The 47,978-nt window shown below is 64.9% G+C and carries 40 protein-coding genes, 1 tRNA gene and 1 other annotated feature; of the genes, 20 read left to right on the top strand and 21 right to left on the bottom strand.

Annotated features, from left to right (window positions below; all coding sequences use genetic code 11):
• On the top strand, positions 1-1,073 hold a 1,073-nt coding region (locus tag D6850_RS11255), incomplete at its 5' end, for a recombinase family protein (RefSeq protein WP_206019241.1).
• A gap of 535 nt (positions 1,074-1,608) precedes the next feature.
• On the opposite strand, the gene D6850_RS11250 is transcribed toward D6850_RS11255, so the two are convergent.
• Positions 1,609-2,136 (bottom strand): COG4315 family predicted lipoprotein, encoded by a 528-nt coding sequence (locus D6850_RS11250; protein WP_166434049.1) that lies wholly within the window; start codon positions 2,134-2,136, stop codon positions 1,609-1,611.
• Positions 2,137-2,439: 303 nt separating this feature from the next.
• Between D6850_RS11250 and D6850_RS11245 the strand changes: the two genes are divergently transcribed.
• Entirely contained in the window at positions 2,440-3,378 is a 939-nt protein-coding gene (locus D6850_RS11245) for a metallophosphoesterase (RefSeq protein WP_121166793.1), read from the top strand.
• Positions 3,379-3,537: 159 nt separating this feature from the next.
• Here the strand turns inward: D6850_RS11245 and D6850_RS11240 are convergent, their stop codons facing one another.
• Positions 3,538-4,452: a LysR substrate-binding domain-containing protein gene (locus D6850_RS11240; RefSeq protein ID WP_121166791.1), complete on the bottom strand. Its 915-nt coding sequence runs from the start codon at positions 4,450-4,452 to the stop codon at positions 3,538-3,540.
• Positions 4,453-4,648: 196 nt separating this feature from the next.
• Here D6850_RS11240 and D6850_RS11235 point away from each other — a divergent pair, with 196 nt between their 5' ends.
• The 8 genes from D6850_RS11235 to D6850_RS11205 are packed head-to-tail and all read left to right on the top strand — an operon-like array spanning position 4,649 to position 13,689.
• Entirely contained in the window at positions 4,649-6,175 is a 1,527-nt protein-coding gene (locus D6850_RS11235; RefSeq protein WP_245964161.1) for an ABC transporter substrate-binding protein, read from the top strand.
• A 20-nt stretch (positions 6,176-6,195) separates the two neighbouring features.
• Positions 6,196-7,140, top strand: coding sequence for an ABC transporter permease (locus D6850_RS11230; protein WP_121166787.1), 945 nt, complete (start codon positions 6,196-6,198; stop codon positions 7,138-7,140).
• Between the two features lie 14 nt (positions 7,141-7,154).
• Positions 7,155-7,991, top strand: coding sequence for an ABC transporter permease (locus tag D6850_RS11225; protein WP_245964160.1), 837 nt, complete (start codon positions 7,155-7,157; stop codon positions 7,989-7,991).
• A complete protein-coding gene (locus D6850_RS11220; RefSeq protein WP_121166783.1) occupies positions 7,988-8,977 on the top strand; it encodes an ABC transporter ATP-binding protein in 990 nt (329 codons plus the stop codon). The genes D6850_RS11225 and D6850_RS11220 overlap by 4 nt, the downstream gene beginning before the upstream one ends.
• The gene (locus tag D6850_RS11215) at positions 8,961-9,950 is read left to right on the top strand and encodes an ABC transporter ATP-binding protein (RefSeq protein WP_121166781.1); all 990 of its coding nucleotides are present in this window, start codon (positions 8,961-8,963) and stop codon (positions 9,948-9,950) included. The genes D6850_RS11220 and D6850_RS11215 overlap by 17 nt, the downstream gene beginning before the upstream one ends.
• A complete protein-coding gene (locus tag D6850_RS11210; RefSeq protein ID WP_166434048.1) occupies positions 9,907-12,270 on the top strand; it encodes a molybdopterin-dependent oxidoreductase in 2,364 nt (787 codons plus the stop codon). The genes D6850_RS11215 and D6850_RS11210 overlap by 44 nt, the downstream gene beginning before the upstream one ends.
• Positions 12,263-12,385, top strand: a complete 123-nt coding sequence (locus tag D6850_RS19855) for a hypothetical protein (protein ID WP_281272580.1) — start codon at positions 12,263-12,265, stop codon at positions 12,383-12,385. Before D6850_RS11210 ends, D6850_RS19855 begins: the two co-directional genes overlap by 8 nt.
• Entirely contained in the window at positions 12,385-13,689 is a 1,305-nt protein-coding gene (locus D6850_RS11205; protein WP_121166777.1) for an NAD(P)/FAD-dependent oxidoreductase, read from the top strand. Before D6850_RS19855 ends, D6850_RS11205 begins: the two co-directional genes overlap by 1 nt.
• 193 nt (positions 13,690-13,882) lie before the next feature.
• On the opposite strand, the gene D6850_RS11200 is transcribed toward D6850_RS11205, so the two are convergent.
• The 7 genes from D6850_RS11200 to D6850_RS11170 all read right to left on the bottom strand — a co-directional run bounded on the left by D6850_RS11200 (position 13,883) and on the right by D6850_RS11170 (position 19,491).
• Positions 13,883-14,713, bottom strand: a complete 831-nt coding sequence (locus D6850_RS11200; RefSeq protein WP_121166775.1) for an SDR family NAD(P)-dependent oxidoreductase — start codon at positions 14,711-14,713, stop codon at positions 13,883-13,885.
• A 61-nt stretch (positions 14,714-14,774) separates the two neighbouring features.
• Positions 14,775-15,617, bottom strand: coding sequence for an ATP-binding protein (locus D6850_RS11195; RefSeq protein ID WP_121166773.1), 843 nt, complete (start codon positions 15,615-15,617; stop codon positions 14,775-14,777).
• Positions 15,610-16,503 (bottom strand): twin-arginine translocase subunit TatC, encoded by an 894-nt coding sequence (gene tatC, locus D6850_RS11190; RefSeq protein WP_121166770.1) that lies wholly within the window; start codon positions 16,501-16,503, stop codon positions 15,610-15,612. The genes D6850_RS11195 and tatC overlap by 8 nt, the downstream gene beginning before the upstream one ends.
• On the bottom strand, positions 16,500-17,132 hold the full coding sequence (gene tatB, locus D6850_RS11185; protein WP_121166768.1) for a Sec-independent protein translocase protein TatB: 633 nt from the start codon (positions 17,130-17,132) through the stop codon (positions 16,500-16,502). The genes tatC and tatB overlap by 4 nt, the downstream gene beginning before the upstream one ends.
• 7 nt (positions 17,133-17,139) lie before the next feature.
• Positions 17,140-17,364, bottom strand: a complete 225-nt coding sequence (locus D6850_RS11180) for a twin-arginine translocase TatA/TatE family subunit (RefSeq protein ID WP_121166766.1) — start codon at positions 17,362-17,364, stop codon at positions 17,140-17,142.
• 129 nt (positions 17,365-17,493) lie between these two features.
• The gene (locus D6850_RS11175; RefSeq protein WP_245964159.1) at positions 17,494-18,594 is read right to left on the bottom strand and encodes an ABC transporter ATP-binding protein; all 1,101 of its coding nucleotides are present in this window, start codon (positions 18,592-18,594) and stop codon (positions 17,494-17,496) included.
• Between the two features lie 117 nt (positions 18,595-18,711).
• Positions 18,712-19,491: an SDR family oxidoreductase gene (locus tag D6850_RS11170; RefSeq protein ID WP_121166762.1), complete on the bottom strand. Its 780-nt coding sequence runs from the start codon at positions 19,489-19,491 to the stop codon at positions 18,712-18,714.
• 226 nt (positions 19,492-19,717) lie between these two features.
• Here D6850_RS11170 and D6850_RS11165 point away from each other — a divergent pair, with 226 nt between their 5' ends.
• On the top strand, positions 19,718-20,722 hold the full coding sequence (locus tag D6850_RS11165) for a Hint domain-containing protein (RefSeq protein WP_121166760.1): 1,005 nt from the start codon (positions 19,718-19,720) through the stop codon (positions 20,720-20,722).
• Positions 20,723-20,737: 15 nt separating this feature from the next.
• Here D6850_RS11165 and D6850_RS11160 read toward each other — a convergent pair whose 3' ends face one another.
• Positions 20,738-20,992, bottom strand: a complete 255-nt coding sequence (locus D6850_RS11160; protein ID WP_147438898.1) for a hypothetical protein — start codon at positions 20,990-20,992, stop codon at positions 20,738-20,740.
• A gap of 104 nt (positions 20,993-21,096) precedes the next feature.
• Between D6850_RS11160 and D6850_RS11155 the strand changes: the two genes are divergently transcribed.
• The 4 genes from D6850_RS11155 (at position 21,097) to D6850_RS11140 (ending at position 26,490) form a co-directional block, all read left to right on the top strand.
• Entirely contained in the window at positions 21,097-22,707 is a 1,611-nt protein-coding gene (locus tag D6850_RS11155; RefSeq protein ID WP_121166757.1) for a peptide chain release factor 3, read from the top strand.
• Between the two features lie 644 nt (positions 22,708-23,351).
• The gene (locus D6850_RS11150) at positions 23,352-24,077 is read left to right on the top strand and encodes a sugar transferase (RefSeq protein ID WP_121166755.1); all 726 of its coding nucleotides are present in this window, start codon (positions 23,352-23,354) and stop codon (positions 24,075-24,077) included.
• 37 nt (positions 24,078-24,114) lie between these two features.
• On the top strand, positions 24,115-25,107 hold the full coding sequence (locus tag D6850_RS11145; protein WP_121166753.1) for a CpsD/CapB family tyrosine-protein kinase: 993 nt from the start codon (positions 24,115-24,117) through the stop codon (positions 25,105-25,107).
• A gap of 177 nt (positions 25,108-25,284) precedes the next feature.
• Entirely contained in the window at positions 25,285-26,490 is a 1,206-nt protein-coding gene (locus D6850_RS11140) for a GumC domain-containing protein (RefSeq protein ID WP_245964158.1), read from the top strand.
• Here D6850_RS11140 and D6850_RS11135 read toward each other — a convergent pair.
• Positions 26,470-27,837 carry an oligosaccharide flippase family protein gene (locus tag D6850_RS11135; RefSeq protein WP_121166749.1) on the bottom strand — a complete coding sequence of 456 codons (1,368 nt, stop codon included), beginning with the start codon at positions 27,835-27,837 and terminating at the stop codon, positions 26,470-26,472. The two genes, D6850_RS11140 and D6850_RS11135, sit on opposite strands and share 21 nt — an antisense overlap.
• 205 nt (positions 27,838-28,042) lie before the next feature.
• Here D6850_RS11135 and D6850_RS11130 point away from each other — a divergent pair, with 205 nt between their 5' ends.
• On the top strand, positions 28,043-29,257 hold the full coding sequence (locus tag D6850_RS11130; protein WP_121166747.1) for a glycosyltransferase: 1,215 nt from the start codon (positions 28,043-28,045) through the stop codon (positions 29,255-29,257).
• A gap of 9 nt (positions 29,258-29,266) precedes the next feature.
• On the opposite strand, the gene D6850_RS11125 is transcribed toward D6850_RS11130, so the two are convergent.
• The 5 genes from D6850_RS11125 to D6850_RS11105 all read right to left on the bottom strand — a co-directional run bounded on the left by D6850_RS11125 (position 29,267) and on the right by D6850_RS11105 (position 36,627).
• Positions 29,267-31,777 carry a GcvT family protein gene (locus D6850_RS11125; protein WP_121166745.1) on the bottom strand — a complete coding sequence of 837 codons (2,511 nt, stop codon included), beginning with the start codon at positions 31,775-31,777 and terminating at the stop codon, positions 29,267-29,269.
• A 102-nt stretch (positions 31,778-31,879) separates the two neighbouring features.
• A complete protein-coding gene (locus D6850_RS11120) occupies positions 31,880-32,548 on the bottom strand; it encodes a hypothetical protein (protein WP_121166743.1) in 669 nt (222 codons plus the stop codon).
• Between the two features lie 187 nt (positions 32,549-32,735).
• Positions 32,736-33,740 (bottom strand): hypothetical protein, encoded by a 1,005-nt coding sequence (locus D6850_RS11115; protein WP_121166742.1) that lies wholly within the window; start codon positions 33,738-33,740, stop codon positions 32,736-32,738.
• An 88-nt stretch (positions 33,741-33,828) separates the two neighbouring features.
• Positions 33,829-35,610 carry a gamma-glutamyltransferase gene (ggt, locus tag D6850_RS11110; protein WP_121166740.1) on the bottom strand — a complete coding sequence of 594 codons (1,782 nt, stop codon included), beginning with the start codon at positions 35,608-35,610 and terminating at the stop codon, positions 33,829-33,831.
• Between the two features lie 30 nt (positions 35,611-35,640).
• Positions 35,641-36,627 (bottom strand): 2-hydroxyacid dehydrogenase, encoded by a 987-nt coding sequence (locus D6850_RS11105; RefSeq protein ID WP_121166738.1) that lies wholly within the window; start codon positions 36,625-36,627, stop codon positions 35,641-35,643.
• 103 nt (positions 36,628-36,730) lie between these two features.
• Here D6850_RS11105 and D6850_RS11100 point away from each other — a divergent pair, with 103 nt between their 5' ends.
• The 3 genes from D6850_RS11100 (at position 36,731) to D6850_RS11090 (ending at position 40,240) form a co-directional block, all read left to right on the top strand.
• Positions 36,731-37,231 (top strand): SH3 domain-containing protein, encoded by a 501-nt coding sequence (locus D6850_RS11100; RefSeq protein ID WP_121166736.1) that lies wholly within the window; start codon positions 36,731-36,733, stop codon positions 37,229-37,231.
• A gap of 90 nt (positions 37,232-37,321) precedes the next feature.
• Positions 37,322-37,396 (top strand) — tRNA-Gln (locus D6850_RS11095).
• Positions 37,397-40,240 (top strand): DUF6538 domain-containing protein, encoded by a 2,844-nt coding sequence (locus D6850_RS11090; RefSeq protein ID WP_121166734.1) that lies wholly within the window; start codon positions 37,397-37,399, stop codon positions 40,238-40,240.
• 271 nt (positions 40,241-40,511) lie between these two features.
• Here D6850_RS11090 and D6850_RS11085 read toward each other — a convergent pair whose 3' ends face one another.
• The 5 genes from D6850_RS11085 to D6850_RS11070 form a co-directional block, all read right to left on the bottom strand.
• Positions 40,512-40,952 carry a hypothetical protein gene (locus D6850_RS11085; protein WP_147438897.1) on the bottom strand — a complete coding sequence of 147 codons (441 nt, stop codon included), beginning with the start codon at positions 40,950-40,952 and terminating at the stop codon, positions 40,512-40,514.
• Between the two features lie 75 nt (positions 40,953-41,027).
• On the bottom strand, positions 41,028-41,453 hold the full coding sequence (locus tag D6850_RS19295) for a hypothetical protein (RefSeq protein ID WP_147438896.1): 426 nt from the start codon (positions 41,451-41,453) through the stop codon (positions 41,028-41,030).
• A 384-nt stretch (positions 41,454-41,837) separates the two neighbouring features.
• Entirely contained in the window at positions 41,838-43,301 is a 1,464-nt protein-coding gene (locus tag D6850_RS11075) for a site-specific integrase (RefSeq protein WP_166434046.1), read from the bottom strand.
• Entirely contained in the window at positions 43,283-45,550 is a 2,268-nt protein-coding gene (locus tag D6850_RS19490) for a hypothetical protein (protein WP_166434045.1), read from the bottom strand. The genes D6850_RS11075 and D6850_RS19490 overlap by 19 nt, the downstream gene beginning before the upstream one ends.
• A 193-nt stretch (positions 45,551-45,743) precedes the next feature.
• Entirely contained in the window at positions 45,744-46,019 is a 276-nt protein-coding gene (locus D6850_RS11070) for a hypothetical protein (RefSeq protein WP_121166729.1), read from the bottom strand.
• A gap of 256 nt (positions 46,020-46,275) precedes the next feature.
• Between D6850_RS11070 and D6850_RS11065 the strand changes: the two genes are divergently transcribed.
• Entirely contained in the window at positions 46,276-46,713 is a 438-nt protein-coding gene (locus D6850_RS11065; RefSeq protein ID WP_147438895.1) for a hypothetical protein, read from the top strand.
• Positions 46,503-46,618, top strand: a sequence feature (AL1L pseudoknot). (Overlaps the previous gene by 116 nt.)
• Positions 46,714-47,978: the final 1,265 nt, after the last annotated feature.

Raw genomic sequence — 47,978 nt, 5'->3', positions numbered from 1 at the left:
CACAACCAACATCCCCAACTCGCTCCCTCAAATCCGTCGAGGAAGCTTCTGAACAGAAATATCAGGGGGGTCACTTTTGGACGCCGATTACCCCAATACAGGGGTCAATCTTGCATGCCGGTTCACAGTCCGGCCCCATGGGGGTCAAGTCGATCACCGCCTGGCTCAACGAGAACGGTTATCGAACCCGGCGTGGAAAATACTGGACTATCGGTATGGTTCACAAGCGGCTGACGGACAGCGCGGTCAAAGGGGACTACTTCTACGGAAAAAAGGCAGGCATCGAGACCGCAGTCCACGTCCCGGTTCCGGAGATCATTCCGGCGCATCGCTTCGACATGGCGCAGAGGATCCTGCGCGGAAGAAGCCCCAAGAAGAAACCGCCGCGGGACACCACCAGTGACATCCTCCTCTCGACAGTAGCTGTCTGCGGTCACTGTGGTTCGGGCATGAAGCTCGCAACGGGCAAGGGCGGAAAATACCGTTACTACAGCTGCACTGGTGAGATGGGCCGTGGTAAGTCGACATGCCCTGGCATGCGCGTGCCGATGGATGCCTTCGACCAGCTCATCATCGAGACGGTCAGCAAACACCTGTTCTCAAGTCAGCGGGTCCGCGAAATGCTCTCGGAGCTTATGGAGCGCCAGGCGCTCAAGCGCCACGAGAACAGCGGCCATCTGGACCGGATCCGCGCCGAGCTCAACGAGGCGGAAAAACGGCTCAGGCGCTTCTACGATGCGATGGAGACCGGCGCGATCGACCCCTCCGAACCAACGTTCAAGGAGCGGCTGGCCGAGCTCACGGAAAAACGAAACCTCGCTAAAGCCGCCGAGGACCGCGCGCTGGCCGAGCTCCAGCCGACTGCCAAACTGACCGAGAAGGCCGTGAAGAAGTTTGCCGACTTCGTCAGAACCCAGCTCAGCGAAGGAAGCCTCCAGTTCAAACGCCACTACCTGCGCGCCGTCATCGACAAGATCATCGTCAACGAAAACAGCGTGAAAATCTTCGGTGCTACTGATATCCGGAACTCCGGAAAAATTAAGGGAGCGCGTCCCTTCAAGAGCGCAGCATAGAAGCGCCGGTAGAGCCGTGATTACTCAGGCGGTGCCGGTTATCTCTATCGGATCGAAACCCAACGGTTCATCCAGCTACTCCCAAGAAAATCATGGCTTTGTTGACGGCTGCATAGGCCCGTCTCCGGGTGAGACGATGTTGGGCCTGAATTTTGTCGACCATTTCCTTCTGATGATAACGAAGGCTCTTTTTGCCGTGGTCCCTGAGGTGCGCCGCGACCAACTCTTCTGCGTGCATTCTGCAACTCGAGAGCCGAGGGGATCTCCTCATCTGCCAGGGAAACGGTCCGACGACTTCATGCTCCACGTGGTGCCCATTTTCATCCCGTATGGCCCGCCATGCAAAGCGGCATTATCACTTCTTCGAAATGGCCTAACCGTATTAGCAGTATACGCTCTCCGTGGAACTCCTCACGCTTTCAGACGGAGATCGCTTCTCACTGAAACGTGCTAACCCCCGTCGCTACCGCTTCAGGACACTGGCCTCACAATTCCCGACGGTATAGTGAGCGCGCCCCTTATGCGTCTCCACGCGTCATTTCGAAACCGGCGGGAGAGGGAGCGACTCGTTCTCGTCGGCGCCGGACTGCGCCTCGGGGATGTTGTCGGCCGCGGGTACGGTGCCGGACCGGATGGGACGGCCAGATGGCGCCATCAGCGCCCAGTAGCCTCCGAAGCTGTATATTCCGTCACCCTGCGGTTCGCCCCCGGCAACGTCTTGATGATATTGAAACAAGGGTTGATCCGCATAGGTCAACACCTGCTGTCCATCGCTGGCGGTCCTGCCGATCAGGTCCGGGTTTACGCCCTCGCCGACGCTGATATCCTCCTGCGCCGTCAGTAACGGCCAGTTGTCCCGGCAACTTTGCGCGCAAGAGTCCAGCGAGTCGAGCCCGTCCCCCCCGACGCTGTCCGCCGAGAGCATCGCATAGACCGGACGTCCGTCCGGCCCGACGATATAGGCGCCGCTCTCCTCGCTCGTGACGAGCGACAGCGTTGCAAGATCCTGAGCCTGTAGATTTGAACTCAGCAGCATGAGCGCGAGAATGGATGAGTAGCGCATTGGGGGCCCTTCCATGATTTTCGACAGTCGACAATGTAACCCTCAACCGTCGACCCAGGTTCCGCTGGAATGGGTTTTCCGGACGGTACAGACCATGGGAACCCCGAACGAACATTTGGCGGGCGCCCCGGATGGGGTTGCTGGCCGAAGAGCGATTGGCGGCGGCGGCGCCCCTGCGCGGTGGCAACGGAAAAAGCACGGCGACAAAAGGCATTGAACCCGTTAGCGTGACAGGGCGCAGGCGGCGACCAACGGCATTTGCGAACCCGCTACCAGCAGATGAAGCAACTCTCGGGAGAGCGCATGGGAACAGTTGATATCGTCCCCGACATCCACGGGCAGATCGCCAAACTACGCGGAGCGCTCGATGCTCTAGGATGGCGGCGGGATGCGGCGGGCTGGGTCCATCCGGACCCGGAGCGGACCATCGTCTTTCTGGGCGACTTCATCGATCGCGGACCGGAAAACCGTGCCGTCATCCACCTGGTGCGCGACCTGATCGACAGCGGCAAGGCCCGCGCGGTCATGGGCAACCACGAGTTGAACGCCCTTCACTTCCACGCGTCCCACCCCGAGACCGGCCAGCCCCTCCGCGCTCATTCCGAGAAGAACCTGCGCCAGCACGCGAGCTTCCTGGCGGAGTTCCCCGTCGGCGCCGGTGAGACCCGCGAGGCGCTGGCGTGGATGCGAAGCCTCCCTCTGTTTCTGGAAACCGAGAGTTTCCGCGCCGTGCATGCCTGCTGGTTCGACCCCACGATCGACCGCGTCCGAACGCTCACCGAGGGTGGCGTTCTGTCCGAGGAACAGGTGATACGCACCGCTGACCCCGCTGACGAGCTTTACCAACTTGCCGAGGAGATCACGAAGGGCCCCGAACACCAGCTTCCGGATGGATTTGCAATCTACGACAAGGACGGCTCCCGACGGAATCACGTCCGACTGCAATGGTGGAATGCAGGGGCGCGGACCTGGCCCGACATCGCGATCTCGGTGCCTTTCATGGATGATCTGCGCGATGTCCCGCTACCGGGGAAGATGATGGCGCGAACCTATCCCGCCCGCGAACGCCCGGTGTTCTTCGGTCACTACTGGCTCAGCGGCGATCCGGTCCTGCAGGCTCCGAACGCGCTGTGCCTTGACTATTCCGCCGGCAAGGATGGGCCGCTGGTCACATACGAACTGCACCCGGATGAGGAGTCGCTCTCGCCCGACCGGGTTCGGCTTCACGAGATCCCCGGCTGATCCTTCGTCTCGGCCGAACCGCTACGGCTGCTCCGGCGGGGGGTGCGAAGAAACAGATGTCACAGTTTCTGATCGCGCGGGGGCCGCGACGCACGACCAGTCGCTTGAACATGTCTGTGCCTGGCCCAGGCAGAGCCCGCAGATCCTTTCCGCTCCGGGTTACGGGTCTCGAATGAACTCATCCGATTTGTAGGTTTGGCTGATCTGCTCAAGAGCCTCGACAAAGCTTTCTACATAGGGGCCAAGCTGCCCGACTTCGGGCACGACGAGCGTGAGCTCGAACCTGGTGTCGGTGGCAAACCTGCGCACGATCCCGTTGCGGGAGCGGTGCACATGGGCCGCAAAGGAATCGACGATCGCGATGCCGCATCCATGTTCGACCAGCGACCAGGTGCTTTTGCTCAGATGCACACGCAGCCGCACGACCGGGGGCGGCGTGACGCCGGAAAGCGCCCGATCAAGCATGAGGCCGGACACGGAGGTGTCGGCATATCCGATCAGGTGACGCCCGGCGAGGTCCTCGGGCGTGATGCAGTCCTTTTCCACAAGCGGATCTTCTCGGGGGAGCAGACAGTAATATGGAAAACTGCTGCGCCAGATGGCGCGGGCGCCCGCAACCCCCTGGCGAAGGGAAACAAGGCCGAGCGCATAGGTGCCGCCCCGGACACGCGGGATGATGTGATTGCTATGGGCCGACTGGAGTTCGACTGACGTGCTCGGGAACTGGCCCGTGAGGGACGCGACGACAGACGGCAAGAGGGTCGTTGCGATGACGGGCATGGCCGCCGCCGTGACCGCGTCTATCTCGCCATTGGCTATTCGCGCCACCTGGGCCTCGATCTCCTTCAGGCCGACGAAAGCGCGATCAACCTCCGCCAGCAAGCCGAAGGCCTGCTCGGTGGGCGTCACGCTATTGCCGCTCCGGTGAAACAGCGTCAGGCCGGTCTGGGCCTCGAGCTCGCGAATGTGCCGCGACACGGCGGGCTGGGAAATTCGGAGCCGTTGGGCCGCGCCAATGAGCGAACCGTAGAGCATCGTTTCCTTGAACACCTCAAGCGATCGTTGGCTAAGCATAACATTTCCTGTTGCTGAATTTCTTTATTGGTATTTGACTTATAGTAAACCCGCTGGCCTTCTGGAGATCTAAACCGACGGTCAGTTTCATTGGTGAAGGCATACCGACGGTTGAAGCGCATAAAGCCAGATAACGATAATCCAACAGACAAACCGGAGGTTTAGACCCATGAGACGATCCAGATCAGTAATTCTGATGCTTACGACGGCGCTGACGATGGCGTCGGCGCAACCGTTATTCGCCGACGGGGTTCTGAAATACGGGATGGCTGCACAGGATCTCGGCACCATGGACCCGCACCGCGCCACGACCACCCCCGACAAGCCGATTACGGGATGGTTGTTCAACGGGCTCGTGCGGTTTGCGCCCGGTTCCGACGACATCGGGGCGCTCGAACCCGATCTCGCGGAGAGCTGGGAGCGCAATGAAGACGGCACGGTCTGGACGTTCAAGCTGCGCGAGGGTGTGAAATTCCACCAGGACTACGGCGAGGTGACGGCGGAGGATGTCGTCTATTCCCTCAATCGCAGCGCCAATCCGGATTCTTCGGCCTTCGCATCCGATTACGATGCGATCGACACGATCGAAGCCATTGATCCGCTTACCGTCCGCGTGACGCTGAAAACGCCCGTGCCGTCGTTCCTGGGGCTCGTGGCGAACTATCACGGCGGCAATATCGTCTCCAAGAAAGCAGCCGAGGAACGCGGCGCGGATTTCGGGACCCAACCGATCGGCACCGGCCCCTTCATGGTTGAAGAATACGTGCCGCAAGAGCGGGTCAGCTTCGTCGCCAACCCGGATTACTTCCGCGGGGCCCCGAAACTTGACGGGATCGAATACCGGTACATTCCCTCCGACTCGTCTCGCGATCTTGCGTTGCAGGCGGGGGAACTGGACGTGTCCTACGGGCGGCAGGATCAGGAATGGGTCGACGCGACCAAGGCGCGGCCAGGGATCGTCGTGGACATCATGCGCCCTGCCGAGCTGCAGCAGTTTCATCTGAACACCTCGTCGCCGCCACTGGATAACATCGAGGTGCGCCGCGCAGTGGCCACGGCTCTGAACCGGTCCGAATTCATCCAGTTCGTTGGCGATAGCCTGGCGCAACCGGCCGGATCCGTGGTGCCCAAGGGTAATCTTGGCTGGGACGACTCGACCCCGATCTACGGCGAAGGCGATCCCGAAGCCGCGGCCAAGATGCTGGCCGACGCGGGCTTTCCTGATGGGATTGAGCTGTCGATGGTGCAGACGTCCCTGCCGACCATGCTTGGCATCGCCCAGGTGGCGCAGGCGCAGCTCGCTCTCGCGGGGATCAACCTCCAGCTTGACGTCGTGGACCACCAGACGTTCCATGCTCAGATCCGCGAAGACCGCAGTCAGGTGGTGTATTACTCCGCAGCCAGGTTCCCGGTGGCGGATGTCTTCCTGAGCCAGTTCTTCCATTCGGCTTCGACTGTCGGCACCCCGACCGCGACCACGAACTTTTCGCATTGCGACGTGGCCGACCAGGAGATCGAGAGCGCGCGGGCCGAGGCCGACCCTGAGAAACAGGCGGAATTGTGGGCGCTGGCGCAGAAGAAGATCATCGAGAATATCTGCGCGGTGCCGCTTTACGAACAGCTGATCGCCTATGGCCGCAGCGAGGACGTGGATTGGGGCTATGATCTGCAGGCCGAAATGCATCTCGGTCCGATTGTCACAGAGATGACAGACCTCAAGTAAGTCGATCGGAAGGCGAGACTATGCTGGGCTATTTCGCACAGCGCGCGCTGACGTTGATACCAACGCTTTTCGCGGTGTTGACGCTCGCTTTCGTGCTGGTGCGCATCGTTCCCGGTGATCCGGCGTTGATCATCCTCGGGGATCAGGCCAGCCCCGAGGCGATCGCGCGGTTCCATCAGGAAACCGGGCTCGATCAGCCGATATGGCGGCAGTATCTCGCCTTCCTGTCCGAACTGGCGCAGGGCGATCTGGGCGTTTCGATGATATCCAACCGCCCGGTTCTGACGTCGATCATGGAGGTCCTGCCCTACACGCTGGAGCTTTCCTTTGCCGGCGTGTTCGTGGGCGTCGCGCTGGGCGTTCCGCTTGGCGTGATCGCGGCGCGATCCAACGGCGGATGGACAGATTGGGCGGTGCGCATCTTCACCTTGGGCGGTCTGTCGTTTCCGGCGTTCGTTTCCGCGGTGATGATGCTCTTGGTCTTTTCGGTCTGGCTGGGATGGTTCCCCGTCATTTCATCCGGCAAGCCAATCACCGATCCGGCGGGGCGGCTGATGTCGCTTGCGCTTCCGGCGATCAACCTTGGCCTCGTGATGATGGCCTATGTAGCGCGGGTCACGCGCGGCGGCATGATGAACATCATGCGTGCAGATTACATTCGCACGGCGCGCGCCAAGGGCGTTCCGCGTCGTCGCATCGTCTGGAAGCACGCTCTGCGCAATGTGCTCCTGGCGGTGGTGACCTTTACCGGCCTCTATTTCAGCGTGTTGATCGGCAATTCGGTGCTGACTGAAATTGTCTTTAACCGGCCCGGTCTGGGCAAACTGGTGATCGGCGCGTTGGAGCGGAGAGATTACACGCTGTTGCAGGGGCTGGTGGTGGCCTACGCCATCCTGGTCGTGCTGGTGAACGCGCTCACAGACCTCTGCTACGGGGTCGTGGATCCGCGGGTGAAAACCTCGTGACGCATTCGACTGAAGTGAAACGCGCGGACCGCAAGGCATACAAGCCCGGTCGGATCGCGATCATCATCGGGGCGACGATCATCGCGGTCGTGCTTCTGGCGGCCATTCTCGCGCCGTGGATCGCGCCGCATGATCCCTATGTCCAATCCATGCTGGCGCGGTTTCGCCCGCCCTCCGCAGAGTATTGGCTGGGGACGGACAGGTTCGGCCGCGATACCTTCTCGCGCATCCTCTACGGGCTGAGGATCACGCTCTGGACGGCTGCGGCGTCGACTGCGCTGGCCATGGTCGGGGGCACGGCGATCGGCATCCTGTCGGGATATTGCGGAGGCAGGGTCGATCGCTGGCTCTCCGCGGCGAACGATCTGCTAATGAGCTTTCCGCAGATGGTTGCGGGAATTATCATCGTCGCCCTGCTTGGCCCTGGCGTAACCAACTTAATCATCGCCATCGCGATCACCGCCTTTCCCGCATTCTATCGCATGGCGCGTTCGGCGGCGCTGGCGCTGCGTGACCGGGACTACATAGATGCCTGCCGGGTTCTGGGCTATTCGGACACGCGGATCGTGGCGCGTCACATCCTGCCCGAAACCATGGATGACATGATCATAATCGCCACGCTCTGGCTGGCGACCGCTGTGCGCACGGAAAGCTCGCTGGCCTTCATCGGCCTCGGAGCGCCCCCGCCCGCCGCGACATTGGGCGGTTTGGTGCGCGAAGGCTTCGACAATCTTCTGGATTATCCCGGGCTCGCGATCTGGCCGTCACTTGCGATCCTCGTGGTCATGATCGGGCTGAACCTGATGGGCGATGGACTGCGGGATGCGAATGATCCGAGGGCGTCGGCATGACCGTCTTGCGTATCGACAAACTGCGTACCACGCTCAGGCTCGGAGGCCGCGATTGCGACGCGCTGCGCGAAGTATCCTTCAGCGTGGCGGAGGGTGAAACCCTCGCCATTGTTGGCGAAAGCGGTTGCGGAAAAAGCATGCTGGCCATGTCCATCATGGGGCTTCTGCCTGCGGTCGCCAGGATCAGCGAAGGCCGTGTGATCCTTGGATCGCGGGCAATCGAGGCCGAGCCCGAAAGCCGGATGGAAAAGATCCGCGGAGCCGAGATCGGCATGATCTTTCAAGAGCCGATGACGGCGCTGAACCCGGTTTTCACAGTGGGCTCCCAGATCGCCGAACCGCTGCGCGATCACCTGGGGCTGTCTAAATCCGAAGCCCGGAAGACCGCCATCGAGTTGATGGAGAGGGTAAGAATCCCCGCCGCGGCCAGTCGCTTCGAGTCATACCCGCACGAGTTCTCGGGAGGGATGCGCCAGCGCGTCGTCATCGCGCTCGCCATTGCCTGCCGCCCGAAATTGCTGATCGCGGACGAACCCACGACGGCCCTGGATGTGACGGTCCAGCGCCAGATCCTCGATCTGCTCGACACGCTGCAGGAACAGGGAGAGATGGGCATGCTGCTTATCACCCACAACCTTGCGATCGTGGCGGGCCACGCGGACCGGGTGGTCGTTATGTATGGGGGCGATGTCGTGGAAACGGCGACTGTCCGCGACCTCTTCCGCGCGCCTGGACACCCTTACGCCCGCGCTCTTCTCGCCAGTCTGCCGAGGGTTGACCGCGACCTCTCCGAACTGGCCTCGATCCCCGGACGGGTGCCGCCGTTGGCCATGCTGCCTGACGGGTGCAGGTTCATCGACCGTTGCCCGCATGCAATGGATATATGCAACCGCATGCCCCCCACCGTGGAACTGGGCGAAGGCCAGGGTCATACCGTTCGGTGTTGGCTGCACGTCGAGGGGGGCGAGCATGCTGCTGACGGTTGATGGGCTCAAGGTGATCTACCCGGTCAAGCGCGGCTGGCCGATACCCAAAACGCGTCTGCTGAAGGCCGTCGACGGGGTAAGTTTCACAATCGGCGCCGGCGAGGCGTTGGGAATCGTCGGCGAAAGCGGTTGCGGCAAAAGCACTGTCGCCCGCGCCATATTGCGCCTGGTGACGCCCGACGCCGGTTCGGTGGTTTTCGCCGGTACGGACATAACCTTCATGCCGCTCAAACGCTTGCGTCGCCTGCGGCCCAAGCTGCAGATGATCTTTCAGGATCCCGCCGCATCACTGTCCCCCCGGATGCGGATCGGCGACGCTCTGGCGGAAGCTATCCGGGTGCATGACATCGCGCAGGGCGCCGGCATCGATGAACTGGTCGGCAGCGCGCTGACCGAGGTGGGTCTTTCGCCCGAAGTGGCCGATCGCTACCCGCATGAATTTTCCGGCGGTCAGAAACAGCGCATCGGCATCGCGCGCGCGCTGGTCTTCTCACCCGAGCTGATCGTAGCGGACGAACCGGTCTCCGCCCTCGACGTGTCTGTTCAGGCGCAAATCCTGAACCTGATGGCCCGGCTGAAAGCCGAACGCGGCATCGCCTTCGCCTTCATCTCCCATGATCTGGGCGTGGTGCGTCATTTCTGCGAGCGCACGGCGGTCATGTATCTGGGCCAGATTATCGAATCCGGCGCCACGCGCGAGATTTTCGATGCTCCGGGGCATCCCTACACCCGCCTGTTGCGCAGCGTGTCGCCGGTGCCCGACCCCGAGATCGTCTCGGCGTCCGCTGTCGCCGAAGGAGAGCCGCCCTCGCCTCTCGATCCGCCCAGCGGCTGCCGGTTCAACCCGCGCTGTCCCTTCGCCACCGAGATGTGCCGGTCAACCGAGCCCGAGCTGCGCCCGGTGAACGGACGTCACATCGCTTGTCACCATGCCGAAACGCTTCCACCCACTGGGGACAACCGTGTCAGATAGTATCGTTCACTCAAGCCACTGGGGTGCGTTTCATGCGCGCCGCGGGGGGGATGGTCTGGATATCACTCCCCACCCCGGTGATCGCGCGCCCAGTAAGATCCTGCAAAACATGCGCCATGCGCTGGATCATCCTGCAAGGGTCCTGCGTCCCTCTGTACGCGAAAGCTGGTTGCGCCACGGTCCCGGACCCAGGGCGCGACCTATCGGCGACCCTTTCGTCGAAGTCGGCTGGGATACCGTCGCGGACCTTTTGGCCGGAGAAGTCCGCCGCGTGCGTGACGCGCATGGGCCGCGGGGCGTTTACGGCGGTTCCTATGGCTGGGCCAGCGCGGGGCGCTTTCACCACGCGCAGAGCCAGATCCACCGCTTTCTCAACACCGTTTTCGGCGGCTACGTGAGCGGACTAAGCAGCTACAGCGCCGGAGCGGCGTCCCCGCTGCTGCCGCGGTTGATCGGCAGTTTCTCCGAACTGTCGCGCAACACCGTATCCTGGAAACAAATCGCGGCCCATACCGAACTGATTATCAGCTTTGGCGGCATGCCGCTGCGCAACTCGGCGATTGGCAATGGCGGCGTCAGCGATCACGTCGAACATGGCAGCATGAGCGAAATGGCGGCGCGCGGCGGCGTCTTTCATCTGGTGTCTCCGATACGCGATGACCTGCCCGAAGATATCGACGTGGTGTGGCATCCGATCCGGCCGGGCACCGATACGGCGCTGATCCTGGCGATGGCCTATGTCTTGCAGGATGAGGGGCTGGAGGATCCTGCCTTTCTGGAAACCTATTGCGTCGGGTACGAAAGGTTTCGCGAATATCTTTCAAGCGATGCCGATGAAGGCCCGAAAACGCCGACCTGGGCGGAACGCATCACCGGCATTCCCGCCGATGAGATTGCCCGGCTTGCCCGTGACCTGGCGCGCAAGCGATCATTGATCACCGTGGCCCACGCCGTGCAGCGCGCCGAATACGGCGAACAACCGGTCTGGGCCGCAATGGCGCTTGCCGCCATGGTCGGGCAGATCGGGCTGCCCGGGCGCGGGTTCATATATGCGCTTGGCTCATTCGCGCATACGGGGCGGCAAAAGGTGGCTGTCCCGATTCCGGTATTGCCGCAGGGAAAGAACCTGTGCGACGCGTGTATCCCGGTGGCGGCGATATCGGACATGTTGCTGAACCCGGGCAAGCCCCACAGCTTCATGGGAATACCGCAGAACTATCCGGACATTCGTCTGCTGTGGTGGGCTGGAGGCAATCCGTTTCATCACCATCAGGACCTCTATCGGCTATCCCGCGCCATCGGGCGCGTTGATACCTTTGTCGTCCAGGAGCAGGTCTGGACCGCCTCGGCGAAATCGGCCGACATCGTCCTGCCGATCTCGTTCTCGCTGGAGCGATCCGATTTCGGAGCCACGCGGAACGACCCCCGGCTTTTCGCCATGCAACAGCTCTGCTCGCCCAAGGGGGAGGCGCGGTCTGATTACGATGCCTTGTCCGCCGTGACCGCCGCTCTGGGCCCGCGCGAACACGCCAGCTTTACCGAAGGGCGTTCGGCCGAGGATTGGTTGCGACATCTCTTTGAACCGACCCGCGCCGCTTTGGATGCGCTGGGCGAAGACGCGCCCGATTTCGATGAATTCTGGCAAAGAGGTTGGATTGACCTGCCCTGCAGGCCGGATAGCGTGGGTTTTCTCGAGGACTTTCGAAAGGACCCCACCGGTCAGCCGCTAGGCACGCCGAGCGGAAAAATCGAGATCTTTTCCCAGGAGATCGCCGCCTATGGCTACGACGACGCCCCGGGCCTGCCGGTCTGGCGCCCGCACCAGCGCGGCCCGACCGCGGACTATCCCTTTGTCCTGATCGCCAACGCGCCGGCGGCCCGGTTGCACAGTCAATTGGATTTCGGCGAAACCTCCGCCGCAACCAAGGTGGCCGGCCGAGAAAAGCTGCGGATCAACCCGGCAGACGCGGCGAAGCTTGGCCTCAAGAACGGTGAGATCGCGCGGTTGGAAAACGATCGCGGGGCTTGTCTTGCCGGGGTGGAAATGTCCGATCTCGTGCGCCCCGGGGTCGTTCAACTGCAAACCGGCGCCTGGTTCGATCCGCAGCCCGATCCCGACAGGACCGCGCCGGTGTTCTGCGTGCATGGCAACGCGAATGTCCTGACCTATGACAAAGGCACGTCGCAGTTGACCCATGGGTGTACGGGGCAGATCGGGCGCGTCGCCATCCGCAAGTGGACTGGACGAGCTCCGCCTCTGCGGGCCTTTGACCCTCCCCCTCTGACTTCCAGTCCATCAACGGAGCCTCGCCATGACTGACGCAGAACGCAATCGGAGCCTTGCCGCTGATATGCGTATCGCAACCAATGGCTTTGAAGCCCTGTTCCAGCATCAGCAGACCAGGACGATCCGGGTCGAACTGGAGACCGGTTGATGGGTATCTCAATACCTGTCGCTTCAGTCGCAGGCGATCCGGATGCGCCCAAATCCGCCGATGTGGTGGTCGTCGGCGGCGGCATCGTCGGCGTTCTGACCGCGCTTGAGCTTGCCGAGGCGGGGCTGTCGGTGACCTTGTGTGAGAAAGGCGTGATCGCGGGGGAACAATCATCGCGCAATTGGGGATGGGTGCGCCAGATGGGGCGCGCCGAGGCCGAGTTGCCGCTCGCCTCCGTCTCACTTGACCTCTGGCGGAAGATGGACGCCCGCATTCAGGGTTCCACCGGGTTTCGCCAGACCGGAATTGCCTATACCGCCTTCACCGAGCGCGACGCCACACATTGGCAGCGCTGGCACGAGATCGGCAGGCGGCACGGTATCGTTACCGAACTGAAGAGCAGCGACCAGGTTCGCGTGATGGCCCCCGACATTTCGGGCCGGGTGCGCATGGCGCTGTGGTCGCCCTTTGATGGGTGCGCGGAACCGTGGCTCGCCGTCCCGGCCATGGCTGTCGCCGCACGAAAGGCCGGCGCGTCCATCCTGACAAACTGCGCGGTTCGGGCGCTGGACATCGAAGGCGGTCGCGTCGCCGGCGTAGTGACGGAGAAAGGCCGGATCCGGGCGCAGAAAGTCGTGATCGCAGGCGGGGTCTGGAGCCGTAGCCTGCTCGGCAATCACGATATCGACTTTTCGCAACTCCGGATCACTGGAACCGCCGCCAGGGTGGTCGGCGCGGAAGGTCTGCCCGATCATCCCTTCGGTACGGAAAGTTTTTCATTTCGCCCGAGAAGTGACGGCGGTCATACACTGGCGCTCCGCAATGCCAACATCGCCGAAATTCTTCCCGACAACTTTCGCCTGTTCCGACAGTACCAGCCGAGGCTGCGCGAGAACTGGCGCGAATTTCACCTGCGCTTCGGGCCGTCCTTCTTCAAGGCTCTCGCGGCCCCCAGACACTGGGACGCCGACCAAAGCACCGTCTTCGAGAAAGTTCGCGTTCTTGACCCCTCCCCTTCGCGCCTGTTTCTGAAACGGGCCCTGCGCAATGCCGCAAGATCGTTCCCCGCCTTCAAAGACGTCAAGACGACGCATAGCTGGGCGGGGGCCATTGACGTAACGCCGGACGCCGTACCCGTGATCGACCGGATCCCCGGGTTGCGCGGGGCCCACTTGGCGTCGGGATGTTCGGGGCACGGTTTCGGGCTCGGGCCGGGGATAGCGCGCCTGACCGCTGACCTGGTGCTTGATCGCACGCCGGTCGCCGACCCCACACCGTTCCGCTGGGGTCGTTTCGGCAGCTAGACCTTCGGACGGTGCACCACGCCCCCTCGGCGCATCCCACCGTTTCAAATCATCGCGATTGATCAGGATAATCGCGCGCAGCGCGCGCCCGAAGCGGGGCCGCGGCGCGTCGGAAAGGAAGGATTCATCTGCGCAGCGGCCCTCCGCCCACCGCCAAACGCCCATTTGCGAAAGTATCCGCGATGCGCAGGGCCTAGATCCCCGGCGACAACCCGCCCGTCACCGGCAGGTTTACCCCCGTGACATAGGCCGCGCGGGGCCCGGCAAGATAGGCGACCGCCTCGGCGACGTCCTCGGGACTGCCGGCGTCGCGCAGCGCCACGGCCTCGTAGCGGCGCGCCTTCATCTCATCGAGCGACAACCCCTCGGCTTCGGCGAGGCGGCGGTTGGACGCGGCGTGCATGTCGGTCGCGATGTAGCCCGGACACACCGCATTGCAGCGGATCCCGTCCGGCCCGAACTCGACCGCGATGGTCTTGGTCAACCCGGTCACCGCGTGCTTCATCGCCGAATAGGCGCCGAAGGCCGCGCGCCCGCCGAGCCCGCCGATGGAGCCGATATTGACGATTGCCCCGCCGCCCGCCGCGCGCATGTCGGGAATTACCGCCTGGCTAAGCCGCATTGGGCCGAGGATGTTGACCTCGAAACTGGTGCGCCAATCCTCGGCCTTGCCGTCGAGGAACGGCCCGGCCCCCGCGAGCGATCCGGCGTTGTTCACCAGGATATCGACCGGCCCCGCCGCGCCGCGCACCGCCTTGAGACAGGCAGCGATGCTGCTTGCGTCCGTCACGTCCAGTTCATGCGCCATCCCCTGCCCGCCCGCGTCGGCGATCGCGGCGATCACCTCGTCCAGCAGCCCGGCGCGGTCGCGCGGCCCGTCGGCGAGCGTCATCGCGCCGCCCATGTCCGTCGCCACAATGAAGGCGCCGTCGCGCGCCAGCCGCAGGCAGGTGGCCCGCCCGATCCCGTTGGGGGCCGCCGCCCCCGTCACCAGCGCGATCTTTCCCGCAAGTTCCCGCACCATGCCAAGCCCTTTCAATGTTCCAGAGATACCCGAAATTCCCCGGTTCGCGCCGGGCGCCGCCTCAGCCGGGGATCGCCACGCCCCGCCGCCCGGCGAGGTCGGTCACGTATTGCCACGCCACCCGCCCCGAGCGCGCCCCGCGCGTCGCCTGCCATTCGATCGCCTCGGCGCGCAAGGTGGCGTCGTCGATGGCGATCCCGAAGGCCTCGCAATAGCCGCGGATCATGGCGAGGTATTCGTCCTGCCCGCAGGGATGGAAGCCGAGCCACAGCCCGAACCGGTCGGAGAGCGACACCTTCTCCTCGGTCGCCTCGCTCGGGCTGATCGCCGAGGAGCGTTCGTTCTCGATCATGTCGCGGGGCATCAGGTGGCGGCGATTCGACGTCGCGTAGAACACCACGTTCGCGGGCCGCCCCTCGATCCCGCCGTCGAGCACGGCCTTCAGCGATTTGTAGTGCTGGTCGTCATGGCTGAAGCTGAGGTCGTCGCAGAAGAGGATGAACCGCGCGTCGGCGCCGCGCAGCAGGGCCAGCAGACGGGTCACGCTGGTCAGGTCCTCGCGTTGCAGTTCCACGATCTTGAGCGGCGCGCCCTCCGCGGCAACCTTGGCGTGCACCGCCTTGACGAGGCTCGATTTTCCCATCCCGCGCGCGCCCCAGAGCAGGGCGTTGTTCGCCGGCAGGCCCCGGGCGAACTGGCGGGTGTTCTCAAGCAGCGTATCGCGTGCGCGGTCCACCCCGAGCAACAGCGACATGTCCACCCGCGACGGGTTCGTCACGGGTTCGAGCCGATCGGGCTCCACCTGCCAGACGAAGGCGTCGGCGGCGTCGAAATCGGGGGCGGGCTGCGGCGGCGGCGTCATGCGTTCGAGCGCCGCGGCGATGCGCTCGAGCGGATCAGACATCGTTGCGCTCCTCGTCGGACCTTTCCGCGTCGTCCTCGGGGTGCATCTCTTCCTCGTCGTCGAACCACAGCCCTTCGGCGCGCAGCTTCGCCTCGCGCTGGCGCTCGACCCGCGCGACGAGGAAGATCGAAATCTCGTAGAGCCCGTAAACCACGACGAACAGGATCACCTGCGTGATGACGTCCGGCGGCGTCACCAGCGCCGCCAGCACGAGGATGCCGACCACCGCGTATTTGCGCACCGCCTTCAGCCCCTCGGCGCCGACCAGCCCGGCCTTGCCCATCAGCGTCAGCAGAACCGGCAGCTGAAAGCAGAGGCCGAAGGCCACGATGAACTTGATAGTTAGGTTCAGGTATTCCTGCGCCGAGCCCTGGAAAACCACGCTGAGCGGCGCCGCGTTCTGGCCGCCTTCGATCGCCTCGCCGCCCTGGCCGAACTGCTGGAAGCCGAGGAAGAAATCATAGGCCAGCGGCGTGACCACGTAGAAAGCGAAGGCCGCGCCGAGCATGAACATGAAGGGCGAGGCGATCAGAAACGGCAGGAACGCGCCCTTCTCGGACTTGTAGAGGCCGGGCGCCACGAAACGCCACATCTGGCCCGCGATATAGGGAAATGCCAGGATGAAGCCGCCCAGCAGCGACACCTTGATCGCGACGAAGAACCCCTCCTGCGGCGAGATGAAGATCAGGTCGCAATCCTGCCCGCGCTCGGCCAGCACCTTGCAGAGCGGATTGGTCAAGAAGTTGAAGATCGGCGTGGCGATGGTGAAGCAGATCACCATGCCGATGACGAAGGCGACGACCGACTTGATCAGCCGGCTGCGCAGCTCGGCCAGGTGTTCGATCAGCGGCGCGCTGCTGTCCTCGAGTTCGTCGGTGTTGCTCATGCCTTGTCCTTGGCGGTCGATCCGCCGGCGGCCTTCGCGGCCGTCTTCTTCGGAGCCGCCTTGGATGCGGCGGTCTTCCCGGTCGTTTTATTCGCGCCCGCCTTCGGCTTGGCCGGAGCCTTCTTCGCGGCGGGTTTGGCGGCGGCGCTCTTGGCGGGCGTCTTCTTCGGCGCTGTCTTCTTCGCCGGCGGCTTCTTCGCGGCGGCGGGTTTGGCGGGCGCGTCGGCCTTCTTCTTCGCCGCCTCGGCGTCGCGCGCATGCGCCTCGAGCGCCTTTTCACCGGCGGTCTTGTCGCGCGCGCCGACCGAGTCGTCCTGCGCGGGATCGGGTTTCAGCGCGGGCTTGCCCGCGTCGCGCGTGGCCTCGGTGAAGCTCCGGGCGCCCTTGCGGACCTCGTCCATGGTGCTGCTCACCGGCTTGGTCGCCTTGCGCAGCGAGTCCGAGACCTCGCGCATGCCGGATTCATCGGCCGCGTCGTTCATCGCCTTGGTGAACTCGCGCGCCATGCCCTTGGCCTTGCCGACGAACTGACCGACCGTGCGGAACATGCCCGGCAAATCCTTCGGTCCGACGACGATCAGCGCAACGATGCCGATCACCATCAGTTCGGTCCAGCCAAGGTCGAACATCTGGCGTTCAGACCTTGTCTTTTTCGGACTTCGGCGTCACGTCGCGGGCGCTCTCGGCGCTCTTTTCCTCGTCGTCCTCAAGCTCCTTGCTGCCCTCGCTGATGCCCTTCTTGAACGAGGTGATGCCCTTGCCCACCTCGCCCATCAGAGACGAGATCTTGCCGCGCCCGAATAGGACCAGCACGACGACGGCGATCAGCAGGATGCCCGGAAGGCCAATGTTGTTCAGCATGTGTAATCTCCCTTTCCCCGGGGCGCGTGGATGGCCGGGGGATTTTCGTCCACAGTATCTAAACCCTCGCACGCCGGGTTGAAAGAACCAATGCGCCGCGCCGGGTTCATTTTTGAGCGACCCGGCCGCTCAGCCCGCAGCGCGCCCGTCGCGGGCCGGAAACACGAAACAGCGGTCGCGCCGGATCATCAGCCAGAGCTTCAGCCCCGGCTGCGGCAGGAACACGTTGGGCACGGTCGCCCGCAGGGTCGAGCCGTCATGCTCCATGCGGAATTCGATCAGGCTCTCGGACCCCATGAAACGGGAGCGCTGCACCACCCCGAGCGCGGGCGAGCCGTCGATCGAGGTGGGATTGGGGCCGCGTCCGCCGCGGTCGAAGTCTATCTTGATGTGCTGTGGGCGGATCACGATATCCACCGCCTGCCCGTCCGGCACGCCGGGCGCGAGGAAACGGCCAAAGGGCGTATCCGTCAGCGCACCGTGAACTGTGCCGCGGATGACGTTGATATCGCTGAAGAATGACACCGCGTCGCGGTCAACCGGGGAATTGTAGACGTTATAGGGCGCGCCGCGTTGCACGATCTTCCCGCCGCGCATCAGCGCGATCTCGTCGGCCATGCGCATCGCCTCGTTGGGTTCGTGCGTGACCAGAAGCACCGCCGCGTCCTCTTCGCGCAGGATGTCGAGAGTTTCGTCGCGGATGCCGTCGCGCAGGCGGTTGTCCAGCCCCGAGAACGGTTCGTCCATCAGCATGATGCGCGGGCGCGGCGCGAGCGCGCGTGCCAGCGCCACGCGCTGTTGCTCCCCGCCCGAAAGCTCGTGCGGGAAGGCGTTTTCGAACTGCCCCAGCCCGACCCGGTCGAGCATCTCGCGAATGCGCCGCGCGCGCGCCGCCCGGTCGCCGTTGAGGCCGAATCCGACGTTCTCGAACACCGACAGGTGCGGAAACAGCGCGAAGTCCTGGAACATCAGCCCGATGTTGCGCAATTCGGGCGGCACGCGGGTGCGGGTGTCGCAGATCAGCTTGCCATCGACATGGATCTCGCCCGAATCCTGCATCTCGACGCCCGCGATCATGCGCAAGGTCGTGGATTTGCCGCAACCCGACGGACCGAGAAGGCAGGTCACGTGCCCCGGGCGCACCGCCAGAGACACGTCATCGACCACCCGCCGCCCCTCGTAGCTGCGGCAGAGGTTCCTGATCTCCAGTCTTGGGGTCTGCTCGGCCACTCTGTTTCCCGGACAAGGATGCGACATTCGTTCCCTATGAAAAACATCGGGATTTGACCGGCAGATAACAAGCACGCCCCGGGGCCGCAAGATGCGCGCGGCCCGGGGGCGGCCCGGTTACAGCGTACTGTTGAAGCCGCCGCCGTCCAGCAGGATGTTCTGCCCGACGATGTAGCCCGCGTACTGAGAACACAGAAAGGCGCAGGCGGCGCCGAACTCTTCGGACGTGCCGTAGCGGCCGGCGGGGATGCCCTCGCAGCGCTCAGCGCGCGCCTGGTCGACAGTGATGTCGCGCGACTCCGCCGCGCCCTGGTCGAGCGACGCGGCGCGGTCGGTGTCATGAATGCCGGGCAGCAGGTTGTTGATCGTCACCCCCGCCCCCGCCACCTGCCGCGAGGTGCCCGCGACATAGCCCGTGAGCCCCGCGCGCGCCGAATTGCTGAGCCCGAGCACGGGGATCGGCGACTTGACCGATTGCGAGGTGATGTTGACCACCCGGCCCCAGCCGCGCTCCATCATTCCCGGAACCAGCGCCTTGATGAAGGCGATGGGGGTCAGCATATTCGCGTCGAGCGCGCGGATGAAATCCTCGCGCTCCCAGTCGCGCCAGGTGCCCGGCGGCGGCCCGCCCGCGTTGGTCACGAGGATATCGACCGCGCCGGCGGCCTCGATCAGCGCCGCCTGCCCCTCGGACGTGGTCACGTCCGCCGCGACCTCGCTCACCTCGACCCCGAAATCGCTGCGGATGGCCTCCGCCGCCTCCGTCAGCGCCTTGGCCCCGCGCGCATTCATCACCAGATCGACCCCTTCGGCGGCCAGCGCGCGCGCGCATCCAAGGCCCAGCCCCTTGGAGGACGCGCAGACCAGCGCCCTTTTCCCTCTCAGACCCAAATCCATGCCCACGCTCCTTTCGTCAGTTGTCTGTGCCGCGCCGGAGTGCCATCCTTGGGCGGGTTCGCGACCTTCCCGGCAAGCGCGTCATGTTGCGCTGCAGCAATGTCGCAGAATCCGCCGGACATCGGCCCGCATTCGCCATATTCGATGGCTAGGCTGAAACTAGGCCAGCGCGCGCCCGACCGAAAGCGCAAATCGGCCCCTGCCGAAAAGGACGAAAGACACCGCCATGACCGAGGCCCTGATACAGTCCATCCCCGTCTATGACGCCGGGGCGATCACTGTCGTCAACGGGGCGAACCTTGGCGACGGGCTGTCCTTCGCGGCTGAACTTGATCTCGACGACACCTACGAATTGCGCCCGGGAAGCGAAATGCGACGCCTCTCGATCAGCGCGGGCGCGGATGGGCGGCTTGGCGTCGCGGAGGGCACGCGGATCGGGCGGCCCGGAGACGCGCTGCATATCGACTGCTGCCTCACGATGATGAGTGCGATGGGAACCACAACCGAGATCATCATCCTGGTGGAGGTCGACGGCGCCGGTGATGTCGAAGCGGTCTTCGCCCTGCCCCTGTCCGAGCTTGCGCCGCGCACGGAATACACGCTTGTCGGCATCGACGAAACGCAGGCCGCCGCCAAGTTCGCCGAGGTGGCCTGCGTGTCATTTTCGCGCGGTACGCGGATCACGATGGCGTCGGGGGCGCAGAAACCGATCGAGGAGTTGAAGATCGGCGACATGGTCCTCACCCGCGATGACGGCGCCCAGCAAGTGCGCTGGGTCGGCTGCTCGACCGTGCGCGCGGTCGGCAATTTCGCCCCCATCCGCATCCGCGCAGGCGCGTTGCACAATGACGCGGATCTATATGTCAGCCCCGAACACCGGTTCTTCATCTACCAGCGCTCCGACGCGATCGGCGCCGGACGGCACGAGGTCCTGGTGCGCGCGCGCCATCTGGTGAACGGCGACAGCATCGTGCAGGTCGATGGCGGTTTCGTGGATTACTTCCAGCTGCTCTTCGACACGCACCAGATCATCTACGCCGAGGGCATCGCCGCCGAGACCCTGCTGCTCGGCCCGCACACGCGCCCCGCCTTACCGGCGGACCTCGGCGAGAAGATCGGCCTCGGCCCTGAGGCGCATTCCACGAGCCCGCATCTAGATTTCGAGGTCGGCAAGGCGTTGCTCGATCACCCTGACGCGGCCTCTATCCTGCGCCGCGCCTCGACCCGCTGAAGGCGCGCGCGTCCCTTACTCCTTGAAATCCCTGGCGCGCTCTTTCTTGACCTTGTCCGTGGGGCCGTCGAACCCCGGCGTGCGCATCTCGGATTCCATCGATTCGCGCGTCCATTCGGTATCCGGGCGCGGCTCTCCGAAGGCGTCCTTCGACTCTACCGCGTTGTCGGTGCGGGCCATTTCGCCCGGCTTGCGCTCGGCCACCGGGTTGGCGGGTTCGCGCTCGCCGGTCGGCTTGGCTTTGGTCTGCTTGGTATCCTTGCTGGACATCATGTCGCTCCTCTTGTCTGCCCGACCAACGCGCGGGCCGGCGCCGCGGTTCCGCGGCGCGCGGGCCATTGCGCGCGCCGACATGCGCCAGTATATCCCCCGCCATGCCCGATGCCGCCCATAACCGCCCCGCCCTGCCGCCCGAGATCGCGCGCCGCCGCACCTTCGCGATCATCAGCCACCCGGACGCGGGCAAGACCACGCTCACGGAGAAATTCCTGCTCTTCGGCGGGGCGATCCAGATGGCCGGGCAGGTCCGCGCCAAGGGCGAGGCGCGGCGCACGCGCTCGGACTTCATGCAGATGGAGAAGGATCGCGGCATTTCGGTTTCCGCATCGGCGATGTCGTTCGATTTCAACGCCTTCCGCTTCAACCTTGTCGACACGCCCGGCCACTCGGATTTCTCGGAAGACACCTACCGCACGCTCACCGCCGTGGACGCCGCTGTGATGGTGATCGACGGCGCGAAAGGCGTGGAGAGCCAGACGCAGAAGCTCTTTGAGGTCTGCCGGCTGCGCGACCTGCCGATCCTCACCTTCTGCAACAAGATGGACCGCGAGAGCCGCGACACCTTCGACATCATCGACGAGATCCAGGAAAACCTCGCCATCGACGTCACGCCCGCGTCATGGCCCATCGGCATGGGGCGCGATTTCATCGGCTCCTACGACCTCTTGCGCGACCGGTTGGAGCTGATGGAGCGCGGCGATCGCAACAAGGTGGCGGAAAGCATCGCCATCGACGGGCTTGACGATCCGAAACTGGCCGAGCACGTGCCGGCGCATCTCGTCGAGCAGTTGCGCGATGAGATCGAGATGGCGCGCGAGCTGCTGCCCACGCTCGACCCTCAGGCGGTGCTTGAGGGGCACATGACGCCCATCTGGTTCGGCAGCGCGATAAATTCCTTTGGCGTCAAGGAACTGATGGACGGAATCGCCACCTATGGCCCGGAACCGCAGCCGCAATCGGCCGTCCCGCGCCAGATCGCGCCCGAGGAGGACAAGGTCGCCGGGTTCGTCTTCAAGGTGCAGGCCAACATGGATCCGAAGCATCGCGACCGCGTGGCGTTCCTGCGCATGGCCTCGGGCCATTTCACGCGCGGAATGAAGCTGACCCATGTGCGCAGCAAGAAGCCGATGACCGTCACCAACCCTGTGCTCTTCCTCGCCTCCGATCGCGAACTGGCGGACGAGGCCTGGGCGGGCGACATCATCGGCATCCCGAACCACGGGCAATTGCGCATCGGCGACACCCTGACCGAGGGCGAGGCGCTGCGCGTGACCGGCATCCCCTCCTTCGCGCCGGAACTCCTGCAGACCGCGCGCGCAGGCGACCCGATGAAGGCCAAGCACCTGGAGAAGGCGCTGATGCAATTCGCCGAAGAAGGCGCCGCCAAGGTGTTCAAGCCGGTGTTCGGCTCGGGCTTTATCGTGGGCGTCGTCGGCGCGCTGCAGTTCGAGGTTCTGGCCTCGCGGATCGAGCTGGAATACGGCCTGCCGGTGCGCTTCGAGGGATCGCAATTCACCTCGGCCCGCTGGGCGACGGGACCGAAGGCCGCACTTGACGCGTTCGTGGAGGCCAACAAGCAGCACATCGCGCATGACAACGACGGCGACATCGTCTACCTCACGCGGCTGCAATGGGATATCGACCGGATCGAGCGGGACTTCCCTGACGTCACCCTGTCGGCGACCAAGGAGATGATGGTCGGCTGATCCGGCGGCCCATCCCGCGGCCCGAATAGCCCCCGCCCGGTCACGGTGGCGACGGAACTACATGCCGTCATGAGATCGCGAACTCCTGTAAACTGAACGGGTCAGATATTTCGGCCATGGCGCGTCCGGTCGGAGCGCCAGGCGCGGCGCCGATTCGCCCGGCATCAGCCCGGATTTCCCCGATCCCGGCTATGGCGGCCTTTCGATGGCGCTGCCGTCAGCTTGTCGACTTCGCAGGGCATCCGACACTCACCGACATGCCTGATGAATTGTGCCTGAAGTCGAAACAATACGGGCGTCAAAGGCCAATCGTTCATCAAATCCACCCCCGGATACACGCATTAGGAGAGCGGCTGGCACGGAATTATCGTTGTGGTTCAATAGCTAAGGAAACAGAATGTTTCCCCTGATATTGTTAACAAGGATGCGATAAGTGTTAAGTTGAATTGTGTCGCATTGAAGGCGAATTTTCGCCATCCGCGCGGCGCAAACCAACTGAACCCCGGGGGCGGGCGTTCGACGGCGGGAACATCCCGGCGACGGGCGCGGGAAAACAGCCGGGGAAAGCCGCAGGATAGCGGCGCTCTGACGAGGCGCGAAGGGCATGACGAGTAAATGTGGTTTCAGGCAATAGGGGAGTGCCGATGTCAGAGACGAATTTTCACGCGCATCAGCCAAACGGGCTGAATGCCGTCGCCGAGCGCGGACTGATGAACCTGTCGGGCCGCCGCCCCTCCGGCGCGCGCGCGCGCCGGACCGGTGGGTTTTATCGGGGCGTGGGCAAGCGGACGCTCGACATCCTGTTCGTGCTGTTGAGCGCGCCGATTGCGCTGCTCCTGATCGGGATCAGCGCGGCCCTGCTCTGGGTGGAGGGCGGTGCGCCGTTTTACCGGCAGGACCGGCTTGGCCGAGACGGGCGCGTGTTCCGCATCCTCAAGCTGCGCACGATGGTGCGGGACGCCGACGCGAGCCTGGCCGATCACCTCGCCAACGATCCCGCGCTGCGCGTCGAGTGGGAAACCACCCAAAAGCTCAAGAACGACCCGCGCATCACGCGCGTGGGCTCGATCCTGCGCAAATCCTCGCTCGATGAACTGCCCCAGCTCTGGAACGTGCTGCTGGGCGAGATGAGCGTGGTCGGCCCGCGCCCGATGATGGTCGATCAACTGCCGCTCTACGGCGATGCGGAACACTACTTCGCCCTGCGCCCCGGGATTACCGGGTTGTGGCAGGTGTCCAAGCGCAACGAGGGCCTGTTCAGCTTGCGGGTGGCGCTTGACGCGGAATATGATCGCTCTCTCTCGCTCGCGCAGGATCTCAAGGTGCTGTTCCTGACCGTCGGCGCAGTGCTCAAGCGCACGGGATACTGACGACAGACCAGGCCCCGCCGGATGCGCGCGGCGGCATATGACCCAGGTGCAGAAGGTGAAAGACATGGGCGAATCGGACCGGACCGCGCGGACCGACGCAGGATCGGGGCGCGCCGACGCTGACGCGGAGCGCGACGCGCGCACCGTGGCTATGGACATGCGTGACCTGCCCTTCGACCTGGAATTGACGCGCCGCGTCAACGGCCAGTTCATGCCGGCGAAATGGGGCATGCGTGACCCGTCGCTCGGGATCGCCGATGCGCGCCCGCCGGGCGGAGCCCTGCCCCATCAGCCCCGGATGAACGCACTCGCCCCCTATGACCCCGGCAGCTGGGAATCGCTTGAGCGGATCCCGCTCGGGCTGGGCGCGACCTCGGCGCTCAACGCTCAGATGGCGCTTTCGGGCGGGGACCGGCGGGTGCTGCGCGTCATCGACGATCTGCGCACGCAACTGCTTCAGACGTTGCAGGGCGAGGTCTGGAACCGGATCGCGATCACCGCGCCGACATCGGGCTGCGGGACGACGTTCACAGCGACCAACCTCGCGCTCAGCATAAGCCGCATTCCCGACTTCCGCACCGTGCTGATGGATCTCAACCAGCGCCGGCCCGGCGTCGCGCAGGCGCTTGGCCTGCGCGGGCCGGGCGACATGCACCGCTATCTCGCCGGGCAGGTGGCGACGCGCGACCATATCCTGCGCTGTTCGGACACGCTGGCGGTCGGTCTGAACCGCGCGCGCCCGGTCAACCCGGCGGAGATCCTGCAATCCAAGCGCTCCGGCGCGGTGCTCGACGACATGATCGGCGCGCTGCTGCCTGACGTGGTGCTCTACGACCTGCCGCCGATGCTGGAACATGACGACCTCCAGGCGTTCCTGCCGCAGGTCGACGGCGTGTTGCTGGTGGCGGACGCGACCCGCACGCTCGGCGCGCAGATCAAGGAATGCGAGCGCCGCCTCGAAGGCCGGACCCAGTTGCTCGGGGTTCTCCTCAACCGTGCGCGCGACCCATCGACGCGCGCCGCGGCCTGACCGCCGATACTGGCGGGCTGTCATAGTTTTGCCCATATGATGTGCCATCCGTGGTCCGCAGCCGCACGAAGTGGCGGGACCGGCGCCGCGGCAGCAGGCGCATTTGAGGCAAAAGGCTGATTGATGGGATCGATCTATTCGATTGCTGACGCGATTGACATGGTGCGCCGGCGCATCATGACCATCGTGGCCATGTTCCTTATCGGTTCGATCCTCGCATTCTTCTACGCCCTCGGGCAGCAGCATCTCTACAGTTCGTCCGAGGTGTTGCAGGTCCAGAAGCCGACCATCGCCGCCGATCTCGCCCCCAGCACGATCACCGGGTCATCCGCCCGCCGCCTGCAAATCATCGAACAGCAGGTCATGTCGCGCGACTCCGTCCTCGACATCATCGCCAAGCTCGGCCTGTTCGCCGACCAGCCGCAGATGACCCGATCTGAAAAGGTCGCCGCGATCCGCAAATCGGTGTCGATCCAGGGCGTCGCCGCCGCGCGAGAGGGCTACAGCGACGACGGCGCGGTGTCGCTGCTGCGGATCACCGCCGACTGGCCCTCTGCGGAGGGCGCGCAGAAGATCGCGCACGAGTTTTCCCAGCACACGATTGCGCTCAGCGTCAGCACGCGGCTGCAACAGGCGAATGAAACGCTTGAATTCTTCAAGCTGCGCGAAAAGTCGCTGGAAGAGGACGTCGCCGCGCTCGAAGCCGAAATCACCCGCTTTCGCGCCGAGAACGACGTCGCGCTGCCGGGCAATACCGAATCCATCCAGCGCGAGATCGAACAGGCGAGCGCGTCGATCCTGACCATCGACCGGCGGATGCTCGCCCTGCAGCGCCGCCTTGACGCGCCCGCGACCAGCCGCATCGAGCGACGCCAGCGCGAGGAGGACCTGCTCTTGATGCAGGATCTCGAGGCCGAGCGCGCGCTCCTTGCCTCGACGCGCGAACGGCTGAGCGAGGATCTCGCCGGGACGCCGCAACTTGACCTCAGGATGGCGCAGTATGACCGTCGGCTGGCCGATCTGCGCACCCAGTTGCGCGAGGTCGCCGCGCACCGACAGGAGGCCCAGGTCGGTTATCAGCTCGAATCCCGGCGCCAGTCCGAACGCCTGACCGTGCTCGAACCCGCGCCGCTGCCGGATTATCCCTTCACCCGCTCGCGCAAGGTGATCTTCCTGCTGGGCGCGGCGGCGAGCCTGCTGTTCGGGCTTGGCCTCGCCTTCGTTCTCGACCTGCGCCACCCGGTCATCCGCTCGGCCGAGCAGTTGGAGCGCGAGATCGGCCTGCGCCCGGTGGTCTCCATCCCCGAGGCGCGCTCGCCCCGCCGTCCCGGCGTTTTCGCACGGCTTTTCCGCCGCGCCGCCTCAGGGGGCCGCGGGCGCTGACAGGGCCGCGATCGCGTCGGCGTGCAGCAGGATCGCCCCCGCCGCGATGGCCAGCGCCAGGGCGGCGAAGACGGCGTCATGCAGCGCGTCCCACGCTCCGTGCCGCCGCGCAAGGCGGATCAGCATCGGATGCACAAGCACCATCGCGATCCCGAAGGACGCGATCCCGCCCAGCAGCCCGAACCACTGGAACCCGACCCAAAGCAACCCCATCTGCACGGTCGAGCGCACGCCAGAGAATACGAACGCCCCCCGCGAATCCCCCGCCGCCAGCGCCGCGCGATCATAGCTGAGCCCCATCGCCTGCGGCAGGAACCCGCAAGCGAGCAGCACCACCATCGCCCCGGCCTGCATGTAGCGGTCGTCATAGAGCAGCTCGACGACCCACGGACCCGCGAAGGCCATCAATCCCAGCAACGCGAACAGCCCGCCCGACATGCAAAAGCGCATCTTGCGCAACCTTGCGCGGTTTGCGCGCGACTCGGTCGGCGGGCGGTCGCGAAAGACCGGGATCAGCATCTGCTGCGCCATCGACATGCCCAGCATGATCGGGAAACTGGCGAGAAAATAGCCGATATTGTAGATCCCCAGCGTCCCAAGGGCGAGCAGCTTGCCCAGGATCGCCTTGTCGCCCTGCCCGCTGACGAAGGCGAAGGCGGTGCTGAGGAAAATCCACTTGCCGAAATGCACCTGTTCGCGCAGCGCCGCGCGTTCGATCCCGAAACGGTTGCGCGGCCCCGGCAGGAACCGGGTGGTCAGGAACAGCTTGGCCGTGGCGGTAAACAGCCCGCCCAGAACCAGCGCGATGACCGACTGCGTCGCCAGCGCCACGACCACCATCAGGCCCAACCCTATGGCTTGCGCGGTGAGATCCAGCACCGTGAGCCGGCCAAAGGCGAGGTGCCGGTGCGCGGTTTCGATCCGTGTCGGCAAGAAACCGGTGATGACCAGCGCCAGCCCCGCGATCGGCAGATACAGCACGAGGTCGGGCTGATCGTAGAACCGCGCCACCGGCCAGGCCAGCAACAGCGTCAGCCCCCAAAGCGTGAAGCCGCGCATGATCTGGATCGACCAGGCGGTGTTCAGGAAGGCGGGATCGTCGCCCCGCCTGCTCTGGCTGATGCTGGGGCCGATGCCCACGTCCGAGAACATCATCAGCCCGACGGTGATGACCGTGACCAGCGCCATCAGCCCGAACGCCTCGGGGAACAGGATGCGCGTCAGGATCAGGTTCGACGCCAGCCGGATCGCTTGCGCCCCGCCGAATCCGACCAGCACCCATGACGTGCTGCGCAGCAGGCGCGCGGTCAGGCGGTTGCCGCTCATTGCCGTGATCAGACGTTTCATCGCGCCGCTTCCCGCCCCTTGCCGGCGCCCCCGCCTGGCCTGGGACGCTAAGCGCAAGGGCGGTTCCGGTCAATCGCGCCGCTGCCGTTTGCCGCACGACTGTGCTCCTCGGCACGCGGCGGCGCGAATTCACCGCGCCGCCGCTTTCCCTTGTCGCCGCGCCGACCTAGTCTCGGGCGGAGCAACGACCGGGAACAGCCGCCGCGTGAAGATCGCCTATATCCTCAACACCTATCCGCAGCCCTCGCACAGCTTCATCCGGCGCGAGATGCTCGCGCTCGAGCGGCAGGGGTTCGAGATCACGCGCCTTGCGATGCGCGCCTCGGATGCAGAGTTGGTCGACGCCCAAGATCGGGCCGAGGCGGCGCGTACGCGCTACGTCCTCTCCGCCGGTCTGCCCGCGCTGGCGGGCGCGCTTTTGCGCCGCCTGCTCCGCCGCCCCTGCGCCACGCTTGGCGCGCTGCGCATGGCGTGGCGGATGGGCGGGGTGTCCGAGGTCGGCCGCCTGCGCCACCTGGTCTACCTGGCCGAGGCCGCCCATGTCGCCGCCACTTGCGCACAGGAGAACGCGCAACACGCCCATGCGCATTTCGGCACCAACGCCGCGGCGGTCGCGATGCTCTCGCGCATGCTCGGCGGGCCGCGTTACAGCTTCACCGTCCATGGCCCCGAGGAGTTCGACGCGCCGCGCGCCCTGTCGCTGGGGCCCAAGGTCGAGCGCGCCGCCTTCACGGTCGCGATCAGCAGCTTCGGGCGCAGCCAGCTTTGCCGCTGGGTGGCGGCGGCGCATTGGGACCGGATCAAGGTGGTGCATTGCGGGATCGAACCGGACCGCCTGCCCCCGCCCGCGCCGCTGCCGGAGGGCGCGCCGCATCTTGTCGCCATCGGGCGCTTCGTTGAGCAGAAGGGCCAGATGATGCTGGTCCCGATGCTGCGCGCGCTGCTTCCCGACCACCCGGATCTGCGCCTGACGTTGATCGGCGACGGTCCCATGCGCGCCGACCTCGAAGACGCGGCGCGCGCCGCCGGGATAGCTCACGCCGTCACCTTCGCCGGCTGGCTCGATGAGGCCGGCGTCGCAGAGGCGCTCGCCCGCGCCCACGCCCTCGTCATGCCGAGCTTTGCCGAAGGGCTGCCAATGGTGGTGATGGAGGCGATGGCCGCCGCGCGCCCGGTGATCGCGACCCATATCGCCGGCACGCCCGAACTGGTGCAGGACGGCGTGACCGGCTGGCTGGTTCCGGCGGGTGATACGGACGCGTTCGCGGACGCGGTGCGCGCGCTTGCGGCGCTGCCGCCCGCGGAGCTGGCCGCGATGGGCGCCGCCGCCCGCGCGCGCGTGCTGAAGCGTCACGACGTCGACGATGAGGCCGCCCGGCTTGCCGCGCACATGAAGGCCGCCGCCGGGCCGCAGGGCTGAAACGCGCGCTCAGCCGTCGATGCGGATACGCTCGTTCTTCGGATCATAGGGGCTGTCCTCGGTCACCGTGGCGTCCCAGAGGCGGTCCATGATCTTGACCTTGAGAACCGTCCCCGGCGTCGCCAGCTCAGGCTTCACATAGCCGATGCCGATGCTCTTGCCGAAGGCCACGGAATACCCGCCCGAGGTGAGTCGCCCCACCCGCTCGCCCTCGGGCGTGTAAAGCACCTCGCGCCCCCACGGATCGGCGTCGTCCGGCCCGTCGATAAGGAAGGTCGCGCACTTGACGCGCACGCCGGTATCGATGAGCGCCTGCTTGCCGTGGAACTCCATGTCCAGATCAATGAATCGCGGCAGATCGGCCTCGAGCGGTGTGGCGTCGCGGCCAAGCTCGTTGCCGAAGGCGCGGTAGCTCTTCTCCTGGCGCAGCCAGTTCTGCGCGCGCGCGCCGACCAGCTTCATGCCATGCGCCTCGCCCGCCCCTTCCAGCAGATCGAAGAGGTAGTTCTGCATCTCCATCGGGTGATGCAGCTCCCAGCCGAGCTCTCCGGTATAGGCGACGCGGATCGCGTTCACGGGGCACATGCCCAGTTCGATCCGCCGCGCGGAGAGCCACGGGAACCGCTTGTTCGACAGGGCCGTGGCGGGATCGGGGTCCTTGATGACGGCGTTCAGCACGTCGCGCGACTTCGGCCCGGCGATGGCGAAGACGCCCCATTGGGTCGTGACGTCCTGGATCTCGATATAGCCGAGCTCGGGGGCCTTGTCCTCGGCGGCCTTGCGCAGGAAATCGGCGTCGTATTCGCTCCACGCCCCGGCGGAGACGAGGTAATATTCATGCTCCTTCAGGCGCACGATGGTGTATTCGGTGCGCGTCGTGCCATGCGCGGTCAGCGCATAGGTGAGGTTGATGCGCCCCACCCTCGGCAGCTTGTTGCAGGTGAACCAGTCAAGGAACGCGGTCGCGCCCGGCCCCTTGACGATATGCTTGGTGAACGCGGTGGCGTCGATCAGGCCGACGCCCTCGCGGATCGCGCGCGCCTCTTCGACCGCGTATCGCCACCAGCCGCCGCGACGGAAGCTGCGCGCGTCGTGATCGAAATTCTCGGGCGCGTCCAGCGGCCCGAAGTAATTGGGCCGCTCCCAGCCGTTGACGAAACCGAACTGCGCGCCGCGCGCCTTCTGGCGGTCGTACGCCGGCGCCGTACGAAGCGGACGGCAGGCGGGGCGTTCCTCGTCCGGGTGGTGCAGGACATAGACGTGGTCGTAGCATTCCTCGTTCTTGCGCGCGGCGAATTCGGTCGTCATCCAGTCCGACGAATACCGTTTGGGGTCGAGGCTCGCCATGTCGATCTCGGCCTCGCCCTCCACCATCATCTGCGCGAGGTAATAGCCGGTTCCGCCGGCGGCGGTGATCCCAAAGCTGAACCCTTCGGCCAGCCACATGTTGCGCAGCCCCGGCGCGGGGCCGACCAGCGGGTTGCCGTCGGGCGTGTAGCAGATGGGGCCGTTGAAATCGTCCTTCAGGCCCGACTCCTCGCAGGACGGGATGCGGTGGATCATCGCCGCGTATTGCTCTTCGATCCGCTCGAGATCGAGCTGGAACAGGTCGGCGCGGAAACTGTCCGGCACGCCGTATTCGAACCGCGCCGGCGCGCCCTTCTCATAGACGCCGAGGATCCAGCCGCCGCGTTCCTCGCGCACGTAGCTTTGCGCGTCGGCGTCGCGGATGACGGGATGTTCGGGGTTGCCCGCCTCCTTGCGGAACTTCACCAACTCGGGGTCCTGGTCCATCACGATGAACTGATGCTCGACCGGAATCGCGGGCATCCGGATCCCCAGCATCCTTGCCGTGCGCTGCGCGTGGTTGCCGCTGGACGTGACCACGTGTTCGGCGGTGATGACGATCTGTTCGTCGCCCGGCACGAGGTTCCCGCCCTTCTCGACCATCTTCGTCGCCGTTACCTCCCAGGCGTCGCCGGTCCAGTGGAACGCGTCGGCCTGCCACTTGCGCTCGATCATCACGCCGCGCTGGCGGGCGCCCTTGGCCATCGCCATCGTCACGTCGGCCGGGTTAATGTAGCCGTCGGTGTTGTGATAGAGCGCGCCCTTGAGATCGGAGGTCTCGATCAGCGGCCATTTCTCCTTGATCTCGTCCGGGGTGAGCCAGACGTAAGGCACGCCGCAGGTCTCGGCGGTGGATGCGTAGAGCATGTATTCGTCCATGCGCTCCTGCGTCTGGGCCATGCGCAGGTTGCCGACGACGGCGAACCCGGCGTTGAGCCCGGTCTCCTCCTCCAGCGTCTTGTAGAAATCGACGGAATACTTGTGGATATGGGTGGTCGCGTAGCTCATGTTGAAGAGCGGCAGCAGCCCGGCGGCGTGCCAGGTGGAGCCGCTGGTCAGCTCGTCGCGTTCGAGCAGCATCACGTCCTCCCAGCCCGCGCGGGCGAGGTGATAGGCGATCGAGGTTCCGACGGCGCCGCCGCCGACGACAAGGGCTTTGACTGTGGTTTTCATCGCGGGCGACTCCCTGGTTCCGATTTGCGCCAAGATGTATCACGCCTGACGATCCATGCGCGGCCCAGCCGACACAAGGACGCGCAAAACCGACGCGGGGCGCTATTGCCCGACCGCCGAATCGAGCCGCCCCAGCGGGAAATGCCCGCCGAGGATCGCGCGCAGATCGGCCCGGCGCGGGTTGCCCGGATCGTAAAGCGCATAGCAGACGTAATCCTCGAGCAGCGCCGCCTGCTGTTCATAGCCGAAGCCCTCGAATGGCGAGCGGCCGCGCGGCACGTAGAAATAGGGATCGAAGCGGGCGAATCCCTCGAACGCGGCCCGTGCCGGGCTGTAGCCCGTGCGCGCCCGGTTCTGCCACTGCCAGACATGCACCAGCTCATGCGCGAGGATCAGCGCCTCGGGCAAGAGCGCGGCGCGCGGCCAGCCGGGCGCGAGGTCGGGGCGATAGAATTCATCGGCGACATGAACGCGGTCATAAAGCGCGAAGGCCGGCGGCGGTCCGGCCTGGCTTTGGGGTTCGAGCCGGTCGCAGAACCCCTTGAGCGGCGGCGCGTCGACCGGCAGCAGGCGCGGCGCCTGCGACCCCTTGGGCGGCAAGGGGCGCAGCCCCAGATCGCGCGTGACGCGCACCTTGTCGAGATCGAGCGAGGGACCGATCACGTCGCTGGCGAAGGCGCGCTCATTCGGGGTGAGCGGGCGCGCGCAGCCCGCCAGCGCCAGAACCACAAGGCCGCAGAGGGCGAGAGCCGACCGGACGCCCGCGCGCATGTCAGGCGGCCGCGGTACGGCGCGCGGCCGGCGGGATCAATCCCGGGCCCCGGCCCGGATAGGGCGTTGATGTCATGGCGTCTTCCTTCCTGACGTCGTCGAGTGTCGCGCGTTTGCCCGCGCACGCCAAGAGGCCGCGGCGGATTTTTCCGCCACGGCCTGTCTTGCGACCCTCTACTGGACCGGGTTACTTCACGCCGCAGAATTTGCCGACACGCTGCGTGTCGCAATCCTCGCCGCCGACCTTCAGACGCTTGGGGTCGTCCGCGCCCCGGTTGAGCGCGTGCTTCGCCTGCATTTCGAGCCGGTTCGCAGCCTTTGGTTCCTGCTTGGCGGGCGCTTCGGCTTCGGCAGCTTTCTCAAGCGCGCGCCGCGCCTTGACGCGGGCATTCTCAAGCTGCCCGGCGCGGACCAGCATCGTCTTGCGCTGCGCCGCGGACAACGGCCCTTGCGCGCTTCCGACGCGGCGCGCCGGCGTCGCCTGCATCTCGTTCAGCGCGTCGTAATCGATGGCCGCCAGCAGGTCGATCAGCGTGTCGTGGTTACCCTCGGCATAGGCGGTGATCTCGATATCGTTGCCGACATGACCGCGCACGAAGATCGGCGGGGTGAGCGGCAGCGTGCCGCTGCTGTCCCACTCGTCCCGCTTGGCGCCGTAGAACGTGACGCCCGCCACCTTGCCGAACTTGATCGGGCGGCCGTGGCGAAGCATGACGTTGATGGTGCCGGGATCCGATTTCAGCTTGCGCGTGAAGGAGCGCCCGATTGAATCTTCATGCGTCGCCGACAGGCGGATCGTGCCGGACGGGCCGACATATTCCCAGACATCGCGCTCGGCGCGGGCGATTTCCTTGCCGCTCATCACGCCCTCGGCGGCGCGCATGACCGTGCTGTCATCCATGTCGGCCATGGATTCGGTCTTGATCGGATCATCTCCGCTTTCATCGACCGGCGACCAGGCCCGCCGCTCCCAGCCGGGGGGCGCATCGGGCAGGTAGTCGCGCGCCGGAACGGGCGGCGCGGGCTCGGCGGTCTTGAGCAATCCGCCGACGCGGTCGCTTACGGTCTGTGAGTAGGCGGCGACCGAGTAGCTGCCAAGCGGTTCATCCGCCGCTTGCGCCTGCGCCATGTAATCCACGCCAATAGCCGTTGCGGCGGCGATTGCCGCGAATGCGATTGCGAATCCGTTCATCCTGCTGCCTCTTGCGCTCCGGTATCCGGAGGCAATCTGGCGACGAATTCCGGCGATTGTTAGATGCACACGGGGCGCTTATCGGGCGTCACTCCCCAAGCGCGACGCCCTCGCGGCGCGGATCGGCGCCGCCGAACAAAAGGCCGTCGCGCAATGCAACCGCATGCAGGCCCGACGTCATCTCCTGCAACTTGACCTCGTAGCCAAGTGTGCGCAGCGGCTCGGCCAACGCCTCGGCGGCCGTGCCCGCCTCGAGGTCATAGGCGCCCCACCGGTTGATCATGTGCGGCATCATTGCCGCCTGCTGCACGTTCATCCCCCAGTCGAGGATCGCGATCAGCGCGTTGGTCACGTAGCCGATGATCCGGCTACCGCCCGGAGAACCTATCAGCAACACCGGTGATCCGTCCCGCATCACGATGGTCGGCGCCATGGACGAGCGCGGCCGCTTGCCCGGCTCCACCCGGTTGGCCACCGGCACGCCGTCCTCGTGGCTGCGAAACGAGAAATCCGTAAGCTCGTTGTTGAGCAGAAAGCCCCCCACCATCAGGCGCGAGCCGAAGCCGCTCTCGATCGTGGTGGTCATCGACAGCGCGTTGCCGTAGCGGTCCACGATCGAGATATGCGAGGTCGAGGGCAGCTCGACCGTGCCGTCCGCGCTCCACTCGGCGGCGGCGTGATCGAATTCCGGCCGTCCCGGAGCGACCTCGGGCAGCGCGTCGTCGCCGCGCAGCAGGTCCGCCCGCCCGGCCAGGTAACCTAAGTCGAGCAGACCCCGCGTCGGCATCGGCACATAGTCGCTATCGGCCATGTAGCGCCCCCGGTCCGCGAAGGCGAGCCGCGCCGCGTCCCCGATCAGGCGGCGCGCCTCCGCGTCCATCGGCCCCAGCGCGCCAAGGTCGAAGCCGGACAACAGGCCCAGCGTCTGCCCTACGGTCAGCGCGCCCGAGGAGGGCGGCCCCATGCCGCAGATCTTATGGCCGCGATAGGGCGCGCAGATCGCGGGCCGCTCGCGCACGCGGTAAATGGCGAGGTCGACCTCGCTCAGCAGGCCGGGATTGACCCGTGCGCCCTGCACTGCAGCGACGATCGCGCGCCCGATACGCCCGGTATAGAACACGTCCGGCCCTTCGGCGGCGAAAGCGCGCAGCGTGTCGGCATAGGCCGGGTTGCGCAGCCGCGCGCCCGCCGGCAGCGGCGCGCCGCCGGGCAGGAAATAGGCCGCCGTGTCGGGGAACATCGCAAGCGCCGTGGCCTTGCCCGCGATCGAGGCCGCCATCCGTTCGCTCACATCGAAGCCGTCCTCGGCGAGCCGGATCGCATCGTCAAAAAGCGGCGCCCAGGCCAGCCGGCCCCACCGCCGATGCGCCGCGTGCAACAGCGCCGGCGTCCCCGGCGTCCCGACGGACAGCCCGCCCGGCACCGCGTCCATGAACGCCATCGGGGCCCCGTCCTTCGTCTGAAACATGCGTGGACTGGCCATGAGCGGCGCGGTTTCGCGCCCGTCGAGCGTGGTCAGCGCGCCGCTCGCGGCGTCCCACCAGACAAGAAACGCCCCGCCGCCAAGCCCGGAGCTTTGCGGCTCCACCAGTCCCAGCACCAGCTGCACCGCGACCAGCGCATCGGCCGCCGTGCCCCCCTCCCGCAGCATCCTTGCCCCGGCCTCGGCGGCCAGCGGGTGCGCCGCGACGATCATCCACTCACCGGCCTCGACCGGGATGCCGGCCGCCTTGCGGCGCTGCGCCTCGGCCACCTGCGTGCTGGTGGCCTGCGCCGCCGCGCCGCCCGCTTCGGGCGCGACCGCATCGGCAGCCTGCTGCGCCGCGACTGGCAACGCAAGGCAAAGACAAAGGACGGTCAGCAGGCGCATGGCGCGCTCCTATGGCGAATCGGTCCGCGCCTACAGCATCGACGGGACGACCTGGTCGGGCGGGCGGTGGCCGTCCTGGAAGGTCTTGATGTTGACGAGAACCTTCTCGCCCATCTCGATCCGCCCCTCGACGGTGGCGGACCCCATATGCGGCAGCAGCACGACGTTCTTCAACTCGCGCAGGCGCGGGTTGGCCTCGCGCCCCTTCTCGTAGACGTCAAGGCCGGCGCCCGCGATCTCACCCGCGCGCAGCATCCGGGTCAGCGCGTTCTCGTCGATCACCTCACCGCGCGAGGTGTTGACGATCACCGCCTCGGGTTTCATCAGCTTGAGCCGCCGCGCGTTCATCAGATGAAAGGTCGAGGGCGTGTGCGGACAGTTGACTGAAATCACGTCCATCCGCGCAACCATCTGGTCGAGGCTCTCCCAATAGGTCGCGCCGAGGTCGTCCTCGGTCTCCGGGCGCAGGCGTTTGCGATTGTGGTAATGGATCTGCATCCCGAACGCCCTGGCGCGCCGCGCCACCGCCTGCCCGATCCGCCCAAGGCCCAGGATGCCGAGCCGCCGGCCCCCGACGCGCCCGCCCATCAGCGCCGTGGGCGACCAGCCCTGCCAGTCCCCCGACTGCATGAGCGCGAGCCCCTCGGGAATGCGTCGCGTCACGCCGAGAATCAGCGCCATCGTCATGTCGGCGGTGTCATCCGCGCTCACCCCCGGCGTGTTGCTCACCAGGATGCCGCGCTGGCGCGCGGTGGCCACGTCGATGTGATCCACCCCCGCGCCGTAATTGGCGATCAGCTTGAGCTTGTCCCCCGCCTGCCCGATCAGCCCCGCGTCGATGCGATCGCTCAGCGTCGGCACCAGCACGTCCGCCCCGCGGATCGCCTCGGCCAGCTCCTCGCGGCTCATCGGCGTGTCGTCCGCGCGGAGGCGGGCGTCGAACAGTTCGGCCAGCCGCGCCTCGACCGGTTCGGGCAGGCGTCGCGTTACGACAACACTCAGACGTTCCGTTGGCATTCGGTCCTCCTCGACCTTTCCTTGCGCGCAGCTTGCTGGCAGAGTGGCGCAGTAACGGACGAGGGGCAAGAACCCCCCGCGAAAATAGACAGGCGAACCCGAGATGCGAAACGTATCCCAAGTTCTCTGCGCCGGCCTGCTGGTCTGCGCGCAGGCATTCTCCGCCGCCGCGCAGGATCGCGGCGCCGTCACCAACCTGCCGCTGCCGCGCTTCGTGTCGATGAAGGCGTCCGAAGGCAACGTGCGCCGCGGACCCAGCCGCACTCACCGCGTCGACTGGATCTTCAAGCGCCGCGACATCCCGCTCGAGATCACCGCCGAGCACGGTCACTGGCGCCGCGTGCGCGACCGCGACGGCGCCGGCGGCTGGATGCACTATTCGCTCTTGTCGGGCGTGCGCACCGTGATCGTCGAGACCGACATGCTGGAAATGAAGGCCAAGCGCGACCCGACCTCGCGCGTGATCGCGCAGCTCGAACTGGGCGTGATCGCCCGCGTCGACGAATGCGACGGTCCCTGGTGCCGCATCCAGAGCGCCGGATACAGCGGCTGGGTGAAGAAGGCCGATCTCTGGGGCGTGCGCGCCAACGAGACCCTGCACTGACCCCCTGCCCCCTTCCGCGCGGGGGGCGGCAAAATTTTCCCTTTCCGGGCTTGCACCGCCCGAACGGGCAGAGTAATCACACCACGCCGTTGGGGTGTAGCCAAGTGGTAAGGCAGCGGTTTTTGGTACCGTGTATCGTAGGTTCGAATCCTACCACCCCAGCCAATGTCCTCGAAAAACTCCATACTTCCCAATGGGATAGCCGTTGGTCAAGCGGCCAGCCTCCCGTCTCCACGTCGCAGTGGTTCACAAACTGGTTCACATCGTACGCGGTGTAGAACGCGCGAACCGTCGAGAAAATGGGGACTCCATCTCGTTCGCAGAAACGGGATCTTCTACTTCCGGCGGCGCTGGCCCGAAAAAATACGCTGTCTCGGCGCGCCGGCTTTTCTGTCGGTGTCGCTCCGCACCCACCTCCTCGCCGAAGCGGTAAAGCGGTCGGCCGACATGCTCTCCGCGGTCGAGGCAGGAGAGAGAGACGTGCTCGAAGAACTACAGGATAGCCCCGTCAGCGAGGCCCGGGTCCGGGCGATGCTGAAAGAGATCGTGCGGCGGGCAGTGGCCGACATGATCGCGAGGCAGGAAGGCGACACGTCGGTCGATGGCTCCGAGGCCTGTCTCCGCAGGATCGATGCAGAGACCAGCCGCATCCGGGACGCCCAGCGCGCCCGGGACTGGTCAGTGGCGCCCGCAATCGCAGGAGACATCGCGCGGCAGAACGGCCTCGCCCTCGAGGCTGTCGAGGCCCCCGCGGTTGCCCGGCAGGTGCTCTCCCTCCTGCGCCGCCTCAACGAGTTGAGCGCCCGCGTGGAGCGGGACTTCGACGACCCGCTCGATGTCGGGCGGGATCTGCTGATCGATCACGGGCTAAAGCCGACCCGGGACGCCATGAAGCCGCCCATGCTGTTGTCGGAGGCGATCGAGAAAGCCTGCGAAGAGGCCCCGCAAGACGTGGAGACCAAGATCCGCGTTGTCGGGAAACTCGCCCTGGCGTATTTCAGCGACGTGCCTGTGGCGTCCATCGAGCTCGAGCAGTCTTTCGAGTTCCTCTTCAAGGTATGGATGCTGCCGAAGGGCTGGGGAAAGGGCCACGGCCGGAACAGGCACGAGAAGATCGGCAAGGACCTGTGCCCCCTGCAGGAGATCCGCGACGCCGATGCGCGGGACGCTCGGCTGCTCGAGGAAGTCATGAGCCTCGACACGCTGTCGGTGCCCGACAAGCGCCGCCGCCTCGTGCTGGAACTGACGCCTCGGCTCACGGACGGATACCTGTTCGTCCAACGCGACATGCTCAACCGCATATTCCGAGCCGCGCTCGGGCGAAAACGTGTCGGACGGGATGTCGATGACGAAGATCGTCTCGTACCCTCCCACGCGCAGCTGAAGAACCGGTTGCGTGCTTGGCACAAGTCTCAGAAGACTCCCTGCAAGCTTCCGAGACGTGTGTCGCGCCCAAAGCGGCGGATGTCCTGGTCGCTTGAGCACGTGTCGAGGCTCCTGCGCTCGTCGATCTATCTTGGCACATCGTCACCCAAGCAGCGCAGCCGGAAAGCCACCGCGCGCAAACGCATCATCATCCGTGACGCGATCTACTGGGTCCCGCTCATCATGCTCACCATGGGCGTGCGCCCGGAGGAGATCCTCCAGGCCGCGGTGCCGGATGTCGTGCGCCGCGACGGGATCCTCTGCCTCTTCGTCGGAGACGAAGAAGACGCCGTGCTGAAGAACGAACAATCCCGGCGCGTCCTGCCGATCCCGGAGATCCTTCTCGAACTCGGCTTTCGGGAGTGGGTCGTAGCGAAACGGAAGGGTGGTGAAACCTGGCTCTTCCCTGAAATTCAGCCGGACAATAGCCATGGAAGGCGCTCACAGATCTTCGGCGACCGGCTGCGAAACCTCCTGAAGACGCTGGAGCTTCAAGACACCCGTGAAGATATCTACGCCATGCGGCGCACCCTGTCCTCCAAGCTCATGGGTCTCGGTATCGATACCGGCACACGTCAGCGGATCCTCGGCCACCTCGAGGGAACGACCATTGACCGGCACTATTCGGATCATGGCCTTCTGGAGTTGAAAGACATGCTCGATGCCGTCGACTACGGCATCGAAGTCGGCAGTGACAGGCGGTTTGGCTTCCCAATCATCGTTGGCAATCGCACCGCCATGCAGTCGGCTCTCGATGTTCACATAGCCTTGACCGATCGGCGCGAGGTTTCCGCCGTTCAACTCCGGGATGCGGAAACCGACGAGATCGTGTTCGAAGCCGCCATCTCTGGCCGCAAGGCGCCGTCGGCGTACCCGTGGAATGAATGCAGCGCACTCGATGAGAAAGAGGTCGCGTCTGAGATCATCACGCTCGGCCGACAGTATTCGCTCACGATGCCGGCCAGCGAAGAGGCTACGGCAGCGGTCGAGCACCTGCTGATACTGGTCGATGACAAACCGTTCTACGCTCCCGCCGCGAAGCACGGCGTCACCAAGGAATCGGAGGAAATCGAAAACGCGCCTGTGGTTGATGCTGAACCGGTGGTCCAGGAGCCAGGCTGTCGCTCTGTCGATCTCGTGGCGGGGGATCTTGTGGTGTGCGCTCTTCCGAGCCGGCGCGCTGGCCTCACCAAGTCGACTGCTCGTCCGGGAGTTGTCGTGAAGACCCGCGCCATGGCTGGCCGGAAATTCCTCGATATCGCTTGGGGTAGCCCGATCGAGACTACGGGTCCGGCACCGCATGAACTTGCGATTGTCCAGGCCATCGAGATGGCTGAAGCCAAGCTCGACATTCCGACGCGCTTCAATTTGCGGCGGCGCTTCCTTGTTCCCGAGGAAGATACTGTAAGGCTGCATCACCGCCTCGGGCGCCTCAGCAAGAGCGCCGAAGCAAGGCTCAGGGAAACCCTCGTCCACGCCGGTGACGTCTCTCCGGAGCCGGTCGAGGAATCTGTCAGGAAGCCACGGCCACTGGTGGTGGAAAGGAAGCGCAGTAAGAGCGTGCGGCCACCTTATTCGAGATAGGTGACAGGTTCGAGATAGGCGCCAAAACTTCGTCGTCGAGGTTCTCGTTGCGCGCATCGTGACAAGCCCACTGCTGTCCCGGTATCGTTCGGAAAATCTCGTTCGTGGCTGGCCGCAACCGGACAGGAAGCGCCATTGGCACGACAGGGTATTAGGTAACTGGAGGCATGATCATACGCGCCCTGCGCGCGTCGGGGACAGGTCAAGACAGAACGCCAGACAAAAGCGGCGACCCACCCGAGGGCGGGTCGCCGCAGCTCGCGAGATGAGATCAGACGTGCAGGCGCCGGTTCACGAGCCTCTCAGCATTGATCCGAGCATCTGCGATCTCGATCATGTACCGAAGACGCCGGAGGCTCTGCAGAAGCGAGAGAACGGTCTTCCCCTTTTCAGTCAGGTCCCGTCGCTTCTCCACAGTCCCCACAGCACCGTGGTCGGGATCGCTGTGGCCGTGAAACACCTGCACGATGGCGATCGTCTCGTCTTCCAGTTCCGCGTCGAGACGGCGAATGAGGGGCTCGAAGTTCCGGACCGCATCGGTATCGACCCATTTATCCCCGGAGATCATCGCGAGGTCGCGCAGATGGCATGCCCTTTCGACTGCGGAGGAAAAGATGTCGGCATGCCGGAGGCCGTCACTGATCTGCCGGGTTTCCAGCAGGATATGTGTAAAGAGATCCTCCAGCGGCATCTGAAGATATGTATTGCGCATGACCACTCCTTGGTTTTCCGGCGGCGCACCATGCGACCGCCATTCAAGTCGCCGGCGCGCACGCCGGCGGAGAGGTCAAGCCGCATCGCGGCCCGCATTGTCAGGTTCCTTGGAATTGGCCTGTGTCTGCACGCTGTCGAATTCGGCGAGCAGGTCGCCAAGCGCTTCCGCCAGCAGGCACAGATCATGCACCGCGGGGTCGTCCGGAGAGAGTGCACAGAAATGCGCCGCGCTGAGTCCTTCGGGATCATCACCGATCTGCAGACAAAACAGATCGCGCAGCCACTGCAGTTCCCGCCAGCAATGTCGGTCCATGCGGTCGGCCCGCCGCAGTCGCGCGGTCAACCTCACGCACCGGCTCTGCGCGCCCACGCCGCCCAAGAGACCCGCCCCATGGACGAGCTCTTGATATTTTCGCGTGACGAACTGCTCCGCGGCTCTCACCACAGCTTCGCTGTGCTTGCCATCTGATGTTGGTGACATCTCATTCTCCTCGTTCATTGCACGGACAGTCGTGTCCGCATCAAGCGTCCTTGCCTCCTTTCCTTGGACGGGGTTTCAGGTCGGCGTTCCCGGTAGCAGCCGAAGGAATTCCATTGGCCGACCCTCGTTTCATTCCGCGCTGCCCGGCTGAGACCGGCGCGCCCTCGCGAGAAGGGGCGCGCCGAGATCGCCGGCAGCAGTTTCCCAACCTTCTGTTCCGAGATGCTTTTCTGATAAGTTCCGACCGGGCTCTGGCGCAGCGATCTGGCCTCGGGTTGGTAAACCTTCACGACCAGGCCCGTGAGGGCGGGTCGACTTGTCCTGACTGCCACGCCGCCGCGGGTATAGAATGCCCTTCTAAGGCCGCGTGGCCGCATGCACGTCGATCAATGCGGGAACCGACTACCTCGGCAGCTCTTCGGTCGCATTCTGCCCCTTCTTTCGGAGAGGCCGGTCTTGACGTGTTCTGCGCGGGGTTTTCGCCGTTTTTCGACGAAATACTTCCGTATCCGCACCGAGCCGCTCAGCAGTGCGCCTCGCCGCCTCCGCGTGCTTCTTGCTCGCCAAGACTTGACCGGCCCTGCGCGTGTAGATCGGCGTCACACTGCGCGTGCGGTGACCGAGAATGACCGACGCGAGGGCGGCCTCCTCCGGCGCGCGTGCGACGATGAAATTCGCGGCCGAATGGCGGATCGGGTGCGCCGTGACGCGGCGGTCGAGCCGATCTTCGGTCAGGCGTCCGATGTTTTCCGAGAGGGTGGCGCCGAGAACGGCGAGACCGTTGTCGCCTACGAAGAGCTTGTTCTCCGAGGGTAGTGCCATCGCGGCGCGGTGCCGGGAAATGTAGGACGACAGACACCGCACGGCCTCGCTGCTGAAGAGTCTGGTCTCCGCCTCGCCTGTTTTCGTGTCGCACCCCTCCACATGGATCATGACAAGACGTGACAGAAGGCCGGGAGTGACATCGGCCGAGGCCAGCGCACCGACGCGCATCGGAGCTTCCGTCAGCAACACGAGTGCCAGGGCCGTCCGCGCCAGCATGTGGGCATCTTCGAAGTCTCGCCGAAGGCGTGCCTTGTCGAATCTTCGATCTGCCAGCTCAAAGACCTGCAGGCCAAACTGTCTGAGATCGTCGGCGGGAAGAGCCCGGCCGGCATTGCGTGACGGAGAAGCCGCAGCGATTTTCTTCAGGCTCCGGTGGGTCTTTTCGAGCCAGCCATGATCCTTTTCCGGGAACAGGACACGCGAGAACGCAAGCAGGCTCGCGATTTCCATGCAGGCGGCGTTCGGTCTGCGTCCGGCCTTCTGCATTGCTATCAGACGGGCCTTTACCCCGGCAGCATGCAAGACGCGTGACAAGCCGGACCTGCCGCAGCAGTCGAAGTACCGGCCAGCCGCTTCCACGCGCCTCTTCAGCGTCGAGGCAGCCCATGCTTGGACCAGCAGGCCATCTCCGAGACCGTCCGAGTCCACGATCAACATCGGCGCGGCGCGATCCTGCCACTCCTGCGGGCATCGTCCCAGATGTCTTTTCAGATGCTCCGCCAGATCGCCCCGCGGGTCGCGCGGCTTGCGGCGCCTCGGTTTTCTGAGGGAATAGAGCATGGGCGCGGCCTCCGGGAATACGAGCCCCAGGACCTGCCGCAGGCTTGCCGCCACGCCCCTCTGCGTGCGCTGAATCGGTGCGATCACGGCTTCGCAAGTCTCCCGCGTCACAACGAGAGGGTCCGGCGTGAGCAGGACCCACCGCCCGAGCGCGTGACCCAGACGGTGTCTTTGATGTTCCGAAAGCGACAGGGCGTCGAACCGGACGCGCAGGACCTCCGGCCACGCGTCACGCGGCGCGGTTACCCGGTGTTTCGGCATGCGGGATCCTCCATGATCTTGAAATTGACCTTCGCAAGGACGCTCCGCTGGCTCTTTTTGAGAAGATGCAGATAGCGGTGCTGAGCGATGATCGCGTTGACTTCGGCGTAGTAGCTCTGCGTCGTCTCGATACGCCGGTGATCGAGCAGGACCCGCACCAGTTCCATGGCACTGGGATCTTGATCGAGTATGATCTTGCCGGCGAGATGCCGCATGACATGCAGATTCAGATCGATTCTGAAATGCCGCCACAGCTGGTTGCGAAAGGTATTGTTGCCCTTCTCCTTGCACATGTGGCCCATGCCCGGCGCATGCTTGGACACCTCGTCGTCCTTTCGGGGATATCCCGGGAACAGGTGCGGGTTCTTCGCGCATGCACCGGCAAGCCGGCGGGCCTCGGGAAGAAAATGCGCGATGTAGTACTTGATCATCTTCACGGTCCCCGGATCGATCTGGATGTGCAACTCGCTCAGCGTCTTCGTCTCGATCGCGGAAATCACGAGCGTCCCTGTGCCACTACCCGCGGGAAGGATCAGATGCGGGTCGTCGCCTTCGTGGCGCAGCCCCACGAGGCTGGTCCTGCGCAGCGGGCCCGTGTATTGCGAGATCCGAAGGAAAAGAGCGTTGCGAGCCAGTGCGATATGCTGCTTGCTCGGGCGCCGACTCTTCTGCAGGCCCTTGCATGCCATCCTCCAGAGCTCGCCGGGGGCCTCGAAATACCTTCGCAGCCGGCTTTCCTCGGAAAAGCGCGCAAGTTTGACCTTGTGTCTCTTGCCGATCCTGCGGCTGGTGTAGACACGGGTCTTCGTCCCGTCTTTCTTCAGTTTTGTGGCCACGACCATCGGGTCGATGGACACCTTGAACTCCTCGAGGGCGCTCAGCCGGGTCTCGTCGATCCCGATGTGGCGCGCGATGGCGCACAACGTCTCGACAAGGGAATGCTCGTAACGGCCTTTTTCCTTCGCATTCCAAGTTTCCCCGCTCGCCTCCATGCGCGCCCTCCGGGCCTTGCGGGCGCCGACGGCCATCGCCTTGGCAACCTGGACGTCGCAGAGGTCCGCCAGCGAGGCCGGTTTGCTCGTGATCCGATGGTCCTCTTCAGCTGCGCGCCAGGAGCGTTTTGCAGCGTCACGCCAATTTTTCTTCGTTCCTGGCTCGATGATGATCGCGGCGTCTTCTTTTCCAGCATCGCCCCCGGCGTCGTCGAATATGCCGAACTCGGCATATTCATCGTCCGTGCTTTCGGAGACCAGGTCTTCCCAGGCGCATTCCGCCCTTGCCGACACGGCCTTTTCGAGGATTTGATCCAGCGGGGCGCGGATGCATTGCGGAACATCATGCCACTTCACCGTTGCCTGCCGGTAGACCGGCAGCGTGGGCGGAGGCAATTCTCGGGCCAGGCCGGTGGCGGATGCCGCCTCGTTCCACGCCCGGACGAAGCGACGCAGTTTCTCTTCATGGCTGTTCGAGAAGTTGGACCGTTCGGCCTCGTAGAAGGAAAGCGCCAAGCCCGGATCAAGATCGTCGAGATCCGCGTCGAAGTGATCGGCGAAGAGAACGAACCGTCGCGCAATCGCGAGGGCGCTGGTTTCATGGTCCCTTAGCCGCTCTGAAACTGCGGTCAACGCGCGCTTCGCGGCGTCGGACATGTTGGCGAGATCGACCTTGCGCACCTTCTTGCGAGAGCAGTCGACAAGACGGACGGCGCGCAGGCAGAGCGATCGCTTGTTCTCGAAGGTCTTTCTCGTCCTGCAGTCCAGATCCTCGGGGGACAACCGCTTGAAGATTGTCGAGACCATCGCCTCGGTCGCGGCGATGTCTTTCGTCGTGGATTGCTCGGCGGACGCGAGCACCTCCAGAGCCGAAGTGGTCCGCTTGGCATCATCCCGGGACATTGTGAGTCCCGCCGCCTGCTGGGCGTCGCGGAGCGTCGGGATCCGCCCCCGCAGGTTCACGGCGAGCCAGCGGGTCGGCTCGTCGGCCCAGACCCGCAAGGCACGCCTTGCGTCGGACAGGAGCTGCGCCGCCCGCTCGCCGAGTTGCGCGCGCAGTTCCACCGACGGGTCGAGGAGGATTGCCTCGAGTTCATCGACAGAGAGCACACCGTCGCGTCCCAATGCGATCGTGATTGCACGCAGGCTGGCAATTGTCGGATTGCGGGATGCCGGCGTGAGTTTCGAGAGCCAGAGCGCGCGCTCGAGATCCCTGGTGTCGTTGGTCGGGGTAATCGTATTTTCCTGCATCATCATTCTGCTTTTCCTTGTTTATCTGGAGGGGCGCCCTCACGCGGTGGTTTCGCGATGAAAACCACCGCGTGAGGGCGCCAAATGGGGACGGGGGCGGCCTTGTTCGGCCATTGGTGGACAGCGAGGGACGCCGAAGGTCATCGGGGGACATCGGGGGGATCCGGAGGGTCTTCACTCCGACCCCGTGCAGACCCTCCTATTTCCCCGATCCTTCCAAATTGTTGTTCTCATTTAATTTATTGAATTCCCCGCGCTCCTCGAGCTCGAGGCAATAGCGACGCCAGTTCTCCAGCATCTCGTCGGCGATGTTCTTGAAACGCCAGATGTCGAGCGCCGTCGTCGTCCAGTGACCGCTTTTGCGATTGCCGCCGAGGATGCCCGCCGCGAGGTAGCGACGAACCTGCTTTGCGGACCTGTTGAGTTCGGCCGCTGCTTCCGCGGCGGTGAAAATTTCATCCGGGGGAAAGATCATGATGGTCTCCAGATTGCGTTGATCTGGAGGGGAATTGGTTCCGATGCGGGGTGCTCGGAAAAACTATTGGAAGTCTGGCTCCGGACCTTGACTCCTCGCGGCCTTTGAACGCCGACACCATACACAACGCCGTTTCGGTCAAGGGGCATGAACCGCACCGGGTCTGCCGGAGGCTCCAACTTTTGAGTAGACTGAAGCCATCATGTGAAAACGACGAAAGAATTTTTCCCCGGAGGTCCGCGAGCGCGCTGTGCGGATGGCCCTCGACAATCAGGGTCAGCATGGGTCTCGCTGGCAGGCGATTGCTTCCATAACCGCGAAGTTTGGCTGCTCCGCGAACACGCTGAACACCCGGATCAGAAAGGCCGGGGTGAACGGCGGACAGCGCGCGGGGATCACGAGCGATACTGCCGAGAAGATCAAAGTGCTCGAGCGAAAGAACCGGGAGCTGCGCCAGGCGAACGAGATACTCCGCAAAGCCTCGGCATATTTTGCCATGGCGGAGCTCGACGCCGGTCGAAGTGATGGTGTCGTTCATCGATGCTCATCGCGCCGAGCACGGGGTCGAGCCGATCTGCAAGCTGCTGCCGATCGCCCCGTCTACCTGCTATTCCTGGCCGAAACGATCAACGGTCTGTTCAAGGCCGAGGTCCGGCGTGGCCCATGGCGCAGCTTTGAGGCTGTCGAAGCGTGACCCGGTAGCCAAGACGCAACAACAACTCGCTCGCCTCGGTGCGAATTTTCCGGCGTCGTTATCTATCGTCGCCGTGAAGACGTAGGTTGCAGAATCGCGCGGAGATATATCGTCATCTGGCGGAACTTTTGCGTCATTTCGCGGGGAAATCTCGTCATATGGCGGAGTTCCTGCGTCATCTTGCGGGGAATTTGCGTTGGCAGGTCCTCCAAGAGGTTGTTTCCAAATGAAAATACTGGCCCTGAATCAGAGGAATCAGAGAATCCCCCTGAAAGAGCCGCGTTGCGGCATCAACTTGGGCATTTCGAGTGCCGCGAACGGGCCAATCTTTCGGCCAAGAACCAGCCGGGTCCCGAGCAGGTGAAAAAATCTTACAATTGCGGCGTCAGCGCTTTGGGCTCGGCGAGCATCGATACATATGTTCATCGTGTCAGGTGCACTTGTTGCTGAACGAGAGCTTGCTCTTGCAGATCCGCTGCGGCGCGCAGCAGGGGAATTGTAAGGGCCGGAGATCGGGAAGTGACGCGACACGGGGCGAACACGTGTGCCCCCCAAGCCAACACTCTGTGCCGGTTTCTCTGGCGCAGGGTAGCTGTCGAAGCCCGGGTTCGGCAGCATGACCTATGCCGTCTTTGGACAGCTGCGGAACGGGTGCTCTGCTGCGGCGCGCAGCAGTGGAGCATTCGTGCCGTCACTGTTCGAAGGCGGTGGCGGGAAAGTGCGTCGTCGAGGATGCATAGCCGCCTCTCAACCTACTACCCAGGTCCGGGCTGACGACCGGCAAGCACAGATACTGGGACGTTCCGGGGCAACCACCACAGGATGGCCGAGCTACGCCCGTCTTCGTTTGGGTTTCCCCCGTGTTTTTCGCGGCGTAAATTTAAGAGGTCATGAGCTTCGTCGGGGCGCTGGAACATGAAACGCGCAGCGCCTTCTTTGCGCGGGCCGTAGCGACGTGCAGAAGCGTGCAGGCTTGCGTTGCTCGGGATGAAGGAAGACCCGCCATCCCTCGAGCCCCGCCTCAAGGACCCGAGGAAGTTCGGCCTCGCTTTCGGCGATGGAGGTGGTCTGTCTGTTCTCCTCGGTCTCAATCAACTGGTCGGAGGAGACATTCTCTCCGCTGGTCCCGGCTTCGCCTCATCGGCGAGATCTCCGAGACATGACAGCCCGCGGCTGGCAACGTGGTGGCCTCTCCTGCGCTATTTGCGGTTCCACCGCGACCCCGGTCATAGACTTCCTGGTCCGAATAGCCGGCGGCGAGCGGT

This window comes from Roseovarius spongiae (assembly GCF_003651245.1).
Lineage (GTDB): Bacteria > Pseudomonadota > Alphaproteobacteria > Rhodobacterales > Rhodobacteraceae > Roseovarius > Roseovarius spongiae.
Note: the sequence above shows the minus strand (reverse complement) of the source record. Positions and strands in the feature narration are given on the sequence as shown.

Coding starts and splice junctions, on each gene's coding strand:
- D6850_RS11250 (WP_166434049.1), bottom strand. CDS start 2,136: ATGCGCTACTCATCCATTCTCGCGCTCATGCTGCTGAGTTCAAATCTA.
- D6850_RS11245 (WP_121166793.1), top strand. CDS start 2,440: ATGGGAACAGTTGATATCGTCCCCGACATCCACGGGCAGATCGCCAAA.
- D6850_RS11240 (WP_121166791.1), bottom strand. CDS start 4,452: ATGCTTAGCCAACGATCGCTTGAGGTGTTCAAGGAAACGATGCTCTAC.
- D6850_RS11235 (WP_245964161.1), top strand. CDS start 4,649: ATGCTTACGACGGCGCTGACGATGGCGTCGGCGCAACCGTTATTCGCC.
- D6850_RS11230 (WP_121166787.1), top strand. CDS start 6,196: ATGCTGGGCTATTTCGCACAGCGCGCGCTGACGTTGATACCAACGCTT.
- D6850_RS11220 (WP_121166783.1), top strand. CDS start 7,988: ATGACCGTCTTGCGTATCGACAAACTGCGTACCACGCTCAGGCTCGGA.
- D6850_RS11215 (WP_121166781.1), top strand. CDS start 8,961: ATGCTGCTGACGGTTGATGGGCTCAAGGTGATCTACCCGGTCAAGCGC.
- D6850_RS11210 (WP_166434048.1), top strand. CDS start 9,907: ATGCCGAAACGCTTCCACCCACTGGGGACAACCGTGTCAGATAGTATC.
- D6850_RS19855 (WP_281272580.1), top strand. CDS start 12,263: ATGACTGACGCAGAACGCAATCGGAGCCTTGCCGCTGATATGCGTATC.
- D6850_RS11205 (WP_121166777.1), top strand. CDS start 12,385: ATGGGTATCTCAATACCTGTCGCTTCAGTCGCAGGCGATCCGGATGCG.
- D6850_RS11200 (WP_121166775.1), bottom strand. CDS start 14,713: ATGGTGCGGGAACTTGCGGGAAAGATCGCGCTGGTGACGGGGGCGGCG.
- D6850_RS11195 (WP_121166773.1), bottom strand. CDS start 15,617: ATGTCTGATCCGCTCGAGCGCATCGCCGCGGCGCTCGAACGCATGACG.
- tatC (WP_121166770.1), bottom strand. CDS start 16,503: ATGAGCAACACCGACGAACTCGAGGACAGCAGCGCGCCGCTGATCGAA.
- tatB (WP_121166768.1), bottom strand. CDS start 17,132: ATGTTCGACCTTGGCTGGACCGAACTGATGGTGATCGGCATCGTTGCG.
- D6850_RS11180 (WP_121166766.1), bottom strand. CDS start 17,364: ATGCTGAACAACATTGGCCTTCCGGGCATCCTGCTGATCGCCGTCGTC.
- D6850_RS11170 (WP_121166762.1), bottom strand. CDS start 19,491: ATGGATTTGGGTCTGAGAGGGAAAAGGGCGCTGGTCTGCGCGTCCTCC.
- D6850_RS11165 (WP_121166760.1), top strand. CDS start 19,718: ATGACCGAGGCCCTGATACAGTCCATCCCCGTCTATGACGCCGGGGCG.
- D6850_RS11160 (WP_147438898.1), bottom strand. CDS start 20,992: ATGTCCAGCAAGGATACCAAGCAGACCAAAGCCAAGCCGACCGGCGAG.
- D6850_RS11155 (WP_121166757.1), top strand. CDS start 21,097: ATGCCCGATGCCGCCCATAACCGCCCCGCCCTGCCGCCCGAGATCGCG.
- D6850_RS11150 (WP_121166755.1), top strand. CDS start 23,352: ATGTCAGAGACGAATTTTCACGCGCATCAGCCAAACGGGCTGAATGCC.
- D6850_RS11145 (WP_121166753.1), top strand. CDS start 24,115: ATGACCCAGGTGCAGAAGGTGAAAGACATGGGCGAATCGGACCGGACC.
- D6850_RS11140 (WP_245964158.1), top strand. CDS start 25,285: ATGACCATCGTGGCCATGTTCCTTATCGGTTCGATCCTCGCATTCTTC.
- D6850_RS11135 (WP_121166749.1), bottom strand. CDS start 27,837: ATGAAACGTCTGATCACGGCAATGAGCGGCAACCGCCTGACCGCGCGC.
- D6850_RS11125 (WP_121166745.1), bottom strand. CDS start 31,777: ATGAAAACCACAGTCAAAGCCCTTGTCGTCGGCGGCGGCGCCGTCGGA.
- D6850_RS11120 (WP_121166743.1), bottom strand. CDS start 32,548: ATGCGCGCGGGCGTCCGGTCGGCTCTCGCCCTCTGCGGCCTTGTGGTT.
- D6850_RS11115 (WP_121166742.1), bottom strand. CDS start 33,740: ATGAACGGATTCGCAATCGCATTCGCGGCAATCGCCGCCGCAACGGCT.
- ggt (WP_121166740.1), bottom strand. CDS start 35,610: ATGCGCCTGCTGACCGTCCTTTGTCTTTGCCTTGCGTTGCCAGTCGCG.
- D6850_RS11105 (WP_121166738.1), bottom strand. CDS start 36,627: ATGCCAACGGAACGTCTGAGTGTTGTCGTAACGCGACGCCTGCCCGAA.
- D6850_RS11100 (WP_121166736.1), top strand. CDS start 36,731: ATGCGAAACGTATCCCAAGTTCTCTGCGCCGGCCTGCTGGTCTGCGCG.
- D6850_RS11090 (WP_121166734.1), top strand. CDS start 37,397: ATGTCCTCGAAAAACTCCATACTTCCCAATGGGATAGCCGTTGGTCAA.
- D6850_RS11085 (WP_147438897.1), bottom strand. CDS start 40,952: ATGCGCAATACATATCTTCAGATGCCGCTGGAGGATCTCTTTACACAT.
- D6850_RS19295 (WP_147438896.1), bottom strand. CDS start 41,453: ATGAACGAGGAGAATGAGATGTCACCAACATCAGATGGCAAGCACAGC.
- D6850_RS11075 (WP_166434046.1), bottom strand. CDS start 43,301: ATGCCGAAACACCGGGTAACCGCGCCGCGTGACGCGTGGCCGGAGGTC.
- D6850_RS19490 (WP_166434045.1), bottom strand. CDS start 45,550: ATGATGATGCAGGAAAATACGATTACCCCGACCAACGACACCAGGGAT.
- D6850_RS11070 (WP_121166729.1), bottom strand. CDS start 46,019: ATGATCTTTCCCCCGGATGAAATTTTCACCGCCGCGGAAGCAGCGGCC.
- D6850_RS11065 (WP_147438895.1), top strand. CDS start 46,276: ATGGCCCTCGACAATCAGGGTCAGCATGGGTCTCGCTGGCAGGCGATT.